The sequence below is a fragment of the Caballeronia catudaia genome (genome assembly GCF_001544755.2).
Lineage (GTDB): Bacteria > Pseudomonadota > Gammaproteobacteria > Burkholderiales > Burkholderiaceae > Caballeronia > Caballeronia catudaia.
Window position 1 is genome coordinate 226,285 of sequence record NZ_FCOF02000004.1, and the last position, 57,239, is coordinate 283,523.

Here is a 57,239-nt window from a genome sequence, read left to right on the forward strand (position 1 = left end):
ACGCGCGCCTGCGGGATCATCGACGTAAAGCTCGCTCGCGTGAATGGTCGCGGCGGCGATCTCGGCGGCATCGGCGGTGAATGCGCCCACGCCGATCACGAGCCGTCCCGCACGCGCCGGCAGGGTGTAGACCGGCGTCTTGCTCGTCGTCGCGGCGATGACGACATCGACGGACTCGGGAATCGACGCATCGTCCAGCGCGGCCAGATTATTCGATACGGACGCATGCGCTGCGCAGAATTCGCGTGCGCGTTCGGCACGCGAGCCCTGCACGCGGATGCGCGCATCGGGATAAAGAGCGGCGAGCGCCTCGACGTGATACGCGGCCTGCTTGCCCGTGCCGATCACGAGGACGTCGCGCGGCGCACCTGCATGCAGCGCGCGGATCGCGAGCATCGACACCGACGCCGTGCGCCGTCCCGTGACGGTCGGCCCGTCGAGCATGAACTGGGGCACGCCGGTGACGGCGTCGTAGGCCGTGACCTGGCCGTGAATCGTCGGCAAGCCGAGCGCGCCGTTGCGCGCGCAAACGTTCACGAGCTTGTGCATCGCGAGATCGGGGGCGCTCGCGGGCATCGACAGCATCACGCCGCCTTCGATCGGCACGACCATGCGCTCGGGGCTCACGATGCGGCCCGCCGCGTAGTCGAGCATGGTCGCGGCGAGCGTGTCCACGAGCCGGTCATACGGCACGAGTCGTGCTGTCCGGGCTTCGTCGAAACTGTGGATCGTCGCGGTCATTGGGTTCGCTCGCTATCAAGGTTGATGAAGTTGAAAGTGCCATCGGCATGCCATCGAAGGCCGGAACATTTTAACGGCGCGCGGCGCTGTGTCATAAAGCGCGCGCGCTTTCTAAAATGAATGACCGGATCATCAATGCGGCCGTTGTCATATGACTGCCATCGGATGCCGTCATAATCGGCCGTTCCGCGCCGCAACCCGAAACGACTGCGGCCGCCCAAGAACGACACGGAGCCTTTCATGAACACGACGGAAAAGCAGCGCCGTTTCCATGCCGACATCATCGACAGTTACGACGAAGAGTTCGAGATGGAAGTCGACGATCGCTTTCTGGACGGCGAATCGACCTTCTCCGATGAAGAGCGGGCCCTGCGCAAGACCTATTTCCGCGAACTGTTCCGTTTGCAGGGCGAACTCGTGAAGCTGCAGGACTGGGTCGTGCACACGGGGCATCGGCTGGTCGTGCTCTTTGAAGGACGCGACGCCGCGGGCAAAGGCGGCGCGATCAAGCGCATCACGCAACGGCTGAATCCGCGCGTGTGCCGCGTGGCCGCGCTTCCCGCGCCGAACAATCGCGAGCGCACGCAGTGGTATTTCCAGCGCTACGTTTCGCACTTGCCGGCGGCCGGCGAAATCGTTTTATTCGATCGAAGCTGGTATAACCGCGCGGGCGTCGAGCGCGTCATGAATTTCTGCAGCGACGAAGAGTATGAAGAATTCTTCCGCTCGGTGCCGGAGTTCGAGAAGATGCTGGTGAGAAGCGGCATCCAGATCGTCAAGTACTGGTTCTCGATCACCGACGACGAACAGGAAGTGCGCTTTCAGGCGCGTATCGAAGATCCGCTCAAGCAGTGGAAGCTGAGCCCGATGGATCTGGAAAGCCGCCGCCGCTGGGAAGCGTACACGGCGGCCAAGGAAGTGATGCTCCAGCGCACGCACATTCCCGAAGCGCCGTGGTGGGTGGTTCATGCCGTCGACAAGAAGCGTGCGCGGCTGAACTGCATCAGTCACCTGCTGAGCCAGGTGCCGTATCACGATGTCGAGCATCAGCCGATCGATCTGCCCGACCGCGTGTTCAATCCCGATTATCTGCGCCAGCCCGTGCCCGACGATATGTACGTTCCCGAGGTGTATTGACTATTGAGCGTCGGTATCAGCAGCAGTTGTTGCAGGGCAAGTGCTTAACCGCCGCACTGATGCGCTGACGCGCAACCGTATGGCGCAGCGCGAACTGATAAGCATGCTGCGAGCCCTTCATCACCATCACGAACATGACCTGCGCGAGATTGAAGTCAAGCGTGACCATCAGGCGCGTCAACAGTAGCAGTGGCAGCACCACCGCCGGCTGATACAGTTGCTTTGCTATCAAGTCTCTCATCATCGGCTCCTTATCCCATGATTAGAATTCTAAGGATTGAAGCCCTGCGGATAAACGCTCGATAAGTGAAGACATATGTTCCGGCAGACGAACAATCGCGTTGCCCGGCGCCCAATGAAATGGCCCTGCAACGAGCAGGGCCAGGTTAATGCATTACTTCTGCGCGAGGCTCGGCTCGGGCACGGGCGTGGGATTGGCATCGCCCCAGCCGCCACCCAATGCGCGAATCAGATTCACCGTCGATATTGCCTGCGCGCCCCGCAACTGCACCGATGAACGCTGCGTTTGCAGCACGGTGCGCTCGGCATCGATGACGTCGAGGTAATTCACCGCGCCTTCGGTGTACTGCGTGCGCGAGAGCTGCGCGGCGCGCACCGATGCTTTCACGGCATCGTCCTGCGTGGCCGTCTGGTCTTCGAGGATGCGCAGATCCGAGAGGTTGTCCTCCACCTCGCGGAACGCGACGAGCACTTGCTGACGATAGCTCGCCACATCCTCTTCGTAGATCGCGCGCGCATTGGCGAGATTGCCCTTGCGCCGGCCGCCGTCGAAGATCGGGATGTTGAGCGCCGTGCCAGCGAACGGCCCGAGCAGGAACGTGCGGCTCGACCATTTGAAGAGATCGCCGAGCGTCGCCGATTCGAACCCGCCCGAGCCCGTCAGCGTCAGCGACGGGAAGAACGCCGCCTTCGCCACGCCGATGCGCGCATTCGCCGCCGCCATCGCGCGTTCCGCCGCCGCGACATCCGGACGGCGCTCCAGCAGCGCCGAAGGCAGGCCCGGCGGCACATGGATCGTCACCGGCCTGAGCGGGTCCGCGGCCATCGTGAACTCGGCGGGCGCCTTGCCGAGCAGCACGGCGAGACCATGTTCCGATGCCGCGCGCAGACGCTGCACCGTCATCGCTTCCGAACGCGCCGTCGCGAGTTCCGACTTCGCGCGCGCCAGATCCAGCTCGCTGATATCGCCTTCGTTGAAGCGCTTTTGCACGAGCTTCAGCGCTTCCTCGCGCAACTGCACGGTGCGCGTATAGACATCGGCTTCGGCGTCCAGCTCGCGCAGGTTGAAGTAGTTCTGCGCGACATCCGCCTGCAACGCGAGCTGCACCGAGCGGAACAACGCCTCGCTCTGCTGCGTGTCGGCGTTCGCGGCCTGCACCGTGTTCGACACGCGGCCGAACAGATCGACTTCATACGACACGCTCGCCTGCGCGCGCCACAGCGTTTGCGCGGGCACGTTGCCATCCGGCGGCAGGAATTGCGATGCGGGCGAGAACTTCTCCCGCGTGGGGCCGAAGCCCGCATCGAGCGTCGGGAACAGGCCCGCGCGCGCCGTCTGGTTGATCGCGCGCGATTCCTTCACGCGCGCGGCGGCCGCCGTCAGATTCTGGTTCGCGTCCTGCGCCTGCTTCTCCAGATCGTTGAGCGTGGCGTCCCCGAAGATCGTCCACCATTCGCCGCGCAACATCTCTTCGGAAGGCTGCGCCGTCTTCCACGTGCCCGCTTCCGATGCCTGCAACGCAGACGTTTCCTTGTACGCAGAAGGCGCGTTGACGTCGGGCTTTTCGTAGGTCGGGGCAAGCGAACATCCCGCGACCAGCATCAACGCGGCCATCAGACTCGAAACAACATACAGCTTATTCATCATTGACCTCATTGCGCTTCGACCGAAGCACCGATACCGCGCATCTGCGGATGCGTGCCGTGCTTGTCCGTCACATGCTCCGTGCGCGAGAGCTTGCGCAGAATCACGTAGAAGACCGGCGTGAGCATCAGACCGAAGAGCGTCACACCCAGCATGCCGAAGAACACCGCGACGCCCATCGCATGACGCATCTCCGAGCCCGCGCCCGACGACAGCACGAGCGGCACCACACCCATGATGAACGCGATGGACGTCATCAGAATCGGGCGCAGACGCAGGCGGCTCGCCTCGATCGCGGCCTGCACGATGGTGCGTCCCTGCATCTCCAGCTCGCGTGCGAACTCGACGATCAGAATGGCGTTCTTCGCCGACAAGCCCACCAGCACCATCAAGCCGATCTGCGTGAAGATGTTGTTGTCGCCACCGGTGAGCCATACGCCGAGCAGCGCGGACAAGATGCTCATCGGCACGATCAGGATGACCGCGAGCGGCAGCGTCAGGCTTTCATACAACGCGGCGAGCACGAGGAACACCAGCAGCACGCTGATCGGGAAGACCCACAGCGCCGCATTGCCCGCGAGGATCTGCTGATACGTGAGATCGGTCCATTCGAACTTGATCCCGCGCGGCAGCACTTCCGCCGCGATGCGCTCCGCCGCCGCCTGCGCCTGGCCCGACGAGTAACCCGGCGCGGGACCACCGTTGATATCGGCTGCGGTGTAGCCGTTATAGCGCACGACCATTTCCGGGCCATACGTCGGCGTCACTTTCACGAGCGACGACAACGGCACCATGTCGCCATTCGCGTTGCGTGTCTTCAGCAAGCCGATGTCCTCGGGATTCGCGCGGAACGGGGCATCGGCCTGCACGCGCACCTGATACACGCGTCCGAAGCGATTGAAGTCGTTCACGTAGAGCGAGCCGAGATAGACCTGCATCGTGTCGAAGACATCGGTGACCGACACGCCGAGTTGCTTCGCCTTCACGCGGTCCAGATCGACGTTGAGTTGCGGCACGTTGATCTGATAGCTGGAGAACGTCGGTCCGAGTTCAGGCGTCTGCGATGCACGCTTGATGAACGCCTGCGTGGCATCGGCGAGCGCCGCATAACCGAGCGCGCCGCGATCTTCCAACTGCATCTTGAAGCCGCCCAGCGTGCCGAGGCCGAGCACCGGCGGCGGCGGGAACACGGCGATGAACGAGCCCTTGATGCCCGCGTACTTCTGGTTCAGCGCACCGGCAATCGCGCCCGCCGACAGCGCCTTGTCATGCACGCGTTCCTTGAACGGCTTCAACGTGACGAACACGATGCCTGCGCTCGACGAGTTTGTGAAGCCGTTCACCGACAAGCCCGGAAACTCCACCGCGCTTTCCACGCCCGGCTGCTTCAGCGCGATATCGCTCATCTGACGAATCACGCCTTCCGTGCGATCGAGCGATGCGCCGTTCGGCAACTGCGCGAAGCTGATCAGATACTCCTTGTCCTGCGCGGGCACGAAGCCGCCCGGCACGACCTTGCCCATCAGCACCGCGCCCGCGAGCAGCACGGCGTACACGGCCATCATCAATGCCTTGCGGTTGATGACACGCTTGACGCCCTTGCCGTAAGCCTCGGAACCGCGATGAAACACCTTGTTGAAGACGCGGAAGAAGCCGCCGAACACGCGGTCCATGCCGCGCGTGAGCCAGTCCTTCGGTTCGTCGTGGCCCTTGAGCAGCAGCGCGGCGAGCGCGGGCGACAGCGTCAGCGAGTTGAACGCGGAGATCACCGTCGAGATCGCGATGGTCATCGCGAACTGCTTGTAGAACTGGCCCGTGAGACCCGACATGAACGCGAGCGGCACGAACACGGCCACGAGCGTCAGCGCGATCGCGATGATCGGCCCGCTCACCTCGCGCATCGCCTGATAGGTCGCCTCTCTTGCAGACAGGCCCGATGCGATGTTCCGCTCGACGTTCTCGACGACCACGATCGCATCGTCGACGACAATACCGATGGCGAGCACCATCCCGAACAAGGACAACGCGTTGATCGAGAAGCCGAACGCGAGCAGCAGCGAGAACGTCCCGACGATGGAAACCGGCACGGCGAGCAGCGGAATGATCGACGCGCGCCACGTCTGCAGGAAGATGATCACGACCAGCACCACGAGCGCGATCGCTTCGGCGAGCGTATGAATCACCGCTTCGATACTCGAACGCACGAACTGCGTCGGGTCATAGACGATCTGGTATTCGAGGCCCGCGGGCATGTCGGCCTTGAGCTCCTTCATCGTCTTGCGGACTTCATCGGAGATCTGAAGCGAGTTCGCGCCCGGTTGCTGATTGATCGCGATAGCGACAGCGCTCTTGTTATCCAACAATGAACGCAAGCCATATTCCGATGCCGCAAGCTCGACGCGCGCGACATCGCTGAGATGCGTGACGGCGCCATCCGGCGAAGTCTTCAGCACGATGTCGCGGAACTCCGACTCGTTCTGCAAGCGGCCGCGCGCATTCACGTTCAGTTGCAGCGGCACGTTCGGCAGCGTCGGCGAACCGCCGATCACACCCGCCGCGACCTGCACGTTCTGCTCGCGAATCGCGTTGACGACATCGGTGGCCGTCATGCCGCGCTGCGCGACCTTTTGCGGATCGAGCCATACGCGCATCGAGTAATCGCCCGAGCCCCACAGTTGCACTTCGCCCACGCCCGCGATGCGTTCGAGCCGGTCCTTCACGTTGATCAGCGCGTAGTTGCGCAGATACGTCATGTCGTAGCGGCCATTGGGCGAATTCAGGTGGACGACCATCGTGAGCGTCGGCGATGACTTGATCGTCGTCACGCCGAGACGCGTCACGTCCTGCGGCAAGCGCGGCAACGCCTGATTCACGCGGTTCTGCACGAGCTGCGTGTTCTTGTCCGGATCGGTGCCGAGCTTGAACGTGACGGTCGTCGTGAGATTGCCGTCGCTGTTCGCCTGCGACTGCATGTAGAGCATGTCCTCGACGCCGTTGATCTGCTCTTCCAGCGGCGAGGCCACGGTCTCCGCGATCACCTTCGGATTCGCGCCGGGATACTGCGCATGCACGACGACCGAAGGCGGCACGACTTCCGGATACTCGGAGATCGGCAGCTTGAACATCGCGATGATGCCCGCCAGCAGCACGATCACCGATAACACGCCCGCGAAGATCGGACGGTCGATAAAGAATTTGGATATGTTCATGACGAGTTCTGTCTGTTGCGGACGGCTTACTGCGCGGACGCCGTTTTCACGGCGGGCGCAGCGTTGTCGTCGTTCATCGCGACGTTGTTGGCCTTGATCACATCGTTCGGACGCACGCGTTGCAAGCCGTTCACGACGATGCGCTCGCCCGGCTGCAAGCCACGGCTGATGACGCGCAGGCCTTCATGCGTCTGTCCGAGCGAGACTTCGCGGTACTGCACGCGGTTGTCCTTGTCGACGACCATCACGTACTTCTTGTCCTGATCGGTGCCGATCGCTTCGTCTTCCACGAGCACCGCCGGATGCGGCGAGCCGCCGCCCACTTTCACGCGCGCATAGAGACCGGGGACGAGCGATCCGTCCGGATTGTTGAAGCGCGCGCGCACGCGGATCGTGCCGGACGTCGTATCGAGACGGTTATCGACCGAATCGACGACGCCATCGCGCGAATAGCCCTCTTCATTCGCGAGACCGAGCGACACCGGCACGCTATTGCCCGCATCGCGGCCGAGGTAGCGCAAGTACGTTTGCTCATCGACATCGAACGACGCGTAGATCGGCGAGACCGACACGAGCGTCGTCAGCAAAGGCGCGTTCGCACCCGTCGACACGATGTTGCCCACCGTGAGTTCCGCGCGCGATACGCGGCCCGACACGGGCGCCGTGATATGCGTGTAGGCGAGATTGATCTTCGCCGCTTCGAGCGCAGCCTGCGCGGCCTTCAGGTTGGCGACGGCCTCGCGCGCGGCGTTCTGCTTTTCGTCGTAATCGCGCTTGGCGATCGCGTTGTCGGCGAGCAGGCGTTCGGCGCGCGCAGCATCCGTCGACGTATAGCCGTTGCGCGCCTGCGCCGCCGCGAGCTGCGCCTGCGCACGATCGACTTCGGCTTCATACGGGCGCGGATCGATCGTGAACAGCGCATCGCCCTTCTTCACGAGCTGGCCGTCCTTGAAATGCACGGCGACGATCGTGCCCTGCACGAGCGGGCGAATGTCGACGTGATCGACGGCTTCGAGCCTGCCCGAATAGCTTTGCCAGTCGGTGATGGTCTTCGACACCACGGTCGCGACATCGACCTCGGTTGCGGTCGGGCTGTGAGCGGCGGCCTTGGCTTCGTTGATAGCCGCATCGCCGTGGCCGTGCCAGGCGGTGTATCCGCCCGCGCCGGCGATGATCAGCGTCGCGCCCAGCGCGGCGTAGATGCGTTTGCGAGTGAAAGACATGGTATGACGCTCCGGTTGCGATGAGATTGTTGTTGTGTATTGCGTGGCTGGCGTGCCGTTTCTTGCTGTCACTTCGCGCGTATCAGGCGCTTTTTGAAGAACGCGACGACATCGGCGAGCGCGCCGGGATGCGCGGCCAACGCGTGATGCGACGCCTTGCAATGGCGCGTGACTTCCGTCGGCACGCCGGCGGCGATCAGTTCGCCCGCGTATTTCTCGGCTTCGATATGCAGCAGGTCGTGCTCGGCGCTCGCGATGAGCGCGGGCGGCAAGCCCGCGAGACGGCGCGATTCGAGCGGCGCGGCGTACGGATGCAGACGTTGCGAAGGATTCGGCAGATACGCGCGATACCACTGCGCGCATTCGCACGCTTCGAAGTCGGGGCACAGCACTTTGCGTTCGTCGGCGAGGCGCGTCAGGCTCGGATCGAGCAGCGGGGCGAGCAGCGCTTGCGCCGACACGCGGATATCGCCGCGATCGCGCGCGATGGCCGCGACGCAGGTGGCGAGATTGCCGCCCGCGTCATGCCCCGCAATGCCGATGCGTTGCGGGTCCGCACGCTGCGCGCGAGCATGCGCGACGGCCCATTGCGCCGCGCGATAACCGTCTTCGGGCGCGGCGGGAAACGGATAGGCGGGCGCGAGCGAATAGCCGACGGACACGACCCACGCGGACGTATCGCGTGCGATCGTCGCGGCGGCGATATCGGCGTCGTCGAGGTTGCCGCGAATAAAACCGCCGCCGTGGAAGTAAAGAACGATGGGCAGGATCGTGCCGTCCGAGGCGGGACGATAGCTGCGCAGTGTGATCGGTTGCGCGTGTCCCGTGATGTGCACATCTTCGATGCACAAGCGCGGACTCGACTCGATATCCAACAGTGATGCCATGGTTATTTTCGGTGCCAGGCCGCTGCTGCAAGGCCTTCACGCATAAGTTGCGATGATGCGAATAATGGAGTCCGCGCCTTTTTTGATAAATGCCTATAATCCGGCAACACAATTCGGTCGCACCGAACAATCGTGGTTATCCCTTGCGATTGTTTCTTCGGTCATTCTTTAGCGCGCGCTTAAATAGCGCGTCGCCCGGCAAGGAAGGTGAGAGAACATGGATCGGCTACAGGCAATGCAGGTTTTCACCCGCGTCGTGGACACTAATAGCTTTTCCCGCGCGGCGGACACGCTCAATCTCCCGCGCGCTTCGGTCACGACGATCATTCAGAATCTGGAAGCGCACCTGAACGTGCGGCTGCTTCAGCGCACGACGCGCAGACTGAATCTCACGCCGGACGGCGCGGCGTATTACGAGCGCTGCGTGCGCATCCTCGCGGATATCGAAGAAGCGGAAAGCACCTTCTCGAACAATGGCAAGGGACCGCACGGCAAGCTGCGCGTCGATATGCCCGGCGCGATCGGGCGGCTCATCGTGATGCCGCAGCTTTGCGATTTCCATACGCGCTATCCGGATATCGAACTGATGATGGGCTTCGGCGACAAGCCGGTCGATCTCATTCAGGAAGGCGTCGATTGCGTGATTCGCGTCGGCACGCTGCAGGATTCGAGTCTCGTCGCGCGGCGTATCGGCGTATTTCAGGGCGTGACGGTGGCTGCGCCGCAATATCTCGAACGCAACGGCACGCCGAAAACGATCGAGGATTTGCAGAATCACACGGCGGTGAATTACTTTTCGAGCCGCACGGGCCGCGTCCTGGATATGGATTTCGTCGTCGACGATGAAACCATCGAAGTGAAGATGCGCGGCATGATCGCGGTGAACGATGCGGAAGCCTATCTGAGCTGCGGTTTGAAGGGCGTCGGCATCATTCAGGTGCCCCGCTTCATGGCGCTGCCGCATCTGCGCGCGGGCGAGCTGGTGGAAGTCCTGCCGCAGTGGAATCCGCTGCCGATGCCGATATCGGCGGTGTATCCGCATAACCGGCATTTGTCGCCGAAGGTGCGCGTCTTCGTCGATTGGGCCGCGGAGTTATTCGAGCGTTGCCCGCTTCTGCAAGGCCAGAAAGAAGCGGAAGAGCGCTGCCTGCCGACGAGCACCGCATCGCCTTCGATCGTGCGGCATGGCACGCCGGAAGTCGCGGGCACCGAGGATGTGGTGGTATAGCCGGACATCGGGCGAGCGCATGGAATAACAATGAACGCTCGCATAGTCGCATCGCGAAAGCCTTTGCAGACAAGGCTCCCCGCGATTATTCGCCGAAATCGATAAATCTATTCGCCGATACGGCATTTATCCGCGTGCACCGCGCGGCTACATTCGCTCTCAACGCAGCGTGCTCGATCAACCAAATGCAATCCGCATTTGCCCGCACGCTGCATCGGAACGAAAGGAGTCGCAAGCATGAAGCAGCTCATCACGGGGTTTTCTCTCGCCGCCATCTCCGCTGTCGTCACGACTGCCGCTTTTGCGGAGAGCGGCCAGGGCATTGGCCGCGCAGGCACGTATCAGGTCCAGATGCAGACGCAAACCCAGGCCAATGCGGGCGATACGCCCAAGAGCCGTGCTCAAGTGCGCGCCGAGCTGGCCGCTGCCTTTTCGAACGGCTCGTTGCCCGCGCTGAATCGCAACACCTATCCCGAGCGCAGCATGTGGGGCGATGCGATCGCCGCACAAAGCGAGCAACGCGCACGCGATGCGGCACAAGCGGAAGCACGCAATCGTGAAATCGTCGAGTACGCCAATGGCTCGGCAGCAGGCAATGTGACAGCGCATTGATAGCGCCGTCGACAAGATATCAAGAGGTCAACATGTTAGCCAACACATCGCTCGATCAATTCTCGCTTCTCGACGAACTTCCTTTTGCTACGCCGGTATGGCATCCGTTCGTGCAGCACGCGCAGGACGCTGTGCAAGAGACGAAGCAAGAGACTGAGGAACGCTCGCATCGGGCGTGACACGAAAGGCGCGGACCCAAAGCCCGCGCCTTTTTTCATTCAACCGCACGCGCCGATTTCGCCGCACGACGTGCAGAAGTCGCAGCCATCCTTGCGGATCACCGCGTTCGCGCCACACGTCGCGCATTTACGGCCGTGCATCTGGGGAAGACCATGAGGATCGATTTCGCCTTGCGCGATGCCCTCGGATACTTCTTCGCCTTCGTCGGCCACAGCTACCGCATGCGGCGTGCGATCGGCGCCCTTGCGCGCAAGCACGCGCGACGGTACCTGGTTGCCCTCTGCATCGAGGAAGCCACGGCGGTGAAGAATCTGCTGGATCGCATACGCTAGCGCCGCGACTTCCGAATCGTGCCAGCGCGGACTGCGATGACCGTCGAGCCGCTCGACATCGCCCAGACGCACTTGTCCGCGATCCCACGACACCTTGCGCATATCCTGCAGCGTGCGCGCCGCGAAACCGCCGCGCGCGGCCAGTGACAGCGAACGCATCGTCGCCGTGATCCACTGCTGCGATTCGTCGCTCTGCCCGGTGGGAATGAAGAACTCGATGGGCCGCTCGATCGTCACGTCCTCGCCCGCGATGCGTCCCGTCACTTCGATGAACGACACCGCGAGATAAAGCGACTTCTTCCCCGCCTGCGTCAGATACTCGACCTTCTCGATGATCGCAGGCAATGCCCCCCTCGGCCGATGATCGATCGCGATACGCAGCGGATCGAGATCCAGCTCGGGGTCCGGCGAATCGCTCGGCGTTTCGGCGGGCGTGACCGAAAGCACCGCGCCCAGTGTCTCGTTGGGCCGATAAGTGGCAAGCCCCTTCAGCCCGCGCCGCCATGCTTCGAAATAGAGATCCTGGAACTTGTCGAACGGATAATCGGCGGGCACGTTCACGGTCTTCGAAATGGATGTATCGACGAACGGCTGCACCGCCGCCATCATCTCCATGTGATCGTGCGCGGACATGTCCAGCGCGCTCACGAAGTAATCGGGCAAGGTGCTTACATCGCCGCCCATCTCGCGATATAGCCGGTACGCATGATCTTCGACGGCGAAGGTCTGTCGCGAGCCGTCCGCCATGCGCTTCGTGCGTTGATACGTCCACGAGAACGCGGGCTCGATGCCATTCGATGCGTTGTCCGCGAACGCGAGGCTCACGGTGCCCGTCGGCGCGATCGACAGCAGATGGCTGTTGCGGATGCCATGCTCGCGAATCGCGCGCTTGATGTCATCGGGCAGGCGCGAAGCGAAGGTGCCTTCCTCGAGATAACGCTTCGCGTCGAAGAGCGGAAACTTGCCGCGTTCGCGCGCAAGATCGACGGACGCGCGATACGCTTCATCGCGCATCGTGCGCGCGACGCGCATGGCGAAATCGCGCCCTTCCTGCGCGTCGTAGCGCAAGCCCATCATCACGAGCGTATCGCCGAGACCCGTGAAGCCCACGCCGATGCGCCGCTTCGCCGCCGCTTCGCGCGCCTGCTCTTCGAGCGGCCAGAGCGTGACGTCGAGCACGTCGTCGAGAAAGCGCACTTGCGTGCGTGTGGTGCGCGCGAAGCCATCCCAATCGAACGAAGGCACGCCGCCGCGCCTCTGCGCAAACGGATCGCGCACGAAACGCGTGAGATTCAGCGGACCGAGATTGCAGCAGCCGTATGCGGGCAGCGGCTGCTCGCCGCATGGATTGGTCGCGCGGATCGCTTCGACGGCGCGCAGGTTGTTGTCGTCATTCATGCGCGACATGAACACGACGCCCGGCTCCGCGACATCGTAGGTCGAGCGCATGATCGTGTTCCACACTTCGCGCGCCTGCACTTCGCGATAGACCCACACGCCATCATCGCGCTGATGCATGTCTTCGGCTGCACGCTGCGCCGGTGAAGGCTCCGCCTTGTGCACGAGCTGCCAGGTCGAATCATCGGCGACGGCCTGCATGAATTCGTCGGTCACCGCGACCGATACGTTGAAATTGTTCCAGCGCCCTTTCGTATGTTTTGCCGCGATGAATTCGAGCAGATCGGGGTGCGTGCAATCGAGAATGCCCATCTGCGCGCCGCGCCGCGAGCCCGCGCTTTCGACGGTGCGGCACGAGGCATCGAACACGTCCATATAGCTGCATGGGCCCGATGCCGCCGATCCCGTGGAATGCACGCGTGCGCCGCGCGGACGGATCGCCGAGAAGTTATAGCCGACACCGCCGCCGCGTCGCATTGTCTCCGCCGCTTGCAACAGGGCGACGTAGATGCCCGGCAAGCCATTGCTGTCGACGCTCTGTATCGCATCGCCGACGGGCTGCACGAAGCAGTTGATGAGCGTCGCGTCGATGCCCGCGCCCGCCGCGCTCATGATGCGCCCTGCGCCTAGCGCGCCGCGCCTGAAGTTATCGACGAACTCCGCTTCGATCTTCGCGCGCGTCTCTTCCGGCTCGGCTTGCGCGACGCCGCGCGCGACGCGGCGATAAATATCCTCGACGCGAGTCTCGTCGCCCTTGGCATATTTTTCGAGCATCACGTCGATGGAAAACTGCTGCGGTGCGAGAGCGGTGCTGGGATTGTCTTCGGCCATGTCGGATCCTTTGAAATGCTGCGGCGTCTTGCGATAGGGTCGGAAACCCAGACGCCAAGTGCCGCAAAGGCAATGCCCGACGATAGCGCGATTCTTCCGCGCTCGCCATCGACCCGTTACACTCGTCTGATTCGGAACAGAACAATCAGCCGACCATTCGCATGAATCTGCATCGTCCGCCGCTCTTCGGCATCTCGGGCCGCTCGGGCCAGGGCAAGACCACGTTGATCGAAGCACTGTTGCCCTGGCTGCGCGCGCGCGGGCTCATCGTCAACGTCATCAAGCACAGTCATCACTCGATCGAACTAGAACCGCCGGGCAAGGACAGTGCGCGCTTTCGTCGCGCGGGTGCGGGGGAAGTGCTGATCGCATCGCCGTATCGCTATGCGATCCTGCGCGAGCTGAATGGCGATGCGGAGCCGTCGATAAGCGAACTGGCCGCGAGGCTGTCGCATGCGGATCTCGTGATCGTGGAAGGCTTCGCGCGCGAAGCGATGCCGCGGCTGGAAGTCGTGCGGCCCTCGGCGAGCCGCGATCCGCTCTACAGGACCGATGTGGAAATAGTCGCAATCGCAACCGATGACGCCGCCGCGCTCGATACGACATTGCCCACGCTCGCGCTCGACGATATCGCGGGCATCGGCGCGTTCATTTGCGCGCGCGTGGGCATCGTGCTTGCCGATTAAGTCGCGGGCAAACCGTGACGCGCCATCGCCAGCGCTTCTTTCAACACATCGTTATCACCGATGTGATTCGCGAGCAGCAGCACGAGCTTCGCGTTGAGCAACTGGCTGTCTTCATCGGATAGACCATTGTGCGTGTCGATGAGGCGCTCGTAGAACGCATCGTGGTCCGCGATATTCAGTTCGAGATTGAGCTTCATACGATTCATCATCCGTTGCAGGTTGCACGCTTGACCGCGACCGCGACCGATGCGGCATCGAACTCGCGCCAGCGCGCGCACACGTGTTGATCGGGACGCAGCAGATAGAACGTGCCCGGCCGTGCATCGAAGCGATGCGCGACCATGCCTTCCACGTCTTCCACCACGGTCACGCCCGGCACCGTGCAGGCCATGCCTCTCGGCACGACGATCAGCGCACGCACGGGCAGCGGCGCATTCGACAAGGCCGCGAGACTCTGCGCGCATGCGTCCGGGCCGTGGCCCAGTCCGCAGAAATAGAGGCCGGTGAACGCGCCGCCGTGGGTCTGAGGCAAGAGCCACGCATCGCGGTCATCGACACGCACGGGCGCATCGACGCACGGCGCGCCGGGAATCATCGCGCCATCGAAGGCATCGTCTTCCCTGTCAGGCGTATTGAGCGACGAATCGCGCAGCACCGCGGGCACCGAAAGCCGTCCGCTGTTCGCGATGCGCCGCGCGAACGCGGCATCCTTCGCGAGCTTGAGCGTCGCGTCGCGAAAGAGCCGTGACACCGCGCTCTTCGGCGTGATGAAGTCGGTGGCGCGCGTCGAGTTGAGGATGTTTTCATCGGCGGCATATTCGCGCTCGGAGGCATACGTATCGAGCAATGTGTGCGGCGCATCGCCGTTCACGACGAGCCGCAGCTTCCACGCGAGATTGTCCGCGTCCTGCACGCCGCTGTTCGCGCCGCGCGCGCCGAACGGCGACACGCCATGTGCGGAATCGCCCGCGAAGATGATGCGCCCATGCCGGAAGCTATCCATGCGCAGACACGAAAACGTGTAGACGCTCACCCATTCGAGCTCGAACTCGACATCTTCGCCGAGCAGCGCTTTGACGCGCGGAATCACACGTTCCGGCTCTTTCTCCGCGACGGGGTCCGCATCCCAGCCGAGCTGAAAATCGATGCGCCATACATCGTCGGGCTGACGATGCAGCAGCACCGACTGATTCCGGTGAAACGGCGGATCGAACCAGAACCAGCGCTCGGTCGGAAACGGCGCCTTCATCTTCACGTCGGCGATCAGGAAACGGTCCTTGAACGTGCGGCCGTGGCTGTCGAGACCGAGCGCACGGCGCATCGGGCTGCGCGCGCCATCGGCGGCCACGACGTATTGCGCTTTCAACGCGTAGACGCCATCGGGTGTTTCGACTTGCAGCTCGACGTGATCCTCATGCTGCGTCACGCCGACGACATTGCTTTTCCAGCGCAATTGCAAATTCTCAAGCGCCATCGCGCGTTCGGCGAGAAAGCCTTCGACGTAGTACTGCTGCAAGTTGATGAACGCGGGACGCGAATGCCCCGTTTCCGGCAGCAGATTGAACGTGTAGACGAGGTCGTCGTGCAGAAACACTTTGCCGACGTTCCAGCTCACGCCCTTTTCGATCATCCTGTCGCCGCAGCCGAGGCGGTCGAAGATCTCCAGTGTGCGCTTGGCGAAGCAGATGGCGCGCGAACCGGTCGACACGGTGTCGTCGTTGTCGAGCAGCACGGTGCGCACGCCCTGTTGGGCGAGATCGATGGCCGTCGCGAGACCGACCGGCCCCGCACCGATCACCGCAACGGGATAAGGCGAGGATGCGGGCGCATCGTGTTCGGGCGCGCGCTCGTATTCGAAACGCAGACTGGCGTAGTTCACGGACATTCGATCGTCTCCATCGTCGAAGGGCGAATCGCTTCGCTTTCGGTTATCTGTTCATCATTGTACAAGTCGTTTTATACTGTTGAATCTGCGTTTACCCGAATGCGGGCAGCGGCGTGATAGCCGCCGGCGGATGTCATATGAACATTGAAGGATGAAAACGCCGATACGCGAAAGTTGGCGCGAACGCCAGACCTGGATCAGACGCCGGCGAAGCCGAGCATCTTCGACACGCGTTGCGCGCAGTCGCGTAAGGCTTTGGATATATCGCCGTCCCATGCGCCGTCGAACGAGCCGCTCGGCCCGATCGCCGTGATCGCGAGCACGATATTGCGCGAGTGGTCGAATACCGGCGCGCTCATCGCGCTGATGCCGGCGACGGGTTCGTCGATCGCTCTCGCGATGCCGTGCCCGCGCACTTCGGCGAGCATCGCATCGATCTGCGCACGCGTGTAATCGCGACGTTCCGCGCCGGTCTGCAACGCGCCCGCGCGCTCGATCGCGACGAGCGCATCGACGGTCATTGGCGGCAGATACGCGGCGAATGCGCGGCCCGTCGCGGTCTGGAGCAGCGACATCACCGTGCCGGTGCGCATCGTCACGTGAATGGGCACGCTCGCCTGCTGGATATGAACGATCGTCGGTCCATAGCTGCCCGCGCTCGCGAGCGCGACCGTATGCTCGATGCGCGGCGTCATGTTCGCCGCCTCCGCGATCGCCAGGCGCACCGGATCGACGCGCTGCAAGCTGATCAGGCCCATCTGCAAGGCGAATGGCCCGAGCTCGTAACGGCCAGTGGCCGGGTCCTGCTGAATCAGGCCGAGATTGCCATACGAGACGAGATAGGGATGCGCCTTCGCCGAAGGCATGCCAGCCTTCTTCGCGAGATCGCCGAGCAGCATCGGGCCGCCGTGATCCACGAGCGCGCGCAACAGCGCCCCGCCTACTTCGATCGATTGAATTCCCCGGCGCACTCCGCTCATGCCTGACCTTGTGTCGTTGTCGATGATGCGCGCGATGATAACCGCACTCGCGCGCGGATCGTCATGCTTGAGGGCCGAGGCGTGCAATCAGTTCGCGATGTTGCGGATAGCGCGCTTCCAGCGCACCCGGCGCGGCCAGGTCGAACTCGCTGAATTCGAAGCCCGGCGCAACCGTGCAGCCGACGAGCGCCGCGCCGTTCGCATCGTGGCATTCGGCCGCGAACCAGGCGCCCGCTTCGACGACAGCCTGAAACACCGTGTCCGCATGATCGATCATGTTGCCGAGACGATGCGTGACGAGCGCCCCGTTCGCATCGAGCACGTGCACATCGACGGGATCGCCCGCATAGAAGTGCCAGACTTCGTCGGAGCGAATGCGATGCCACGCCGAATGCGCGCCGTCGCATAGCAGGAAGTGAATTGCGGTGGACGCGGACCGCGCATCGCTTTCGTTTTCGTTGTCCTTCTCGCGCCTGACCTTGCCTTTCGCGCGATACGTCTCGCGGAAATATCCGCCTTCCGGATGCGGCTCGAGCTTCAGACGCTCGATCAGTTCCCGGCTATCGATGCGATCACGTTGCATGTCGTTCCCTTTGCAAGAGCGGTTGCGGTTCGCGTATTCTGCATCGGATTACCCGCAGCGCCATTCTTCTTCACTTCATCCGTGGACGCCATGACTCTTCCTTCTTCCTTGCTCAATGCCTTCGCTCCGACCGGCACGCTGCGCGCGTCGATCAATCTCGGCAACCCGATCCTCGCGCATCGCACGGCAAGCGGCGAGCCGGGCGGCGTATCGGTGGATCTCGCGCGCGAACTTGCGTCGCGCCTCGGCGTGCCCGTCTCGTTCACTTCTTTCGAGCGCGCCGCGGAGTCCGTCGAGACCGTGACGAACGAAGATGCGGACATCGGTTTCTTCGCGATCGATCCGCTGCGCGGCGCGGGCATCGCGTTCACTGCGCCTTACGTGCTTATCGAAGGCTGCTATCTCGTGCGCGACGCGTCGCCGATCACGCGCAACGAAGACGTCGATCGCGAAGGCAACCGCATCATGGTCGGCAAGGGCAGCGCGTACGATCTCTTTCTCACGCGCGAAATCAAGCATGCCCAGATCATGCGCACCGAGTTGTCGCACACCGTGGTCGAGGACTTTCTACGCGACAACCTCGAAGTCGCCGCGAGCGTGAAGCAGATTCTCGAAGCCGATGCCGCGCGCATACCCGGCTTGCGCCTGCTCGACGGGCGCTTCATGGTGATTCAGCAGGCGATGGGCTTGCCGAAGCCCCGTGGTGATGACGCCGCGCGATATCTGCGCGAGTTCGTCGAGGACGTGAAACGCTCGGGATTCGTCGCGGATGCGCTCGCGCGCCACGGCATCGAGGGCGCATCGGTCGCGCCGGCCGCATGAGCCCGGACATCGAGCTCGCGGTCACCGACTGGATCGACGCGACGTTCGAACGCGACGTGGCAGGCGGACTCGCGGCGTTCAATCGCGCGCAACTCGGGCCGAGCCATCAGCGCGATCTCGCGGTGTCGCTCTATCGCGATGACGATTTTCTCGGCGGGCTCGGCGGCTATACCGCGTGGGACTGGCTCTGCGTGAAATGGCTATGGATACGCGAGGACGCGCGCGGCGCCGGGCTCGGCGCACGCGCGCTCGCAGCCGCCGAAAACGAGGCGATGAAACGCGGCTGCCGCGCGGCCTGGCTCGACACGGTCAATCCCGCGGCACGCGCGCTCTACGCGCGCCGCGGCTACGAGACCTTTGGCGAACTGGCCGACTTTCACGCGGGACAGACGCGCTATTTCATGCAGAAGCGGTTCTAGCGCGCTGGCGTTTTGCATTACGCATGCATAAAACCATCTGGCATTAAGCGTTTTGCATTACGCATTCAGCTTCAGGCGTCCGGCGACGCGCGCCGTGATCGCGCTGCGCGCCGCGAGCGATGCTTTCAGCCGCTCGCGCACGTCGCTAACGACATCGCCAGGCGCGCTGTCCGGATCGCCCGCGTCGAACGGCGGCGCGGGCGCGTATTCCATCTGCAACTGAACCGCTTGCGCTTCTTTTTCACCGACGAGCTCCGCCGCGAGCGCCAACGCGAAATCGATGCCCGCCGTGATGCCGCCGCCCGTGAACAGGTTCCCGTCGCGCACGACGCGCTCGTGCACCGGAATGGCGCCCAGTTCCGCCAGCAGCGTGTGATAGGCCCAGTGCGTCGTCGCGCGCTTGCCGCGCAACAGGCCCGCCGCGCCGAGCACGAGCGAGCCGGTGCATACCGACGTCAGATAGCGCGCGCCCTTCGCCTGTTCGCGGAGGAACGCGAGCGTCGTCTCGTCCTCCATCAGATCGCCGACGCCCGCGCCGCCCGGCACGCACAGCACGTCGAGCGCGGGGCAGTCATCGAAGGTCGTGTCGGGCGTCAGGATCATGCCCGCGCTCGATTTCAGCGGCTCGAGCGTCTTCCAGACGAGATGCACGCTCGTGTCCGGCATGTGCGCGAAAACGTCGTAGGGCCCGGTCATGTCGAGTTGCTGCACGCGCGGGAACAGCAGCAGGCCAATGTGTAGCGTCATCGTCTTCTCCTTGGTCGCGATGGTTCGTGGCAATAGACGAACCGATCCTACGCCGCTACGCTATGGCGAAATCGACACATGCCCCACGTTTTACGCCAAATCTCAGGGAGACCGCCGTGCAATCCGATACGCCGCGCATCATCGACGTGCTCGCCTTCCCCGACGTCCAATTGCTCGATGTCGCCGGCCCGGTGCAGGTTTTTGCGTCCGCGAACGATCTGGCGATGGCCGGGGGCCTGCCGCGCCCGTATCGCCCGCGCGTGGTATCGAAAAGTGGCACGGTGAGCGCATCGGCGGGACTGGGGCTTGTCGGACAGGCGTTGCCCGATGCGGCCGACGCCTGCGACACGCTGATCATCGCGGGCGGCTGGGGCGTGCATCAGGCGGTGCTGGATCGCGCACTCGTCGAATGGGTGCGCGCGCGCTCGGCTCATGCGCGGCGCACCGCGTCGGTCTGCACCGGCGCGTTTCTGCTGGCCGCGGCCGGACTTCTGGACGAGCGGCGCGCCGTCACGCACTGGACGCGCTGTGCGGAACTGGCCACGCGTTTTCCGGCGGTGCGCGTCGAGTCCGACCCGATATTCATCCGCGATGGCGACATCTGGACCTCGGCCGGCGTCACGGCGGGCATCGACCTGTCGCTCGCGCTCGTCGAAGAAGATCTGGGCCGCGCGCTCGCGCTCGATGTCGCGCGCCATCTCGTCGTGTTCCTGAAGCGCCCCGGCGGGCAGGCGCAGTTCAGCGCGGCGCTCTCGCTGCAAAAATCGGGCGAGCGCTTCTGCGAACTGCACGCGTGGATCGCCGAGAATCTCGCGGCGGATCTGTCGGTCGGCGAGCTGGCTGCGCGCGTCGGCATGAGCGAACGCAGCTTCGTGCGCCACTACCGCGCGCAAACCGGCACGACGCCCGCGCGCTCGATCGAGCGCATGCGTCTCGAAGCGGCGCGGCGCTTGCTCGGCGATACGACGTTGCCGGTGAAGCGCGTTGCCGCGCGCTGTGGCTTCGGCACGGAAGAAACGATGCGGCGCGGTTTCTTGCGTTCGCTCGGCGTGTCGCCGCAGGCCTATCGCGAACGATTTACCGCGCACGGCGCGGCCGCTGCTCAGCCGGAATGAAATGTCCGAACGCCTTGCCCGACGGGCTTTTTTTGTCCTGCGTACTCAAGCCTGTAAGCTGCGTGCCGTTAGCCCATTTAGAACGTTTGCTTGAGACGCGCGCCCCGGGCGGCGTGCGAGCGCAGTCGCTGAACGAGAACCGCCCGCCGTGGCGGCAATATGGCCTGGAGCGCCGATGAGTGTGTTTCCCGCGTACGACGCGCCGGTTGCCCGCGCAACCGCGGTCGAGTCCGCAACCGCGATGGCAAGCGGCGAGACGAGCCGCGCCTGCGCCGCGCCATCGATCGACGCCTTGCTGCGCGAAGCCGCCGCGACGGGCTGCCCCCAGCAATGGGCGTGGTATCGCGCGGGCGAGCAGTTGCATCTGGAGCGACGCGGCGATGCGCCGCTGCCCGGCCGAAACGAATGGCCGCTGGGCATCGCCGAGGAGCGGCTCGAACAAACGTGCGCCGCGCATGGCTGGCATTGCTGGCCGACCGGGCGCGGCGAGAGCGTGCTTGGCTGGCTCCTCGCGCCCGCCACGCACCGTAACGATGACCGTCTCGCCGACCTCGCACGCACGCTCGGCGAGCGCGTGCAGTCCGACGCCCTTGCACGCGCGCAGCTCACGCAGCGCGTGCTGTACGAAATCGCTTATCTGGCGAGCTCCGTGCCCGAGCGCGCCGATTTCCTGCGCGGTGTGCACGAACGACTCGGCACGCTCATCGACGCCGAGAACTTCTATCTCGCGCTCTACGACCGCAAGACCGGCAAGATCACGTATCCGTATTACGTCGACGTGATCGATACCGATGTCGTCGCCGCCGAGAACTACGACATCCTGAATCCGGCGCGACTCTCGATGACCGGCCAGGTGCTCACGAGCGGGCAACCGCTTTTCATCACCGCGGACGATATTTGCGAGGCCGAGCGCGCGGCCCGCTACTACTGCATCGGCGATCGTCCCGAGTACTGGATGGGCGCGCCACTCAAGAACGCCAGCGACGAAGTATTCGGCATGCTCGCGATGCAGGTCTACGACGTCTCGCGCATTTACACGGCCGAAGACCGCGCGCTCTTTCTCGTCGTCGCGCGGCACGTGGCGATGGCGCTCGACCGTATCCTGCACCGCGCCGATCTCGAAGAGCAGGTGGCGCGGCGCACGTCGGAACTGTCGAAGCTGAATGCGGCGCTGCGTCATGGCATTGCGGAGCGCGAACGTTCCGAGCATTTGCAAGCTGCGCTCTATCAGATCGCAGAATTGTCGAGCCGGCCCGGCGACACGCTGGAGTTTTTGCGCAGCCTGCATGGCATCGTCGGCGAACTGCTTTATGCGCGCAATTTCTATATCGCGCTCTTCGAAACGGAAACGGGCGAAGTATCGTTCCCGTATTACGTCGATGAGATCGTGCAGGAACGTCCCGCGCCGCGGCGCAATCAGCGAGGCCTCACCGAATACGTGATTCGCGAGCGGCGCGCGCGGCTCATCGACCATTCGGAAGCGTTGCGGCTCATCGAAGAAGGCGCGTTCGAAACCGAGCACAGCGACGTGCGCCTGCGTTCGTGGCTCGGCATTCCGCTCTTCGACGGCGATGTCGTGCGTGGCGTGCTTGCCGTGCAAAGCTATTCGCCGCTCGTGCGTTATTCATTGCGCGATCAGGAATTGCTGACCTTCGTGTCGCGCCATATCGATACCGCGCTCTCGCGCCGTCGCGACGCCGAAGCCCTGCATGCCGCGAATCTCGAGCTCGAAGCGCGCGTGCAGGCCCGCACGCGCGAACTCGACGACGTCAACGCACGCCTGCTCTACGAGAACTCGCACGATTCATTGACAGGACTTCCCAATCGCAGCCATCTGATGCAAAAGCTGCGCTCCGCGTGGCGGGACTATCAGACACGCGGCGATGAACTGTCGGTGATGTTCATCGACCTCGATCGGTTCAAGGTCGTGAACGACAGCCTCGGCCATCACTTCGGCGACATGCTGCTCGTGCAGGCCGCCGCGCGCCTGCGCGATTGCCTGCGTTCGTCGGATCTGCTCGCGCGACTGGGCGGTGACGAGTTCGCCGTTCTGTCGCCGAATGCATCGGTGCGCGATGCGGTGTCGATCGCCAAGCGCATTCTGGCTGCGTTCGACCTGCCGTTTCATATCGAAGAGCATGTGGTGTTTTCGTCGTGCAGCATCGGCATCGTGAGTGCGGACAGCCAGTTCCACACCGAGCCCGCCGACCTCTTGCGCGACGCCGATACCGCGATGTATCGCGTGAAGAACGCGGGCCGCGACAGCTTCGTCGTGTTCAATCAGGAACTGCGACGCCAGGTGTCGGACCAGGTGGAACGCGAAGGCGCGCTGCGCAATGCGATCAAGCGCGACGACGAGCTGCTGCCCTACTTCCAGCCCATCGTCGATGTGAAGAGCGGCGAAGTGGTCGCGCTCGAAGCGCTGATCCGCTGGCGTCAGCCCGATGGACGCATCGTCGGGCCGGCCGAATTTCTGCCTTCCGTGGAAGGCCTGAGGCTCATCGGCAGGCTCGATCTGTATATGCTCGAACGCGTCGCCGCCATTCTCTCGAATGCACGTTTTGCGCACTGGCCGCCGGTGCATGTGAACTGCTCCAGCTACAGCATGACGCGCCCCGAGTTCGCCGACGATGTGCTCGCGCTACTGCGGCGCTATCGCGTATCGCCATCGCGCGTATGTCTCGAACTTACCGAGGGCGCGCTTGTCGCCGAACCCGATCTCGCGCGGCGCACGATGCAGCGGCTTGCGGACAACGGCATGTCCGTCGTGCTCGATGACTTCGGCGCGGGCTTTTCGTCTTTGAGCTATGTGCACCAGTATCAATTCACGGGACTCAAGATCGACAAGTCCTTCATTCTCGAATTGACGGAAAGCCCGCGCAGCCGCGCGATCGTGCGGGCGATCGTGCGCATGGCCGAGTCGCTCGATCTGACGCTCGTGGCCGAAGGCGTCGAAGATGCGGCGACGCTCGCCGTGCTGCGCGACATGGGCGCGGCGCAGGCGCAAGGCTATTTCTTCGACCAGCCGCTGCCGCTCGAGGCGCTGACGCGCGCCTCGCTCGCACCGCGCGCGACGACGGCAAGCGCGCTGCTATAACAAACTCAACCGCCGCATCAAGGCATGCCGCCCATCGTGAACCGTACTGACGATTCAGCATCGAGCGATCCTGGCGACGGGTACGCGTGTTGCTGATTAGTATGCGTTATCGTCGAGTCGAAAAGGAGGCAGAAATGTCCCAGCATCCCGCGCATTCGCAGAATCACCGGCATCCGGATGAGCCGCGTCCAGAAGAAATCGCACGCGCGCTCAAAGGCGCCGAGTATCCGATGGGCAAGGAAAAACTCGTGGCACTGGCAAAGAGCAATGGCGCGGACGGCGAAGTCATAGCCGTGCTCAACAAGATCAGCGAACGCAATTTCGACAGCGCCGACGCGGTATTGCGGGAAGCGACGCGAGCGGAATAAGGGGAAAATGTAATGACTGAAAAACCTGCAGCGCCCGATACGCACGATAAGCCGCGCGCGCCGGGAGGAAACAATCTGAGCAACATCGGTATCGAAGACGTAGAAAGGGTTATCCCTCGGCCGGGAGAGGCACGGGCAACCGATCCCGCTAATGCGCGCGACAAAATCGGTACTACGCCGGACGATTCGGGAAATCGCCCCCGGCCGCTATAAATAAATTAAATGAACGCCAGTGCAATTTCCAATCGCGCACGCGAACATGTGCGCTAGGATGGAGAGTGCGTCGATCTGGGTGCGCGTCGTTGCACGGCGCCTGTCAGGAAACCGCGCAATGGCCCGGCATCCGTCTGGCCAATCAATGCACAAGGAGGCTCTATGAAGTGGGAAACGCCGAGTTTCACCGATATGCGCTTCGGCTTTGAGATAACGATGTATATTGCGACGCGCTAATCGAAAATGACAAAACGGCCATGTTAATGGCCGTTTTGTTTTGCGCGTGCAGTCCGTCTATTTTCAACCGCCCCGCACGGGTTCGGTATGCTTGTTCACCGGATCGGGCTGATCGGCATTCTGCGCATCGAGGCCGCCCTTGCCTGCAATTTCTGGCCCGTTCCCCGACCCATACGGCACTTCCGCCGTCTGATGCGGATGCTGATCCAGACGACGATTCTCCGGCTCGACTTCCCCTGCATTCGGTTGACGCACGCCCTGCTTCGGATCCCCGCCCGTCGCGGACCCCGGCCCCGGTGTATTGCCGATGGAACCGCCGCCGCTCGCGCCACTGCCTGCATCGCCTAAGGGCTTGTCGGTGCTCTTCGTTTCCTGTTCGCTATTGCTCATGGTGGCTTCTCCTTTTCGTGCGCCAATCGATGAACGTTGAGCAACGCGCATTCCAGTGCCATCGAAAATAAAAGGGCCCGCGTTATTGCGCGGGCCGTGCCACCACTACTACTGCGAGAAAGATCAGACCGCTTGCGTTGCGAGCGCCGAGCCGATGACTTCATTCGCGACCGCATCGACAGCCTGTTTCACGATACCGACGATCTCGTCCGCTTCGGCGCGCGTCGTCACGAGCGGCGGCGCGAAGCCGAGGATATCGCCATGCGGCATGGCACGCGCGATCACGCCGCGCTCGAGCGCCGCCGCCGACACCTTCGGCCCGACCTTCAACGCCGGATCGAAGGGCTTGCGCGCGTCCTTGTCGGCCATGAACTCGAGCGCCGCGAGCATGCCTGCGCCGCGCACTTCGCCGACGAGCGGATGTGCATCGAAGGCCGTGTGCAATTGCTGCTGCAAATACGCGCCGACATCGGCGGCATTCTGCGTGAGATTCTCGCGTTCGAGGATATCCAGATTCGCGATAGCCGCGGCCGCGCAAATCGGATGCCCCGAGTACGTCCAGCCATGACCCATCGGGCCGAACTCCTTCGAGCCCTTCTCGATGACGTCCCACACCTTCTCGCCGACGATCACGCCCGACAGCGGCGCATAGGCGCTCGTGAGACCCTTCGCGACCGTGATGAGATCCGGCTTGATGCCGAAGTGCTGCGCGCCCATCTTCGAGCCGAGACGTCCGAAACCACACACGACTTCATCGGAGATCAACAGGATGTCGTGCTTGCGAAGCACTTCCTGAATCGCTTCCCAGTAACCTTGCGGCGGCGCGATGATACCGCCCGTGCCCATCACAGGTTCTGCGATGAATGCGGCGACCGTATCGGCGCCTTCCTTCGCGATCAGCTTCTCCAGCTCTTGCACGCAATACGCGGTGAATTGCGTTTCGCTCATGCCCGCCGGCGCCTTGCGATACCAGTGCGGACACACCGTATGCTTCACGCGGTCGACCGGCAGGTCGAAGTTCTGGTGAAAGCTCGGCAGACCCGTGAGGCTGCCCGTCACGATGCCCGAGCCGTGATAGCCGCGCTCGCGCGAGATGATCTTCTTTTTGTTAGGACGCCCGAGCACATTGTTGTAGTACCAGACGATCTTGATCTGCGTTTCGTTCGCGTCCGACCCCGACATGCCGTAGTACACCTTCTTCATGCCTTCGGGCGACCAGTCGATGATGCGCGACGACAGTTCGATGATCGTATCGGTCGAGTGGCCGACATACGTGTGGTAATACGCGAGCTTCTTCGCCTGCTCATAGATTGCGTCGGCCACTTCGGTGCGGCCATAGCCGATATTCACGCAATAGAGGCCCGCGAATGCATCGATATAACTCTTGCCTTGATGATCTTCGATGCGAATGCCCTTCGCGCCCGTCACGATCTTGCCGGGCAGCGCACCGCTCGCATGATCCTGCGCGTGCGTGGACGGGTGCATGAAGTGCGCGCGGTCTTCGGCGAACAATTGGTCGAGCGATTGTTTTTGCTGGGTCATGTGCTTCTCCTTGATTCGGTGATGCGTGTCTTTGAGGATAGTGCTTTCAGGCGGCGCTCGTGAGCGGCAGGCCGAGATTGCCGAGGCAGAAGTATTTCGTTTCGACGAAGGGCTCGAAGCCTTCCGCACCGCCTTCGCGGCCGAGGCCCGACGCCTTCATGCCGCCGAAGGGAATCGGCGCACCGGTGAATTTCACGCCGTTGACCGACACCATCGCGAAATCGAGCCGGCGCACGAGCTGGAAGATCGTGTCGATGCGCGACGCGCAGATGTACGCCGCGAGGCCATATTCCGTGTCGTTGGCGAGTGTGACGGCTTCGTCGAGCGTATCGAACGGAGAAATCGCGGAGATCGGCGCGAAGTTCTCTTCGTCGTAGATGCGCATGCCTGGTTTGGCATCGGCAACGACGGTCGGTTCATAAAACCAGCCGCCGAGGACGTGCGGCTTGCCGCCGACGGTGATGCGCGCGCCTTGCGCTTTCGCATCATCGACGCGAGCGACGGTCGAATCGAATGCGGCCTGATGCATCAGCGGACCGACATCGACATTTGCTTCGAACGCCGTCCCTACTTTCAGCGCCTTGACTGCTTCCGTATAGCGTTCGACGAACTGCTCATAGAGCGGACGCGCGACGAGAATGCGGTTTGCAGCGCAGCAATCCTGCCCTGACGTCTGAAACTTCGCGCCCACTGCGACCCGCATGGCCTGTTCCAGGTCTGCGTCGTCGGTGACGATGAAGGGCGCATTGCCGCCCAGTTCGAGCGCGAGCTTCTTGATGCCCGATTGCGCCGCCGTTTGCGCGACGAGATTGCCGACGCGTGTCGACCCCGTGAAACTGACGGCGCGCACGCGGGTATCGCTGACGAGCGTTTCCATCGCCATTTGCGGCTCGCCGATCACGACGTTGAATACGCCTGGCGGGAAGCCTGCTTCTTCGGCGAGTTGCGCGAGTGCAATCGCTGAGAAAGGCGTTTCGTGCGCTGGCTTCACGACGACCGTGCAGCCTGCGGCGATGGCGGCTGCGGCCTTGCGCGTGATCATCGCGACGGGGAAATTCCAGGGTGTGATGAGCGCGGCGACGCCGACGGGTTCCATCACTGTGCCGAGATGCGCGCCGTCGATGTGCGTCGGGATCGTGCGGCCCGTGAGGCGCTTTGCTTCGTTTGCGAACCATTCGATGAAGCTCGCTGCGTAGGCGATTTCGCCTTTCGATTCGGCGAGCGGTTTGCCTTGTTCGAGCGACAGGATACCTGCGAGGTCGGCCTGATGACGCATGATCAGTTCATGCCAGCGGAGCAGCAATGCGCTGCGCTTTTGTTGCGGCATCCAGCGCCAGGATTGGAATGCGCGATCGGCGGCATCGATGGAGCTTTTGATCTGCTCCTTGTCGAGCATCGGGACATGGCCGATGACATTCTGATCGGCAGGGTTCGTTACCGCGATCGATGCGGCGCTGTTGCTGTGGACCCAGCGGCCGTCGATATAGCAGAGCGATTTGAACAGGATGGGGTGGCCTAGCAGCATGGGTTTGGCTCCTTTTTTGCCCTTGCGGGCCGTCGCTTTTCGTTTGATTCGATGTGGTCTACTTTACGGTCTTCGTGGTCGAGAGTTTTTTGTTATCGGTCGCTATGGTTGATGTTTTTTCTGTTTGAATCGCGGTTGCGTTGGGTTTTTCGGCTTCTATGGAATCCTGATTTCGTGTCGGTTTATTTGCTCTGCCCCTGTGCGGGGCGGCACCTACTTTCTTTGCTGCTGCAAAGAAAGTAGGCAAAGAAAGCAGCTATCCCCAGCCTAAGCACTTCACGCCGGCCGCGGCACAGGCGATCGACCTAATGGCCCCCAGAGTAGCGAGTGTTCTCGTGGGTCTTATCGGGCGTGGACCGCGCACGGTCCGTCACATCGCGCCGCACTACTGACTGGTTCAGCACGAAATAGCATCGGCACAGCGCTACGCGCTGCCGTCGGGTATGCAAGGGAAAGCACGCGGATGCACACGCACACGCAGACCCGATGACCGGTCGGCCGCGAAGCGGGCCGGAGCTAAATCGTGCTGAACCAGTGGGTCGTGCGGTGCGACGTGACGGACCGTGCGCGATCCAAGCCGCGTGAGTTTTGTGAGGGCACTCGCTATTGCCGGACCGCGAGAGTAGTTCTGTGCCGCGGCCGGCATGAAGCGCTTAGGCTGGGGCTAGCTGTTTCTTTGGTTACTTTCTTTGCGTCGACCAGAGTTGGCGCTTTAGCGCTTACTCTGGTCCCGAGCAAAGAAAGTGACTGCCGCCCCGCACAGGGGCAGTGCTAATAAACCGACACGAATACGGGATCAGACAGCAAACCAAAAAAACTCATACGACATCGTCAAAATCCGGCAAGCCCTCGCCAACATCCTTGACCACCTTCGTCACGATATAAGTGAAATACCTCTCGATCCCCAACTCCTCGACGAGCAAAGAATCGATAAACCGCTGATAGTGATCGATATCCCGCGCCACGACATGCAGCACGTAATCCACCCCACCCCCGGTGGCATAACACTGCACGATCTCAGACGCAGCTAAAACCCGCTCCTCAAACCGCCGCATATCCTGCGCAGTATGACGCGAAAGCGTCACCTCCACGACGATACGGCTGCCCTTGAAAGCAGCCGCCCAATCAATATCCGCGCGATAGCCACGTATCAGTCCGCTTTCTTCGAGTTTCTTCACGCGCTCCCACGCCGGCGAGATGGAAAGATTCACCTCTTCGGCAAGACGCGATTTCGTAATGCGCCCATCCCGCGCAAGAATGCGCAGGATAGCGAGATCGTAGCGGTCGAGCTTGATCAACTTACACGCTCACGGCAATGTTGCGTTCGACGATATCCGCAACCACGGCAACGGTATCGCCCGTCTGAACCAGCCCCGGGAAATGCCGAGCCGCAAGCAGTCCATCCCGTTTCGCGCGATATTCAACCGCAGGCTCGCCCGTGCGCGTCATGTCATACACGCGCGCGAGCACGTCGCCCGCTCTCACCATGTCGCCGAGGTCGCGGCACATCTCCAGCAAGCCGGTATGCTCGCTCGTCGTGTAGCACGAACCATCGGGCATATCGAGCAGCGTCGTCGTGCGCGCTTCGCCCTGCACCACCGACTTCTCGATGATGCCCGCATACGCGAGAAAGCCATACACGCCACGCTCCGCGATCGCAACGCTCTTCGCCGTCGACGATCCTCCTCCACCCAGCTCCGTCGATACGAACACCTTGCCCGCGTCCTCCGCAGCGCTATCGTAAAGACCGACGCTGTCGAGTTCGAGCATGCGCATCGAATAAGGCGCGCCGAACGCACGCATCGCGGCTTCGCAACGCGATTGCTGCGTCGCGTCGTTCAGCACGTGGATCGCCGCGAACGGCAGGAAGTCGAGCGTACGGCCGCCCGCGTGAATATCGAGCACGTAATCGGCGAGCGGCAACAGATGACGCTGGAAGTAATCCGCGATCTTCTCCGTCACCGTGCCGTCCGGCCGGCCGGGAAAGCTGCGATTCAGGTTGCCGGCATCGATCGGCGAGGTGCGCGAACCCACGCGAAACGCGGGATAGTTCATGAACGGCACGATGATCACGCGGCCGTGCACGTCGCCCTCCTTCAGCGTCGATGCGAGCTTCGCCAGCGCGATCGGGCCTTCATACTCGTCGCCGTGATTGCCGCCCGTGAGCAACGCGGTCGGTCCGTCGCCGTGCTTGATCACGGTGACCGGAATCATCACGGCGCCCCACGCGGAATCGTTGCGCGAGTACGGCAATTTCAGAAAGCCGTGCTGAACGCCTTCGGCGTCGAAATCGACGGTCGGGCTGATCGGTGACGCGCGCATCGTGTTACTCCTTCACGAACAATTTTCGAGGCGTATTGCAGAAGGTCTCCACGCCGGTGTCCGTAATCAGGATGCTCTCCGTGATTTCGAGGCCCCAGTCGTCGAGCCACAGCCCCGGCATGAAGTGGAACGTCATGCCGGGTTCGAGGACGGTCTTGTCCCCTGGACGCAAACTCATCGTGCGCTCGCCCCAGTCCGGCGGATAACTCGCGCCGATCGGATAACCGCAGCGGCTATTCTTTTCGATGCCGAACTTGGCCAGCACCGCGAAGAACGCCTTGGCGATGTCCTCGGTCTTGTTGCCCGGCTTCGCCATGGCAAGACCCGCTTCGATGCCTTCGACGACCGCTTTCTCGCCCTCGATGAAATGCTGCGGCGGGCGGCCCAGATACACCGTGCGCGAGAGCGGGCAGTGATAACGCCTGAAGCATCCCGCGATTTCGAAGAACGTGCCCGCATTAGCGGTGAACGCCGAATCGTCCCACGTGAGATGCGGCGCGGCGGCGTCGGAACCTGTCGGCAACAACGGAACGATCGCCGGATAGTCGCCGCCATAACCTTCGACGCCCGTAATACCGGCTTCATAAATCTGCGCGACAAGATCGCTCTTTTTCATGCCCGGCTCGACCTTGTCGAGAATGCGCGCATGCATCTTCTCGACGATACGCGCCGCCACGCGCATATATTCGATCTCGCGCGGCGACTTCACCGCGCGCTGCCAGTTGACGAGCGCGGTCGCATCGACGAACTTCGCGTTCGGCAGATGCTGCGTCAGCGACGCATACGCCTTCGCGCTGAAGTAGTAGTTGTCCATCTCCACACCGATGCGCTGGTTATCCCACCCGCGCGCGGCAATAACTTCAGTGGAGAGGTAATCCATCGGATGACGCTCCGTCGACTGCACATAGTGATCCGGATAGCCGACGATATTCTCGTGCCCCATGAACACCGTGCGCTTCGCGCCGTTCGCATCCTGACCGCGGCCGTACCAGACCGGCTCGCCATCCATCGCGAGCAGCACGCACTGATGCACGTAGAACGACCAGCCGTCGTAACCCGTGAGCCACGCCATGTTGGTCGGGTCGGTCACGATCAGCAGATCGATGCCCGCCTTCGCCATCGCGCGCCGCGTCTTCGCGATACGCGCGTCGTATTCGCTGCGCTCGAACGGCAGGCGTACCACGGGCGCCTCCCCTTTCTTCTGTTGCATGATTTCGGACATCGTCCCCTCTATCAAGCGGTCACATCGTTGTGGAAAATGGTTCCTGCCTTGTCCGCGCGGGCACGCTGAAGCGCAAGCGTTGCAATCGCGGTGTCCTGCGCGCCAGTGCCGGTGAGATCGCACACGGTCACTTCTTCATCGTTCGTTCGGCCAGGGACTTGTTGCGCGATCACCTGTCCCAGCTCGGCATAAGATGTATCAGCATGGGTCACGCCCGCTTCGATCGCGTGATGCAGTTCACCCAGAACACGCACTTGCTGTAAGCGGTCGCATACATAGCGCGCTTTCGTGAACACGTCCGGCGCGATTTCGTTCTTGTGCTCGGCGTCCGATCCCATCGCCGTGATATGCAGGCCGGGATGCAGGTCGCATGCGTGAATCAAGGGCTCGCGGCTCGGCGTCGTCGTGATGGCGATGTCCGCATGTTTCAGCGCGTCACTCACGGTGTCCGCGACATCGCAATCGATGCCTTCGCAATCGCGTGCGAATTGCATTGCGCGATCACGCTCACGCGCCCACACGGTCACATGATTGATGTCGCGCACGAGACGCAATGCCTTCAGTTGCAAGCGCGCCTGCTCGCCCGCGCCGATGATCGCCACGCGCTTCGCATCCTTGCGCGCGAGCCAGCGCGAAGCGACCGCGCCCGCAGCCGCCGTGCGCACCGCAGTGAGATAACCGTTATCGAGCAGCACGGCTTCCGTCAGACCCGTGCGCGCCGACAAGACCAGCATCAGGCCATTCAGACTCGGAAGGCCAAGCGACGGATTGTTGAAGAAGCCCGGGCTGACCTTGATCGCGAAGCTCTTAAAGCGTGGCAAATAAGCGGTTTTCACGTCGACTTCGCCTGCATGCTCGGGAATGTCGAGACGCAGAATGGGCGGCATCGCGACGGCTTCGGTCGCGAGCGACTTGAACGCGGCTTCGACTTGTTCGATCGCGTCGAGATCGAGCGGCACGAGCTTGCGCAATTGCGCCTGGCCGAGCAGCACGGTGGAGAGTTCGATGTTGGACATGGGTTCAGGCCGCTCCGATCAGGCGGCGATGCGTTTCGATATCGATGTTGCTGCCGCTCACGACAATCACGATCGGACCGCCTTGCGATTCGATCGCGCCGTCGAGCAGCGCTGCCATGCCGACCGCCGCCGCCCCTTCGACGACGAGCCGCTCTTCGCGATACGCATGCACGATGCCGCGCGCGATGGATACTTCATCGAGCAGCACGACGTCGTCGATGAGATCGCGCGTCATGGTGAAGGTATGCCGGTTATCGAGGCCGATGCCGCCGCCGAGCGAATCGGCGAGCGTTTCGAGTTCATCGACGAACACGGGCTTGCCCGCCGCGAGACTCGCGTGCATCGCGGCGCCGCGTTCCATCGACACGCCGATCATCTTCACGTCGCGTCGAATATGCTTCGCCGCGAACGCGATGCCGCTGAACAGCCCGCCGCCCGACAAAGGCACGACGATGCTCGCCGCATCGGGCAATGCTTCGAGAATTTCGAGGCCGATGGTGGCCTGTCCCGCGATCACGCGCTCATCGTCGAACGGTGGCACGAACGCATAGCCTTCTTCGCGCACGAGACGTTGCGCTTCGATCTGCGCATCGTCCTGACTCTTGCCGGCGATGACGACTCGCGCGCCGAGCGCGGCCACGGCATCGACCTTGTTCTGCGGCACGAGCGAAGACATGCACACGGCCGCTTCGATGCCGAGCGCACGCGCCGCATGTGCGACCGCGCGGCCATGATTGCCCGTCGATGCGGTGACGACACGCGTGCAGCCTTCCTCCGCAATCTGCGCGAGCGCATTGGTCGCGCCGCGCAGTTTGAAGCTGCCGGTGGGCTGCAGCGTTTCGAGCTTCAGATGAACCGGCACGCCCGCGACGCGCGACAGCGCCATCGACTGAACGAGCGGCGTGACGAGTGCGCGTCCTTCGATGCGCTGGCGGGCGCGGTAGACATCGGCGAGTGTGAGTGCGGACATGTGAGACCGGATTGCGTTCGAGGTAACGATGCAATCCAGTCTAATGTCCTAAAAAATCGTTTTCGATTGTCCTAGTTCAATCACGTCGATCTAATTGAAATCGTGCACGTGCGGGTATTGGCCGAAGACTTCGCGCATGGTCTGGACAGCCGCGCGGAACGTGCTGTCGCCCACTTCGGCGCCCACGCAAAGCCGCACTGCATTGGGCCGCTCGGCGCCGCGCACGAGGAACGGATCGGGCGACGTCACCGCGATATTGCGATTGCGCAATTCACGCGTGATGCGTTCGGCTTCCCATTCGTCCGGCACGCGCAGCCACACCGACAGCGCGTTCGGATGGCTGCCGAGCACATATTCGCCGAGCAATTCGCGCACGACGCTCTGCCGCGCCGCAAGACGTTCGCGCTGAATCTGCACGAGGCGTTGCGCGGTGCCGTCCGTGATCCAGCGCGCCGTGACTTCCGCGATCGGCGATGTCGCCATCCAGCAACTCACGCGCAACACGCTTTCCGCACGCAATGCGAGACGGCGCGGCACCGTCATGAAGCCGGTGCGCAAGCCGCTCAAGACAGACTTGGTCATGCTCGTGCAGTAGAACGCGAGCTCGGGAATGAGGCTCGCAATCGGCGTCTGCGTCTTAGCGGGCAGCGCGCCATAGACATCGTCTTCGATCACATAGACGCCATAGCGCTCTGCAATGCGCGCTATCGCGCGGCGGCGCGAATCCGGCATCAACGCGACGGTCGGATTGTTCAGCGTCGGCGTGCAGACGAGCGCGCTCACGCGTTCGCTGTCGCAGACTTCCTCGAAGTGCTCGGGGCGAATGCCGTACTCGTCGATCTCCAGACCTTTGAGCGTAAACCCCAACACGTTGGCCGAGCCGATCACGCCGTGGTCCGTGAGGCTCTCGCACAGCACCGTATCGCCGGGACCGACGATCGACGCCAACGCCGTGAAGATGCCGTGCGCGACGCCATTGGTGACGAGCAGCGTCTCCACCTTCGCGGGCATGTTGAGCGACGCGAGCCATTCGACGCCCGCCTGCCGATGACTGTCGAAGCCCGCAATCGGCCGGAACGCGCGTATCCACGGCTGATCGTCTATCGTCGACAAGGTCGCGCAGACCTTGCGCCACATCGCGTCGTGCTCGGGCGTATGCACGATGCGCGCGATCGAAAAATCGACGACGGAGCGCTCGGCCGTATCGAGCATGTAAGTGGACATCGTCTCGGTCACGCGCGCGGCGACGAAGCTGCCGCGCCCCACTTCGCAGCGAATCAGCCCTTGCCTTTCGAGTTCCTTGTAGGCGTTCGTGACGGTCTGCACGCTGATCGCGAGATCCGCTGCGACTTCGCGTTGCGGCGGCAAGCGCTCGCCGGATGCCAGCGCGCCGCTTTCGATATCGGCGGCCATTGCCTTGACCAGCCGCTTGTATTTGGACTGCACGCCCTGCACCGTTCGCACGGCGTCGCGCCATCTTTCATTCACGTCCTGCTCCTCGCTTGCCGGGTTCCTTGCGCAATAGTGGCGCAAAAATGCGCGTGAAAATAATTGTCCTAGAGCAATCGGAACAAATATATGGCTTTGTATTCTGCGTCGGTGGCTATGCAACGAGCGTCGTCGAAGCCCTTCGAAGTAAGGGTTTTCCACGGTCTCTCATCTGTATCGCCGCCCCATTCGACCACGCTTGAAGAACCATCAATACGGGAACGATATGAACACGAAGCGACTGTCTGGAATGCTGGCGGCGGCGTGCGTCGCGGCAGCGAGCCTCGCCGCCTATGCCACGAGCGCGAGCGCGGAAACCACGTTGCAGCGCATTCAGCGCACCGGTGAAGTGCGCATCGGCTATGCGAACGAAACGCCCTTCGCCTATACGACGCCCGATGGCACCGTGACCGGCGAATCGCCGGAGATCGCGAAGAAGGTGTTCGCGAAGCTCGGCGTGAAGAAGGTCGATGCAGTGCTGACCGAATGGGGCGCATTGATTCCGGGCCTGAAAGCCGGCCGCTTCGATGTGATCGCGGCGGGCATGTACATCACGCCCGAGCGCTGCAAGCAGGTCGCCTTCGCCGATCCGCAATACCAGATCCCCGATACGCTGCTGACGATGAAAGGCAATCCGAAGAATCTGCACAGCTATGCCGATGTCGCCAGGCAACCGGACACGAAACTTGCTGTGATGGCAGGAACGGCCGAGCTCGGCTATGCGCGTCAGGCAGGCATCAAGGATGACCAGATCCTGCAGGTTCCGGACACCACCGCGCAATTGCAGGCGGTGCGCGCGCGCCGCGCCGATGCCGCCGTCGGCACCGCGCTCACGATGAAGGGTCTCGCATCGAAGGGCGGCCCGCAGGTCGAGGCGATCAGCCAGTTCAACGACGATCCGAAACACACTGGCTACGGCGCGCTCGCATTCCGCCCCGAAGACACCGATCTGCGCGACGCCGTGAACAAGGAGCTGCATCAATGGCTCGGCACCGAAGATCATCTGAAGACGGTCGCGCCGTTCGGCTTCGACAAGTCCAACGTCACGACCAAGAAGGCGCCGGAACTGTGCGCCGGCTGAGCATTCGCGCATCGCAACGCGCAGCGTTCATCAATTAGCGAGGAACCGTCATGAGTGACCTCAATGAGCTTTTGCCCTTGATGATGAAGGGCACGCTCGTCACGATCCAGATCGCCGTCATCAGCATCCTGCTCGCGATCGTGATGGCGGGTGTCGCGACGGCGTTGCGCGCCGCGCCCTACCGTCTCGTGCGCTGGGCCGGCAACGTGTATGTCGAAGTGTTTCGCGGCACGTCGCTGCTCGTGCAGTTGTTCTGGCTGTTCTTCGTGCTGCCGCTGCCGCCTTTCGATCTGAAGCTGACGCCCTTCACGGTCGCCATCGTCGGACTGGGGCTGCATTACGGCGCGTATGGCTCGGAGATCCTGCGCGGCGCGCTGCGCTCGGTGCCGGGCGGCCAGTATGAAGCGGCGCTCGCGCTGAACATGCCGGCGGCCGCGCGGCTGCGTCGCATCGTGCTGCCGCAGGCGATGATCAACGCGCTGCCGCCCGCGACCAACCTGATGATCGAACTGCTCAAGGGTACGTCGCTCGTCTCGCTGATCACGCTTTCGGACCTCACGTTCCGCGCGCGCCAGCTCGACGAAGCGACGTTCAAGACCGCCGAAGTCTTCGGGCTCACGTTGCTCATCTACTTCGTGCTGGCGCAGGTGATCGTCGCCGTGATGCGCGTGTTCGAGCGGCGCGTGAGCAGTCATGTCGCGATTCGCAAGATCAGCCGCACGCCCGAGGGAGCCGCATCATGACCACGCTCGGCCAGCTCTTCGATGTGAAATACGCGCTGCATATCCTGCCCGAACTCGCGCGCGCGGCTATGTACACGATCGGCATCACGCTCGTCGGTTTCGCGATCGCGCTCGTGCTCGGCCTCGTGCTCGCGATCATGCGGCGCAGCGACTTTGCACCGCTCGCGAAAACGACCGCGTTCTTCATCGAGTTCATCCGCAGCACGCCGCTGCTGATTCAGGTGTACGTGCTCTTCTATGTCGCGCCGCTGTATGGCTTCACGATGTCCGCGTTGATGGCGGGCACGCTCGGCATCGCGGTGCATTACGCGTGCTATGTGTCGGAGGTCTATCGCGCGGGGCTCAACGGCGTCGCGCGCGGACAGTGGGAGGCATCGTGCGCGCTGTCGATCCCGCCGTGGCGCACTTATACCGGCGTGATTCTGCCGCAGGCGATCCGCCCGGTGATTCCCGCGCTCGGCAACTATCTCGTCGCGATGTTCAAGGACACGCCGGTGCTCTCCGCGATCACCGTCGTCGAACTGATGCAGCAGGCGAAGAACATCGGCTCCGAGACATTCCGCTATCTCGAACCGATCACGATGACCGGAATCTTCTTTCTCATCATCAGCGTGACATTCGCCTCGGGCGTGCGTCACATCGAACGGCGCGTGAGGCTGCCATGACCGCCACCCACATTCAGGAGCAGCACATGAAGCGAGACCTCGACCCAGCGCTTGGCGCGGCGGCTGAGACACAGGCGAACGCGGCGATCGTGCGCTTTCGCAATGTCACGAAGCGCTATGGCGCGCTGACCGTGCTCGACGGCCTCGATCTCGATGTCGCGCCCAACGAGAAAGTAGCGATCATCGGGCCGAGCGGCTCGGGCAAGTCCACGCTGCTGCGCGTTCTGATGACGCTCGATCCCTTGACCGATGGCGTCATCGAAGTGGACGGCGAGCCGCTCACGCACGAGATGCGCGGCGGCAAGCTCGTGCCCGCATCGCCGCGCCATGTGCGGCAAGTGCGCAGCAAGATCGGCATGGTGTTTCAGAGCTTCAATCTGTTTCCGCACATGACCGCGCTCGCGAATACGATCGAAGCGCCGATGAGCGTGCTCGGGTTATCGAAGAAGGAAGCGACCGAGCGCGCGCGCGAGTTGCTCTCGATGGTCGGCCTCGCCGAAAAGTGCAATCACTATCCGTCGCAGTTGTCGGGCGGACAGCAGCAACGCGTCGCGATTGCGCGTGCGCTCGCCATGCGCCCGAAGATCATGCTGTTCGACGAAGTGACGTCAGCGCTCGATCCCGAGCTCTGCGGCGAAGTGCTCAACGTGATCCGACGCCTCGGCGCGGAGCACAACCTGACGATGCTGATGGTCACGCACCAGATGGGTTTCGCGAAGGATTTCGCGGATCGGGTGTGCTTCTTTTCGCAGGGCAAGATCATCGAGCAGGCGCCGCCGCAGCAGTTCTTCACCGCGCCGCAGCATGAGCGCACGCGTCAATTTCTGCGCGCGGTGACGGAAGCGCTTTGATCTCTCGATAGCTTTGTCGCGGTCCGATAATTGCTTCGCGCTCTCCGTATGGCTTTGTGCTTCAGCCAACGGAGAGTGCAATGTCCCCCACCTTGCATAGAGTCGCGCGTTTCGCGGATCTCGCCGCCGAACGCGGCACACGCGTGTGCATCAAAAGCGACGAAAAAGACGCGAAGGAAACGCCGATTCTTCTCGTGCGCGATGGCGACGCCGTTCGCGCCTTTACTGCCGAATGTCCCCACGCAGGCGGCCCGCTCGATGAAGGTGCTATCTGCAATGGACGCATCGTGTGTCCGTGGCACAAGGGCACGTTCGAGGTTCGCGACGGCAGTCTCATCGAACCGCCGCCGTTGAAGGCATTGACACGCTATGACGCGACCGTGAAGGACGGGGATGTCTACGTGTCCTTGCCGCCCGCCGATAGCGGCGCGGTGAAAGAGACCCGTCATTCGAACGAGCGGACCATGCTGATCGTCGGCGCGGGCGCGGCGGGCGCGGCGGCATGTTCGGCGTTGCGCGAGGCGGGCTTCGACGGCCGCATCGTGCTCGCGGGCGACGATGCGCGCGAGCCTTACGATCGGACGTCGCTCAGCAAATTCACGCTCGCGGGCGACATGCCGCCCGATGACGTTCCGCCGCTGCTCGATGAGGATTTCTTCGCGAAGCACGGCATCGAGCGCATCGAATCGCAAGCCGTTCGTCTCGATGCCGCGGACAGGCACGCCGAATTCGCGAACGGCCGGAAGATCGACTACGAAGCCGCGCTCGTCTGCACGGGCGGCATGCCCAAGCCGCTCGAGATCCCCGGCTCGAATCTCGAACATGTTCATCTGCTGCGCACGCGTGACGATGCGCGCGCGATTCTTCAATCGCTCGAAGGGCGCAGGCGCGCGGTGATCGTCGGCGCGAGTTTCATCGCGCTCGAAGCGGCTTCTTGTCTGAGGAAGCGCGATATCGACGTGACGGTCGTCGCGCCCGGCAAGGTGCCGTTCGCGAAGCAGTTCGGCGAGCGCATCGGCGAGATGTTCAGGAAGCTGCACGAGAAGAACGGCGTGACCTTTCATATGAACGCGCGCGTGAGCGCATTCAGGGGCGGCAATGCGGTGCGCGAAGTGATCCTCGATACCGGCGAAAAGCTCGCGGCCGATGTCGTGCTCGCCGGAACGGGCGTCGGACCGGCGACATCGTTTCTGTCGGGCATCACGCTCGACGACGATGGCGGCGTGCGCGTCGATGAAACCATGCTCGCCGCGCCCGCGCTCTATGCAGCCGGCGATATCGCGCGTTTTCCGCTGCCGCGCTCGGACCAGAGCGTGCGCATCGAGCACTGGCGCGTCGCGCAGCAGCATGCGCGCGTCGCCGCATACAACATGGCGGGCAGCCCGCGCAAATACGTGGGCGTGCCCTACTTCTGGACCTATCACTACGAGAAGACATTCGATTATCTCGGGCATGTGAAGGAGCCCGACAGCATCGAGATAGACGGCGATCCGGACGCGCAGCATTTCATCGCGTATCTGATGAAGGATGGCCGCGTGGGCGCGGTCGTCGCATGCGAGCACGACGCCGCCGTGTGCCGTCTCGCCGAAGCGATGCGCGAACCGCTCACGCTCGACGACGCGCGGCGCATCGCGAACGCATGAGCGACGGACATGGCCGCATCGAAGAAGCCGCAGCCCGGCGTCCAACCGGAGCAGGCGCCCGAATCGCTCGATGAATGCCGGCGCTGCGCGCTCTGGGAACACGCGACGCAAGCCGTGCCGGGCGCGGGTCCGCGTCATGCGCCGATGATGATCGTCGGTGAGCAACCAGGCGATCAGGAAGACGTGCAGGGCAAGCCCTTCGTCGGACCGGCTGGCGCGATGCTCGATCGCGCGCTCGAAGAGGCCGGCGTCGCGCGCAAGGAGGTGTACGTGACCAACGCCGTGAAGCACTTCAAATGGGAACCGCGCGGCAAGCGGCGCATGCACAAGACGCCCGCGCAACGCGAGGTCGATGCATGCCATTACTGGCTCGATCGCGAAACGGGCGATGTCGCGCCGAAGGTGATCGTCGCGCTCGGATCGACCGCGCTCAAATCGGTGCTGCGCGATTCGAAGGCGACGTTGCAGGCGTCGATGGGACACGCGATCGAGCACGAAGGGCATGCGATCGTCGCGACGTATCACCCTTCGTTCGCGTTGCGCGCGCCCGATCCCGAAACACGCGAGCGCGCCTACAAGGCGATCGTCGATGCGCTGCGCGAGGCGCATCGACTCATCACGCATCACAGGACACGATGATGGCAACCGCTACGAAAACGGCATCGAAGAAGACCAGCAAGACACGCGGCGGCAAGCGTCCGAGCACGCGGCAGAGGCACGCGCTCGCGGGCGCGCGCAAGAAGCCCGAGCGTTCTGCGCACCGCTGGTCGCATCACGTGATGGAAACGAGCGACGCGATGGATATCCAGCGCGATATCTTCAAGACCGGCAACGCGCAGGAAATCGCCGATTCGCTCAAGCGCTCCTCGACGCGCAGCACGCGTCGCAAGGGCTCGCCGTTTCAATCGGCGATGGCGATGCTCAACTTCTATATCAATCGCGCCGGGCGTAATTTGCCGAAGTCGCGCAAGAGCACGCTGGAACGCGCGAAAAAGCGCCTGCGCGAAGCATTCGGACGCAAGCCATGAATGCGATCGCGCGCGGCCTCACGAATGCGAGACCGCGCGCGTTACTTCCTGCCACTTCTCCAAGATGATCAAGGTTGACGCTGGCCACCCTGATGCTGCGGTAACGGCTGATTCTGCTGCCGCTGGCCGGTCTGACCTTGTTGCGGTTGCCCCGGTGACTTTTCGTTTTGACCGTGCTGCCTGTGAGAATCGCTCGATTCATTCGGCTTGGACGGCTGGTTGCCCGTTTGCTTTTGGTTTCCGCTCATAAAAGCCCTCCTGGCTATGTCATCGCACGCAGGAAGCCGCGCGACGACGTTTGCAGTGGTAAAAGCCGCGGCTTGCGCCGCAACTTCATGTGAGCATCGCGCGTACCAGAACCGAAGTCCGGCGCGGCAAGGGGTTGCGCGTCGCTGCTCCTCCGCGCGCGTGCAAAAACTTCCAGAAACCTGCAAACCTTGCACGCCGGGAAGGAACGCTGTTTGCTGCGCTGTTTGCTGTATTCGAAGCCCATACACCCTACTCACGCGCAAGGAGACGGCGATGGCGCAAGAACCTCCTCTCAATCCCGGCGATGAAGCCGAACCCGGCGCACCCGGCAGCGGCGAAGATCTCTGTCCGGACTGCAATGGCTCGGGCAAGCGCGACGCGGCGGACTGCAAGACATGCGGCGGCACGGGCAAGGTGACGCAAGGCATCGGCGGCGGTTGAATCGGCGTTTGAATCACTCGTCAGGAGCTTTCGCTTGAAGACCAGAACAAAAAAATTTGCGCAGGCTGCCGCGTTCGCGATGATGCTCGGGAGCGGCGCGGCCATCGCCGACGACTACGCTCAGGACTTCGGCCCGAACCCGACGCTGCCCGCGCCGCATAAATCTCTGATGCCGACGGTGAACATCGCGCCCGCGAAACCGTGGCCGCAAGGACAGCAGCCCACCGCCGCCGCGGGCTTCACCGTGAACGCCTTCGGCACGGGGCTCGATCATCCGCGCTGGCTCGCGACGCTGCCCAATGGCGATGTGCTCGTCGCTGAAAGCAACGCGCCCGAGAAGCACGACGAGAACGCCGGCATCAAGGGTTTCGTGATGAAGAAGGTGCAAAAGCGCGCGGGCGCCGCCGTGCCGAGCGCGGACCGCATCGTCCTGTTGCGCGATGCCGATGGCGATGGCGTCGCGGAAACGCGCAGCGTGTTCATCGACAAGCTGCATTCGCCCTTCGGCATGGCGCTGGTCGGTGACGAGCTCTACGTCGCGAATACCGATTCGATCATGCGCTTCAAGTACGAAACCGGCGCGACGCAAATCACGACGCCCGGCGAAAAGTTCATCGATTTGCCCGCCGGCGACATCAATCATCACTGGACCAAGAACATCATCGCGAGCCGCGACGGGAAGAAGCTCTACGTGACCGTCGGCTCGAACAGCAATGCGGCGGAGAACGGCATCGACGCGGAGAACGGGCGCGCGGCGATCATGGAAGTGGATATCGAAACCAGACAAGCGCGCCTGTTCGCCACCGGCTTGCGCAATCCGAACGGCATGGCATGGCAGCCGCAAAGCGGCGCGCTGTGGACTGTCGTGAACGAACGCGACGAACTCGGCAACGAGCTCGTGCCGGACTATCTGACTTCCGTGAAAGACGGCGCGTTCTATGGCTGGCCGTACAGCTATTACGGACAGCATGTCGACAATCGCGTGAAGCCGCAGCGCGCGGATCTCGTACAGGCGGCGATCGTGCCCGACTATGCGGTCGGCGCGCATACGGCGTCGCTCGGACTCGCCTTCTACGACGGCAGCGCGTTTGCCGAACGCTATCGCAACGGCGCGTTCATCGGTCAGCACGGCTCGTGGAACCGCAAGCCGAGAAGCGGTTACAAGGTCATCTTCGTGCCCTTCGAGAACGGCAAGCCAGCCGGTCCGCCCGAGGATATCCTGACGGGCTTCGTCTCGTCGGATGGCCATGCGCTCGGACGTCCTGTGGGCGTCGCGGTCGATGGCAAGGGCGCGTTGCTCGTCGCCGACGATGTGGGCAACACCGTGTGGCGGGTCGCGCCCGCCGCGAAGTGAATGGCCGCGAGAAAGCCCAGGCGAACCGAACACGGTGCGCCGAGTCTCTTCGCGCTCGCGGAACGGCAGATCGTCGCGCTCTACGATGCCGGCGTCATGTCGCCCGCGGTGCTGCATCACGTCGTCGCGGGGTATGCGGATAGCGGCATCGACTGGAACGAGGAAGGCACGCTGCAAACCGTCGATGGCCATACGGTGCAGCAAGCCGTCGTGCTCGTCATGATGCCCGCGCGCGGATTGAAGAGCGCGCAGAAGGATTTCATGTCGGTCGTGGCGCATCTCGCGGCAAGCGAACCGCGGGCGAACGCAGCAAAGGAAGAAGCAGAAGCAGAACCCGAAGAAGACGAAGACTTGTTGAGCCAGCTAAGCGGTGACGACCCGCCATCGAAAAGCCGTGCAGCAGCAAAGAAGAGCACGCCCGCCGAGCCGAAGCGCGCGGCGTTCAACCCGCTCGTCGGCGCGCGTGCCGTGCAAGCGCGCAACAAGCGCTGATCACACTCAATGCGGCACGCCGGGCGCCATGAGATCGAGCAGATCGTTCATGTTGAAGGGCTTTGCGAGGATCGGCACGCCGAGGTGCTTCGCGCGCTCTATTTCGTCCGCGTAGCCCGTCATCAGCACGAGCTTTTGCGAGGGCAGGCGCTTCGCGATCTGCTCGGCCAGATCGATGCCGTTCATGCGGCCGGGCATCTGCACGTCGGAGAGGACGAGATCGAAGCCGTAGCCCTCGCCCAATAGCGCGAACGCGGCATCCGCGCTCGCTTCGTGATGCACCGCGCAGCCGAATACCTGGAGCACCGCGGTCACGCCCGCCGCGACATCCGGGTTGTCTTCGACGAGCAATACCGACGTGCCGCGCAACGGCGCGTCTTCTTCATCGACGGATGCGGGCGCGGCCGATGGCGGTGCGATATCGGGCGGCGCACTGACTTCCGTCTGCACCGACACCGGCTCATGATGCCGCGGCAAATAGAGCCGCACCGTCGTGCCCGAACCCGCCACGCTCGTGATGCGCGCCGTGCCGCCCGCCTGCTCGCACGCGGCCAGCACTTGCGCGAGCCCGAGGCCCGTGCCCGCGCCGCGCTGCTTGGTCGTGAAAAGCGGCTCGAACGCGCGCCGACGCACTTGCTCGGTCATGCCTTCGCCATTGTCCGTGAGCGACACGAGCACGTATTCGCCGTCGGGGATATCGATCTCCGCGCCGCGCACGCGCGCATTCTGGCAGCGGATCACGACGCGCCCGCCGTGCGGCATCGCATCGCTCGCATTCACGGCGAGGTTCACCAGCGCGAGCTCCAGCTCGATCGGATCGGCCATCACCTTCCATAAATCGGGCGACAGCTCCAGCGTCACCGTGATCGACGGATGCACCGATTTCTTCACGAGATCGATCACCTTTCTCAGCCAGTCGGCGGGATCGACGATTTCCTGCTTGAGCGGCTGCTTGCGCGCGACGCTCATCAGCCGCCGCGCGAGCGATCCGGCGCCGGCGGTCGCGCGCTCCACCGCGAGCACTTCGTTCTCGACGTCGTTGAAGTGCTTATGGCGCGCGAGGTCCATGTTCGCGCCGACGACCATCAGCAAGTTGTTGAAGTCGTGCGCCACATTCGCGACGAGATTGCCGAGCGCGCCCATGCGCCGCAATTGCCGGCTCGATGCCTCGATGGACAGGCGCGTCGCGACTTCGGCCTGCCAGCGCTCCCACGCCGCCTGTTCCGCATCGAGCCGGCGAATCGAGAACCCGATCAACAGCCATATGCCGATGCACGGCAACGCCGCGATCGCCGCGACGAACGCGAGATTCTTGCGCCAGCTCGCCTCGACGACCGAGGTCGCATAGCCCGTGGCGACATAGAGCGGAAAGTCGCCGACGCGCCTGAACGCGAGCAGGCGCTCGACATGATCGACGCTCGATAACATGCGCACGTTGCCGTACAGCTCGTTGTTGCGAAACGCGTTGGTGAACGGCGTATTCGTTGCGGGCTGCACGGCCGTGTCCGCGCTCGCCGGCAGGCGCGCGAGGATGTTGCCGTCGCGTCGATAGAGTCCGATCACGACCGCGCGATCGCCTGCCGCGAGTTCGCGATAGAAGTCGGTGAAATAGTCGCGCTTCAGCGCAATCGACACGACGCCGAGAAATTTTCCGTCGTGGCCGATGCGGCCCATCGTCGTCGTGAACACGTCCGAGCGCGCGACCTTGCCGCGCAAGGGCAGCGAGAAGTACGTGACCGGCGCGACCGCGCGCGCGGAAGTGAAATCGTCGCGCTCGGCGATCGATATGACGGGCGCCGGATACCAGCGGCTATTCGCGAGCAGATCGCCTTTTTCGCCGAACACCGAAATCGCGGCGATCTGCGCGAGCGTGCCGCTCATGTCGTCGAGCGTGCGATGCAGCCCTTCTCCGCGGCTTTTGACGGTCGCGTCGTCGCTATCGCCGAGCAGATCGACGATGCGTGTCTCAAGTTGCTGATTCAGATCGATGACCTTGAGCGCGTGCTCGTTCGCCACGCGCGTCAGACGCTCGGTCAGTTCGCGCGCGTCCGCGAAGCGGCGCTCATGATCGTAGTAGCCGTAGATGCCGAGGCACGCGAGCGGAATCACGATCGACACGGCCAGCACGAGCAGCAGCAGCTTTCGCATCGACGCGAAATTGCGGGCGGGCAGCGGCAGATCGAATGTCGCGTTCTCTGTGGAGTCCAAGCGTTGCGTCTCCGAGGAAATCGACCGGTACACGATGACCGGCGCGCCCGGCGTGCAGGACGAACGAGGACAGCGCCGATCGCGCCCGGCTCTCTTACGATGTATTAGCGAAGGGCGTGCCTGCGCCAGTCGTCATAGGGCGTGATCGGCAGCACGCGCTTGTGATGCGTCGCATCGTAGAAGCGATAAACGGTCGTGTAGACCTCGTCGGAAACGTGCTTGCCTTCGAGGAAATCGTCGATGTCCTCGTAGCTGATGCCGTAGCTGTCTTCGTCGGGCTTCATCGGCGTGAGCGTTTCGAGATCGGCGGTCGGCACCTTTTTAAAAATCTCGACGCTTGCGCCGAGCGCCTCGGCGAGCGCGCGCACGCGGCGCTTGTTGAGGCCGCAGAGCGGCAGCACGTCCGCGCCGCCATCGCCGAACTTGGTGTAGAAGCCCATCAGCGATTCGGCCGCATGATCCGTGCCGATCACCACGCCCGCGTGCGCCGCGGCCACCGCGTATTGCGCGATCATCCGCTGGCGCGCCTTGATGTTGCCAAGCACGAAGTCTTCGTGACGCTCGTCGCGAAAGAGCAGCTCGCCCGCCTTCAGCGACTCGCCCATCGCGTCGGCGGCGGGCTTCACATTGACGGTGATCGTTTCATCGGGCTTGATGAATTCGAGCGCGCGCTGCGCATCGGCTTCGTCGCGCTGCTCGCCATACGGCAGACGCATCGCGATGAAACGTGCATCGACGTTACGCGCGCGCAGACGTTCGACCGCGAGTTGCGCGAGACGCCCCGCCGTCGACGAATCCACGCCGCCGCTGATGCCGAGCACATAGGTCTTGAGCTTCTGCGCTTCGAGATAGTCGGCAAGGAACGCGATGCGGCGCTCGCGTTCCGCTTCGAGATCGAAAACAGCGGGAACCTTGAGTTCTTCGATGATGCCAGGCTGGCGGGAGGCGTGATCGTTCGACATTATGTGTGCTCGCTTCGATGATGAACTTCGCTACGTTACAGCAAAGTCCGAGCCGCCTCATCGCGCGAGCGTCGGGATCAGCCTGCCATCTCGCGATCCGGCGTCGACGAGATGCGATGAATCGCGAGATCGGCGCCATTGAACTCTTCCTCGCGATCGAGCCGCAGACCGACCGTGAGCTTGATCGCGCCATATACCGCGGCGCTGCCCGCGAGCGCGAGCGCCACCGCGCCCACGGTGCCGATGACCTGCGACCATATCGACACGCCGCCGATGCCGCCGAAAGCCTTCTGCCCGAAGATGCCCGCCGCGATGCCGCCCCACGCGCCGCACATGCCGTGCAGCGGCCACACGCCGAGCACGTCGTCGATGCGCCAGCGGTTCTGCACGCACGTGAACATCTGCACGAAAAGCACGCCCGCGACCGCGCCGGCGATCAGCGCGCCGAGCGGATGCATCAGGTCCGAGCCCGCGCATACCGCGACGAGTCCCGCGAGCGGCCCGTTATACGTGAAGCCCGGATCGTTGCGGCCCGCGAACCAGGCGGCGAGCGTGCCGCCGACCATCGCCATCAGCGAATTGACGGCGACGAGGCCACTGATCTTGTCGACGGTCTGCGCGCTCATCACGTTGAAGCCGAACCAGCCGACCGCGAGCACCCATGCGCCCAGCGCGAGAAACGGAATGCTAGACGGCGGATGCGCGGCGATGCGTCCGTCCTTGTGATAGCGCCCGTGACGCGGCCCGAGCAGCAGCACGGCGGGCAGCGCGACCCAGCCGCCGAACGCATGCACGACGACCGAGCCCGCGAAATCATGGAACGGCGCGCCGAAAACGTGCGTGAGCCAGCCCTGGATGCCGAAGCGATCATTCCACGCGACGCCTTCGAGCAACGGATAGATGAAGCCGACGATCACGCAGGTCGCGAACAATTGCGGATTGAACTTCGAGCGCTCCGCGATGCCGCCCGACACGATCGCCGGAATCGCGGCGGCGAACGTCAGCAGAAAGAAGAAGCGCACGAGCGCATAGCCATTGTGCTCGGCGAGGATATCGGCGCTGTGCATGAACTGCACGCCATACGCGATGTTGTAGCCGATGAAGAAATACGCGAGCGTCGAGACCGCGAAATCCACGAGGATCTTCATGAGCGCGTTCACCTGATTCTCGCGGCGCACCGTGCCGAGTTCGAGGAAGGCGAAGCCCGCGTGCATTGCGAGCACCATCGCGGCGCCAAGCAGCAGAAAGAGAGTGTCGGTTCCGGACTGGAGTGCCTGCATGATCGAGCGGTCGTTGGGAAAAGGCCGCCTTATTTGCAAGTTCCGGGCCAAGTTGGCGCATTCGGCATCGGAACAGCGCGGGCTTTGTGCATGGCGGTTGAGGTTGGTGCAATGCCGATTATCGGCGTCCGATGCAATGCGCTCGATGTTGGTGCGTTGCCCCGTCAGGTCGCATCGCATGCACCGCTCGCGAGCGAAAGATTTCACTATGAAAGCCAAGGGTTGCTTATCTCGGCCACATCGACTACGGGAACGTGTGTTCGCACTCGAGCACTCACCTAAGGCCACCGACCACGAGGTGGCTCCAACCTGTGAATCGCGTCGGTTGCGGTCTGAGATCAGACCTGAGACCTGGGCAAGCATGGCCAATCCCGAGAATCAACGATCGCCGTCGCTGAAATGACGGGCGCACTTCCCATTCTGGACCTCGCGATCGGGCCGGCGCGAGAATCCAAACTGGGCGCTCCGGCAACCGGGACATGAAGGACTCCGCCGCATGGCTGTTTCCCATCACAGCAACCTGCTCGCTGCCGGCCTTCGCGACTTGCGCGGCGGTCTTGTGATGTCTTATGGAACCGAGCCGGGACGTGATTGACGGCCAAAGGCAGATCAATCGTCACCCTTAGCGATCTCCGAGAACGATTTTTTTAGATTTGAAATGAGAAATTCGCTTTCCGATGCCGTTTTTAATTTTGGTGTTTCCGGCTCTTGCGACATTGTCCTCTTGATTTCTTCCCCGATAGGAACTAATTTTATTCCGCCCACCATCTCATCACATCTTTTAGTTTGATTAGAGAAAAATACGTCGGGACCGATCCCACACAGCAACAACGTATTGCGAGCCAAGCTCGCGTCATTCACCATCCTCGGCACATTATCGTACTCATAGTGAGTGAACAACGCATTATTGTAGCTAACATAAATTGCAAATCTGTCTACGTTTTTATTATTGACTGAATATGAAGCCCCGTTCAGAAAAATTGTGTTTAATGAAGACCTTGAGCCATATCTGAACATATATACGTTAATATGCACCTTACTAAGCACCTCCTTGCCCCCTGTAACGACAAACGACGGCTCTGAATAGACAAAATTTTTCCACAATAAAAACAGAGTCGCAACAACGAGTAGCAACACCCCTATCAGGGCTCTACCTTTAGTTTCGATGGTCATTGAAATATCCCTGATGGGTAGATCGAATTTTTACTCCATTTATGTAACAGTGCATGGGTTTTGCGGGGTCGAAGTGTTCTTCGATATACTTTTGATCAGTTCGATGATTCGTGATATATCCGCCGATATCTGTTGCCTTCCAACCGCCTCCCATTCCCGCTGCTATCTGATAAGTTTCCCCCGCCCACCAGCCAGTGCGCATATCTCTCGCTGCCGAAGTAATCCGATAGTCAGGTAGAAATGATGGAACGGATTTGGTTGACTGCCCCCATACTTCGACGTTTTCGAAATTCTTTTTCGTTGAAAGCGTTTTGGCGAAATTTTTATAGTTCGTGGAATTAATATGATCCACAGGAGGAGCTTCGAGGGCCGAGTCGCAACCATATATAATGAATCTGGGACAATCCGAACTCCAATTGAAATCGATCGACTCCCAGCCTTCCAGTTTCATCTGGCCAAATTCGCCAGGAGTGTCGAAAGAAAATCTGGCAGGATTGACACTTCCGAGAGGCCCGTCTCCTCCGGAGTGAGAATGGCAGCTTATTTCTTTGACACGGACTTTAGACTTTCCACCAAATTTTTCGATATATCGAGGGATAATATCGATTATCTCTGAGACATCCTCGATATCCGGACAGTGAATCTCATGCGCCCGCTCCTTATACCAACTACTATTTTTTATGTTGTGCATTCTGGTTTTCGCTGCCTCGCTATACAGGTATCCACCAAACTTACCCTTCACCCAAAAAAGCAGAAAGAGAAGTTTCACTGACGGCACTTTTACTTCTTTTCGAGCAATATTCGAAACGGAAGAGGTAGTTGAGCTACCACAAACCATCCACCGTGCGTCCGGTTCACTATTTATGACTTTACTCATCAATTACCTGTTTGTCTTTTATTGAATTTTTTGTTAACAGCCAGCTACTACTAAAACATAATATAGATTCAATTAGTCGGCCGCGACCTCAGTTATCAGTCTTTCGCTATGTGCGGTCGTCACCAGATGAGTGTGCCCAGAACCGTCGGTCACTCCCTCCTCATAACTTCCGTCTTGCCGCTTGATTCGGTATTTGCGGCCAACCAAGATGTCACCGGTATGCTCGTCCTTAAGAACAAAGGATTCGTCAAATAGTCCGCCGCCCGGCATCACTGGAAAAACAGTGTTTCGCGAGTCCTTTCCTTTCTTTTGAACGGTTATGGTCTTCAGGAAAAGGTCAAGTGGTCCACCGAGCGTGATATCGCCGTCTTTCAGTTGGATGAAGGCTCCGCCGCATTCGATAACAAGTTCCTTCGCCGCTGCAACGGTCACCTTTCCGTTCACGCTTGTTATCGTCAGGTCCTTGTCCGCCACCAGCGACATCGCATCGCTCTGCGCCTGAATCTCCACTGGTCCCTTGGCCGCAAACAGTTTTAATCCGAGCTTCTGCGCGAATATCGATACCATCTCGCCCGCAGCGACCGTAAAACGCTCCATCACGCTGATGTCGGCGTTCTTGCCCGCTACCGCGGAAATGGTTTCCTTGGCAGCCATCTGCACGCCGCGTCCTGAAGCGAGTCCGATCGACGCCGGCGCACTGACGAGCAATCCTGCGTCTTTCAGTCCGTCGAGTTGCTGATTGACCGCTTGCTGCGCATCCGTGTCTGCAGGCTCGGCCTTGGCCTTCCGAGCGGCTTCGGCCAACGCCTTCGCAAGCTCAAGCGCCTGCTCGAGTTGCGCGATCGTCTGCTGCATGTCGAGTTGCTTGCCCGATGCCTCCGGTTGATCGTACGCAGTAACATAAACGCCCTTTCCACCGCGAAGCGCTCCATGCCCCGACGTCCGGAGTTCATACCCTTCACCCCGCTTCTCTAGCTTGTTATCAACGAGATAACCCAGGTTGAGCTGCGACTTACCCGAGTGCTCAGTACTGAGCTTGATGCCCTCCTGCCCCGCCCAATCTTCAAAGCGAAGCTTGTTATTGCTTTGCGTCCGAATCGTTCCGCGCGAAATCCACCGCCGGTCGCTCGTGACCAGGTCAACCGCCTGACTGTGATGGTGAAAGCCCATAATCTCTGGCTTATCCGGATCGCCGTCACGGAAAGAAATGATGGCTTCCGCGTTATCCAGCGCCGGGAAGTGCAAGCCCGTCTGGAACGCACCCGCGAACGGTTTGCTCAGACGAAGCGCCACACTCTCGCCACCCCTTGGCCAATCATCGAAGTCGAAATCGAAGCGGACGGTGTAATAGCCCGCCGCATTCAAGAACGCATATTTATATCTGTCTGGCGACGTGACCCGTGCACTGAGTGTGCCGGCGACCTTCGGCCAAGAATTCGTTTCGAGTCGAAGACGGAAGCGCCGGTCAGCCGGAATGGCCTTGAATGAATTGCTATAGGCCTGATCGCGCGCGCCCGTGTGCGTGACCTCGACCACAAGCAACCCGTCGGGCGCATCGTGAAGTTCTTCATCCGCATGGAACACGCGCCCCGTCTGCAACTCGGACTCGGTGCTCCTGCCATCGATCACCACCTGCCAGGCGATCGCTTCTTCGTGACGCAGTTGCGCTTCGAGCCTGGCTCCCGCGAAATCTCCATGCCCCGTTCCGAAAACATACGGCGTGCCATACGTGGTCGGATCATCCGGCGCAACATTGACCTCATCGCGAAAGCGCTCGTAGGACTTTTCAGGGTTGTACTCCGCGACCACGAACGACTTGGGCACAGTCGTGGCGTGAATCGATAGTTCGGACACCGATTCGCGGGCAACCTCGAGGCCCGATGCTTGACGATAGGGCACGACAAGCTTTGGATCATAGACGTAGTGATCTACGTCATCCCCAAGGACGATCTGGTCACCATATTCCGTTTCCTGGATATACAGATAGATGCCAGCCTTTTGGGCCAGCATCTGAATATAGTCCAGGTCAGTCTGACCGTATTGAAAGCGGAAAAGATGTTGAGGATGCGAGCCACGGAGCCGGACGCTAATCAACATTTGCGTTTTTTCAATATTCAAGCTGTTTCATCCTTTCCAGCGTCTAATCACGCCGATAAACAATGCTCCGGGCACATGTACGAAATAAGCGGTCGTGTGTGAACCTCCGTCCAGAATTCGACGGTACCGCCCAGACCTGCGACCTCGCCAAGCGTTACGTATGCCTATCGCAAGGCTCCGCCGCGGTACACGCGCGCGTCCGGCGGCGAGTATCCTGATGTGTGATACGTGTGGAACGGAGCCGTCGATGTCGCCTCGCATCGCATATCTTGGCGAGCACGTGCGGATGGAAACGGTCGCGCGCGATTCGCGCGTCGTCACGGTCGTGCTCGACCGGCCCGCGCGCCGCAACGCGGTCGATCGCGGCATCGCCGATGCTTTGCGCGAAGCGTTCGAGCGCTTCGATGCGGACGATGCCTTGTCGATCGCCGTGCTGTGGGGCGCGGGCGGCACGTTCTGCGCGGGCGCGGATCTCGGCGCCTTGAACGACGACGCACGACGCAACGAAATCCACGCCGATGGCAGCGGCCCCGGCCCGATGGGTCCGACGCGCTTCGCATTGAACAAGCCTGTGATCGCCGCCATCGCCGGTCATGCGGTCGCGGGCGGTCTGGAACTCGCGGCGTGGTGCGATCTGCGCATCGTCGAGGAGAACGCGGTGCTCGGCGTGTTCTGCAGACGCGTCGGCGTGCCGCTCATTGATGGCGGCACGATACGGCTGCCGCGGCTCGTCGGCATGTCGCGTGCGCTGGATCTGATCCTCACCGGGCGCGCCGTCAATGCACACGAAGCGCTCGCCATCGGCCTCGCCAATCGCATCGCGCCGCAAGGCGAAGCGCGCAACGTGGCCGAGGCGCTCGCGTGCGAACTGGCCGCATTGCCGCAAAGCGCGCTGCGCGCGGACTTGCGCTCGGTCCACGAGAACGCGTTCGACGGCGATCTGGCGCGCGCATTGCAACGCGAAGGCGCGAACGGCTATTCCGCGGTATTCGACGAAGGTCTCGATGGCGCGACCCAGTTCGTCTCGCGCGCGCCGGGCAAAGGACGGGCGACATGAACTCAGTGTTCGGGAACCGTAGAGAAGCGGGTCGCGAGCTCGCCGCGCATCTGAACGAGTACGCGAATCGCGACGACGTCACCGTGCTCGCGCTGCCGCGCGGCGGCGTGCCGGTCGCGTATGAAGTGGCGCGCGCGCTCGGCGCGCGGCTGGATGTGCTCGTCGTGCGCAAGCTCGGCGTGCCGGTGCAGCCGGAACTCGCGATGGGCGCGATCGCATCGGGCGATGCGTTCTTTCTCGACGAGCGCATCGTCGACTATGCGGGCGTCGACAAGCACGAACTCGAACGCGTGATCGCACGCGAGCGCGCCGAACTCGCACGGCGCGAGACGCTTTATCGCGGCAACATGCCGCCGCTCGATGTGAACGGCCGCGTCGCGATCGTCGTCGATGACGGCATGGCCACCGGCGCGACCATGAAAGCCGCGGCGATGTCCTTGCGTCACGCGCATCCCGCGAAGATCGTCGCGGCGCTGCCGGTCGCGCCGCTGGATTCCGAAGCGCGCATCGAAGATATCGTCGATGAATTCGTCTGCGTGATGCGGCCGCATCGATACTTCGGCGTCGGGCAGTTCTATATCGACTTCGATCAGACCAGCGACGACGAAGTGCGCGAGCTGCTCGATGCGGCGCGCAACGATACTTAACGCAGCCAGGGCGCGTCGTGCGCTTCCTGCGTCTTGCCGTATTTTTCCCGCGCGGCCTTCAGCACCGTTTTCTCGATGACGCCTTCGTCCACGAGCGACTTCAGCGCGGCAATGACGATCGACACGCGATCCACTTCGAAGAACTCGCGCAAGGCCTGACGCGTATCGCTACGGCCGAAGCCATCGGTGCCGAGCGTGACGTAGCGGCGCGGCACGTAGGCGCGTATCAATTCCGGCACCGCGCGCACGTAGTCCGTCGCGGCGATCACCGGGCCGCGCGATGTTGCCAGCGCACGCGCGACGAAGGGCTGCGAAACATCGTCGTCGTTCAGGCGCGCGAGACGTTCGCATGACGCGCCATCGCGATGAAGCTCCGTATAGCTCGTCACGCTCCACACGGCGGCGTCGATGTTCCAGTCGCGCTTCAACATCTCGCGAGCGGCGATGGCTTCGTTGAGGATCGCGCCGGAGCCGAGCAGTTGCACTTGCGCTTCGGTTGCATCGTCGCCGATGCGATAGATGCCGCGCAGAATGCCTTCGCGCGTGGCTTCATCCAAAGAACCGCCGGGCGCCGATGGCTGCGCGTAATTCTCGTTGGTCACGGTGACGTAATAGAACACGTCGTTCTGACGTTCCATCATCTCCTGCATGCCTTCATCGACGATCGCCGCGACTTCGTAAGCGAACGCGGGATCGTAGGCGCGGCAGTTCGGAATCGTCGATGCGGACAGATGGCTCGTGCCGTCCTGATGCTGCAGGCCTTCGCCGCCGAGCGTCGTGCGCCCCGCCGTCGCGCCGATGAGAAAGCCGCGCGAACGCTGGTCCGCCGCCGCGAAAATCAGGTCGCCGATGCGCTGGAAACCGAACATCGAGTAGTAGATATAGAACGGGAGCATCGGCAAATCGTGCACGCTGTACGAAGTCGCCGCCGCGATCCACGACGACACCGCGCCCGCCTCCGAAATGCCCTCTTCCAGAATCTGGCCGCGCGTGTCCTCGCGGTAATAGAGCATCGAGCCCATGTCCTCCGGCTCATACAACTGGCCGAGCGGCGAATAGATGCCCACCTGCCGGAAGAGATTCGCCATGCCGAACGTGCGCGCCTCGTCCGCGACCACGGGCACGACGCGCGGCCCGAGCGTCTTGTCCTTCAACAGGCTGCCGAGCATGCGCACGAACGCCATCGTCGTCGACATTTCCTTGCCGGATGCGTCGAGCGCGAACTGGCCCCACGTATCGAGCGCAGGCGGCGTAATGCCTTGCGACGCCTTTGCGCGACGGCGCGGCAGATATCCGCCCAATGCCGCGCGGCGTTCGTGCAGATAGCGCATTTCGGGCGCGTTATCGGCGGGCTTGTAGAACTTCACTTGCTCGACATCTTCATCCGACAGCGGCAGACGGAAGCGATCGCGAAACGCCTTGAGATCGTCGAGATCGAGCTTCTTCTGCTGATGCGTCGTCATGCGGCCCTGCCCCACCGTGCCCATGCCAAAGCCTTTCATCGTCTTCGCGAGGATCACCGTCGGCTGGCCCTTGTGCGCGAGCGCCTTCGCATAGGCCGCATGCAGCTTGCGCACGTCGTGACCGCCGCGCCGCAGACGGTCGATATCTTCATCCGACATATGCGCGACGAGCGCGGCCAGTTCCGGATTCTGTCCGAAGAAACGCTCGCGGTTATAGCGGCCGTCATTCGCCGAGAAGGTTTGAAACTGGCCATCGACGGTGTGCGCGAATGCACGCAGCAATGCATTCGTGCGGTCGCGTGCGAACAGCGCATCCCAGTCCGAGCCCCAAAGCACCTTGATCACGTTCCAGCCCGCGCCGGTGAATTGCGCTTCGAGCTCATCGACGATGCGTCCGTTGCTGCGCACGGGGCCATCGAGCCGCTGCAGATTGCAGTTGATGACGAACACAAGGTTATCGAGTTGTTCGCGCGCGGCGAGCGACAGCGCGCCGATCGCTTCGGGCTCGTCCATCTCGCCATCGCCGAAAAAGCCCCACACCTTGCGGCCTTCCGTGCGCAGCAGATTGCGGTTCTGCACATAGCGCATGAAGCGCGCTTGGTAAATCGAGTTGATCGGACCGATGCCCATCGAACCGGTCGGGAATTGCCAGAAATCCGGCATCAGCCACGGATGGGGATATGAGCACAAGCCCGGCCCCGCGATCTCGCGCCGATAGTGCCGCAAATGCTCTTCGCCGAGAAAGCCTTCGAGGAACGCACGCGCATACACGCCCGGCGATGAATGCGGCTGAAAGTAGACGATATCGCCGCCACCGTTCGCATCGGCGGCTTTGAAGAAATGATTGAAGCCGACTTCGAACAGATCCGCCGCCGACGCATAACTTGCGATATGTCCGCCGAGTTCGCCATAAGCGCGATTCGCGCGCACGACCATAGCCAGCGCGTTCCAGCGCAGCACGCCGGCGAGCTTTTCCTCGATGTCGAGATTGCCCGGATAAGGCGTTTGCTGCGATACGGGAATCGTGTTCGCATAAGGCGTCGCGCGCGCCCGCGCGGACTCCACGCCCACCGACAGCGCATGCTCCGCGAGCCGGTCGAAAAGATATTGCGCCCGCTCCTTGCCGACATGCGCGACGACCGCATCGAGCGCCTCCAGCCATTCGGCGGTTTCATCGGGATCGATGTCCTCACGTCCCTTTGCGATGGAAAGAAGCTGACGGGTTCCGCTCGATAAGTCGGTCATGGCGCGACTCCATTAAGGCTTGAGAATGTGTTCAAGCATATCCATAGCTGCGCAGAATGTGCGTCTCATTTGGCTGCCGTCCCGCTTTGCGGTAGTGTGTTTATTCTTCGAAAACGCTCGAAACCGGAATCTTTCGACTATGACCGGCCATGCCAAGCAGCGCCTCGACCGCACCGACATCGGTATATTGAATCAGCTTCAGCAAAACGCGCGCATCACCAATTCGGAATTGGCGCGCGCGGTGAATCTTTCGCCGACGCCTTGCTTCAATCGCGTGCGCGCTCTCGAAAAGGCGGGTCTTTTCAAGCAGCACGTCACCTTGCTCAATCCCGAAGCGCTCGGGTTGTCGATCAATGTCTTCATTCAAGTGAGCCTGGAGAAGCAGATCAAGGA

General features: G+C 62.4%; 53 protein-coding genes (2 of these 53 only partly in view). 23 read left to right on the forward strand and 30 right to left on the reverse strand.

The window, feature by feature from the left end; genetic code table 11:
• Together lhpI and AWB75_RS36930 are read right to left on the reverse strand one after the other, a co-directional pair.
• Positions 1-741, reverse strand: partial view of a bifunctional Delta(1)-pyrroline-2-carboxylate/Delta(1)-piperideine-2-carboxylate reductase gene (gene lhpI, locus AWB75_RS06525; RefSeq protein WP_061123250.1) — the 5' portion only. The gene continues 198 nt to the left of window position 1, outside the view; only the first 741 of its 939 coding nucleotides appear in the window; it begins with the start codon at positions 739-741; its stop codon lies beyond the left edge, outside the window.
• A complete protein-coding gene (locus AWB75_RS36930; protein ID WP_143746405.1) occupies positions 738-983 on the reverse strand; it encodes a hypothetical protein in 246 nt (81 codons plus the stop codon). The genes lhpI and AWB75_RS36930 overlap by 4 nt, the downstream gene beginning before the upstream one ends.
• Here AWB75_RS36930 and ppk2 point away from each other — a divergent pair.
• Positions 982-1,878 carry a polyphosphate kinase 2 gene (gene ppk2 / locus AWB75_RS06530; RefSeq protein WP_061123251.1) on the forward strand — a complete coding sequence of 299 codons (897 nt, stop codon included), beginning with the start codon at positions 982-984 and terminating at the stop codon, positions 1,876-1,878. The two genes, AWB75_RS36930 and ppk2, sit on opposite strands and share 2 nt — an antisense overlap.
• Positions 1,879-1,894: 16 nt before the next feature.
• On the opposite strand, the gene AWB75_RS06535 is transcribed toward ppk2, so the two are convergent.
• From AWB75_RS06535 to AWB75_RS06555, 5 genes are all read right to left on the reverse strand, one after another.
• Positions 1,895-2,122 (reverse strand): hypothetical protein, encoded by a 228-nt coding sequence (locus AWB75_RS06535; protein WP_087086499.1) that lies wholly within the window; start codon positions 2,120-2,122, stop codon positions 1,895-1,897.
• Positions 2,123-2,272: 150 nt separating this feature from the next.
• Positions 2,273-3,766 carry an efflux transporter outer membrane subunit gene (locus AWB75_RS06540; RefSeq protein ID WP_407642128.1) on the reverse strand — a complete coding sequence of 498 codons (1,494 nt, stop codon included), beginning with the start codon at positions 3,764-3,766 and terminating at the stop codon, positions 2,273-2,275.
• Between the two features lie 5 nt (positions 3,767-3,771).
• Positions 3,772-6,972, reverse strand: coding sequence for an efflux RND transporter permease subunit (locus AWB75_RS06545; RefSeq protein ID WP_061123253.1), 3,201 nt, complete (start codon positions 6,970-6,972; stop codon positions 3,772-3,774).
• A 26-nt stretch (positions 6,973-6,998) separates the two neighbouring features.
• Complete coding sequence (locus AWB75_RS06550) at positions 6,999-8,195, reverse strand: efflux RND transporter periplasmic adaptor subunit (protein ID WP_061123254.1); 1,197 nt, start codon at positions 8,193-8,195, stop codon at positions 6,999-7,001.
• A gap of 68 nt (positions 8,196-8,263) precedes the next feature.
• A complete protein-coding gene (locus AWB75_RS06555) occupies positions 8,264-9,082 on the reverse strand; it encodes an alpha/beta hydrolase (RefSeq protein ID WP_061123255.1) in 819 nt (272 codons plus the stop codon).
• A 217-nt stretch (positions 9,083-9,299) separates the two neighbouring features.
• Between AWB75_RS06555 and AWB75_RS06560 the strand changes: the two genes are divergently transcribed.
• Together AWB75_RS06560 and AWB75_RS06565 are read left to right on the forward strand one after the other, a co-directional pair.
• Complete coding sequence (locus AWB75_RS06560; RefSeq protein WP_061123256.1) at positions 9,300-10,310, forward strand: LysR family transcriptional regulator; 1,011 nt, start codon at positions 9,300-9,302, stop codon at positions 10,308-10,310.
• Positions 10,311-10,547: 237 nt separating this feature from the next.
• The gene (locus tag AWB75_RS06565) at positions 10,548-10,922 is read left to right on the forward strand and encodes a DUF4148 domain-containing protein (protein ID WP_061123257.1); all 375 of its coding nucleotides are present in this window, start codon (positions 10,548-10,550) and stop codon (positions 10,920-10,922) included.
• Positions 10,923-11,140: 218 nt separating this feature from the next.
• Here AWB75_RS06565 and AWB75_RS06570 read toward each other — a convergent pair whose 3' ends face one another.
• A complete protein-coding gene (locus AWB75_RS06570; RefSeq protein WP_061123258.1) occupies positions 11,141-13,663 on the reverse strand; it encodes an adenosylcobalamin-dependent ribonucleoside-diphosphate reductase in 2,523 nt (840 codons plus the stop codon).
• A gap of 161 nt (positions 13,664-13,824) precedes the next feature.
• Between AWB75_RS06570 and mobB the strand changes: the two genes are divergently transcribed.
• Positions 13,825-14,349: a molybdopterin-guanine dinucleotide biosynthesis protein B gene (gene mobB, locus AWB75_RS06575; RefSeq protein WP_061123259.1), complete on the forward strand. Its 525-nt coding sequence runs from the start codon at positions 13,825-13,827 to the stop codon at positions 14,347-14,349.
• Here the strand turns inward: mobB and AWB75_RS06580 are convergent.
• From AWB75_RS06580 to AWB75_RS06595, 4 genes are all read right to left on the reverse strand, one after another.
• A complete protein-coding gene (locus AWB75_RS06580; protein ID WP_087086508.1) occupies positions 14,346-14,555 on the reverse strand; it encodes a DUF2783 domain-containing protein in 210 nt (69 codons plus the stop codon). The two genes, mobB and AWB75_RS06580, sit on opposite strands and share 4 nt — an antisense overlap.
• Complete coding sequence (locus AWB75_RS06585) at positions 14,555-16,234, reverse strand: FAD-dependent oxidoreductase (RefSeq protein ID WP_061123260.1); 1,680 nt, start codon at positions 16,232-16,234, stop codon at positions 14,555-14,557. Before AWB75_RS06585 ends, AWB75_RS06580 begins: the two co-directional genes overlap by 1 nt.
• Positions 16,235-16,431: 197 nt before the next feature.
• Entirely contained in the window at positions 16,432-17,214 is a 783-nt protein-coding gene (locus AWB75_RS06590) for an IclR family transcriptional regulator (protein WP_061123335.1), read from the reverse strand.
• Between the two features lie 61 nt (positions 17,215-17,275).
• The gene (locus AWB75_RS06595) at positions 17,276-17,797 is read right to left on the reverse strand and encodes a cupin domain-containing protein (RefSeq protein ID WP_061123261.1); all 522 of its coding nucleotides are present in this window, start codon (positions 17,795-17,797) and stop codon (positions 17,276-17,278) included.
• A gap of 90 nt (positions 17,798-17,887) precedes the next feature.
• Here AWB75_RS06595 and AWB75_RS06600 point away from each other — a divergent pair, with 90 nt between their 5' ends.
• Positions 17,888-18,619 (forward strand): ABC transporter substrate-binding protein, encoded by a 732-nt coding sequence (locus AWB75_RS06600; protein WP_061123262.1) that lies wholly within the window; start codon positions 17,888-17,890, stop codon positions 18,617-18,619.
• Positions 18,616-19,038: a GNAT family N-acetyltransferase gene (locus AWB75_RS06605; RefSeq protein WP_061123263.1), complete on the forward strand. Its 423-nt coding sequence runs from the start codon at positions 18,616-18,618 to the stop codon at positions 19,036-19,038. The genes AWB75_RS06600 and AWB75_RS06605 overlap by 4 nt, the downstream gene beginning before the upstream one ends.
• Positions 19,039-19,095: 57 nt before the next feature.
• Here the strand turns inward: AWB75_RS06605 and AWB75_RS06610 are convergent, their stop codons facing one another.
• Complete coding sequence (locus AWB75_RS06610; protein ID WP_061123264.1) at positions 19,096-19,785, reverse strand: DJ-1/PfpI family protein; 690 nt, start codon at positions 19,783-19,785, stop codon at positions 19,096-19,098.
• 62 nt (positions 19,786-19,847) lie between these two features.
• Here AWB75_RS06610 and AWB75_RS06615 point away from each other — a divergent pair, with 62 nt between their 5' ends.
• The 4 genes from AWB75_RS06615 (at position 19,848) to pqqA (ending at position 24,815) form a co-directional block, all read left to right on the forward strand.
• Positions 19,848-20,900 carry a GlxA family transcriptional regulator gene (locus AWB75_RS06615; protein WP_200822933.1) on the forward strand — a complete coding sequence of 351 codons (1,053 nt, stop codon included), beginning with the start codon at positions 19,848-19,850 and terminating at the stop codon, positions 20,898-20,900.
• Between the two features lie 175 nt (positions 20,901-21,075).
• Complete coding sequence (locus tag AWB75_RS06620; RefSeq protein ID WP_061123265.1) at positions 21,076-23,997, forward strand: bifunctional diguanylate cyclase/phosphodiesterase; 2,922 nt, start codon at positions 21,076-21,078, stop codon at positions 23,995-23,997.
• A 134-nt stretch (positions 23,998-24,131) separates the two neighbouring features.
• Positions 24,132-24,365: a DUF2795 domain-containing protein gene (locus AWB75_RS06625; protein WP_061123266.1), complete on the forward strand. Its 234-nt coding sequence runs from the start codon at positions 24,132-24,134 to the stop codon at positions 24,363-24,365.
• A 375-nt stretch (positions 24,366-24,740) separates the two neighbouring features.
• A complete protein-coding gene (gene pqqA, locus AWB75_RS06630; RefSeq protein ID WP_008353049.1) occupies positions 24,741-24,815 on the forward strand; it encodes a pyrroloquinoline quinone precursor peptide PqqA in 75 nt (24 codons plus the stop codon).
• A 63-nt stretch (positions 24,816-24,878) separates the two neighbouring features.
• Here the strand turns inward: pqqA and AWB75_RS06635 are convergent, their stop codons facing one another.
• From AWB75_RS06635 to ehuR, 9 genes are all read right to left on the reverse strand, one after another.
• Positions 24,879-25,205, reverse strand: a complete 327-nt coding sequence (locus tag AWB75_RS06635) for a hypothetical protein (RefSeq protein WP_061123267.1) — start codon at positions 25,203-25,205, stop codon at positions 24,879-24,881.
• 123 nt (positions 25,206-25,328) lie between these two features.
• On the reverse strand, positions 25,329-26,747 hold the full coding sequence (locus tag AWB75_RS06640) for an aspartate aminotransferase family protein (protein WP_061123268.1): 1,419 nt from the start codon (positions 26,745-26,747) through the stop codon (positions 25,329-25,331).
• A gap of 46 nt (positions 26,748-26,793) precedes the next feature.
• On the reverse strand, positions 26,794-28,272 hold the full coding sequence (locus tag AWB75_RS06645) for an NAD-dependent succinate-semialdehyde dehydrogenase (protein ID WP_061123269.1): 1,479 nt from the start codon (positions 28,270-28,272) through the stop codon (positions 26,794-26,796).
• Between the two features lie 818 nt (positions 28,273-29,090).
• Complete coding sequence (locus AWB75_RS06650; RefSeq protein WP_061123270.1) at positions 29,091-29,570, reverse strand: Lrp/AsnC family transcriptional regulator; 480 nt, start codon at positions 29,568-29,570, stop codon at positions 29,091-29,093.
• Position 29,571: 1 nt separating this feature from the next.
• Entirely contained in the window at positions 29,572-30,594 is a 1,023-nt protein-coding gene (gene doeB, locus AWB75_RS06655; RefSeq protein WP_061123271.1) for a N(2)-acetyl-L-2,4-diaminobutanoate deacetylase DoeB, read from the reverse strand.
• Positions 30,595-30,598: 4 nt separating this feature from the next.
• A complete protein-coding gene (gene doeA / locus AWB75_RS06660) occupies positions 30,599-31,816 on the reverse strand; it encodes an ectoine hydrolase DoeA (RefSeq protein WP_061123272.1) in 1,218 nt (405 codons plus the stop codon).
• 11 nt (positions 31,817-31,827) lie between these two features.
• A complete protein-coding gene (locus AWB75_RS06665) occupies positions 31,828-32,832 on the reverse strand; it encodes a cyclodeaminase (RefSeq protein ID WP_061123273.1) in 1,005 nt (334 codons plus the stop codon).
• A gap of 4 nt (positions 32,833-32,836) precedes the next feature.
• Positions 32,837-33,802 (reverse strand): hydroxyectoine utilization dehydratase EutB, encoded by a 966-nt coding sequence (gene eutB, locus AWB75_RS06670; RefSeq protein ID WP_061123274.1) that lies wholly within the window; start codon positions 33,800-33,802, stop codon positions 32,837-32,839.
• A gap of 90 nt (positions 33,803-33,892) precedes the next feature.
• Complete coding sequence (ehuR, locus tag AWB75_RS06675) at positions 33,893-35,290, reverse strand: MocR-like ectoine utilization transcription factor EhuR (RefSeq protein WP_061123275.1); 1,398 nt, start codon at positions 35,288-35,290, stop codon at positions 33,893-33,895.
• Between the two features lie 226 nt (positions 35,291-35,516).
• Between ehuR and ehuB the strand changes: the two genes are divergently transcribed.
• From ehuB to AWB75_RS06710, 7 genes are all read left to right on the forward strand, one after another.
• Positions 35,517-36,371 carry an ectoine/hydroxyectoine ABC transporter substrate-binding protein EhuB gene (gene ehuB / locus AWB75_RS06680; RefSeq protein WP_061123276.1) on the forward strand — a complete coding sequence of 285 codons (855 nt, stop codon included), beginning with the start codon at positions 35,517-35,519 and terminating at the stop codon, positions 36,369-36,371.
• 50 nt (positions 36,372-36,421) lie between these two features.
• Positions 36,422-37,114, forward strand: coding sequence for an ectoine/hydroxyectoine ABC transporter permease subunit EhuC (gene ehuC, locus AWB75_RS06685; RefSeq protein WP_200822934.1), 693 nt, complete (start codon positions 36,422-36,424; stop codon positions 37,112-37,114).
• Entirely contained in the window at positions 37,111-37,779 is a 669-nt protein-coding gene (gene ehuD / locus AWB75_RS06690; protein WP_061123277.1) for an ectoine/hydroxyectoine ABC transporter permease subunit EhuD, read from the forward strand. The genes ehuC and ehuD overlap by 4 nt, the downstream gene beginning before the upstream one ends.
• 26 nt (positions 37,780-37,805) lie before the next feature.
• Positions 37,806-38,630 (forward strand): ectoine/hydroxyectoine ABC transporter ATP-binding protein EhuA, encoded by an 825-nt coding sequence (ehuA, locus tag AWB75_RS06695; RefSeq protein WP_087039305.1) that lies wholly within the window; start codon positions 37,806-37,808, stop codon positions 38,628-38,630.
• An 80-nt stretch (positions 38,631-38,710) separates the two neighbouring features.
• Positions 38,711-40,273, forward strand: coding sequence for an FAD-dependent oxidoreductase (locus AWB75_RS06700; RefSeq protein WP_061123279.1), 1,563 nt, complete (start codon positions 38,711-38,713; stop codon positions 40,271-40,273).
• Positions 40,274-40,282: 9 nt separating this feature from the next.
• Positions 40,283-40,912 carry a UdgX family uracil-DNA binding protein gene (locus AWB75_RS06705; protein ID WP_061123280.1) on the forward strand — a complete coding sequence of 210 codons (630 nt, stop codon included), beginning with the start codon at positions 40,283-40,285 and terminating at the stop codon, positions 40,910-40,912.
• Entirely contained in the window at positions 40,912-41,301 is a 390-nt protein-coding gene (locus AWB75_RS06710; RefSeq protein ID WP_061123281.1) for a DUF3175 domain-containing protein, read from the forward strand. Before AWB75_RS06705 ends, AWB75_RS06710 begins: the two co-directional genes overlap by 1 nt.
• Positions 41,302-41,563: 262 nt before the next feature.
• Here the strand turns inward: AWB75_RS06710 and AWB75_RS36940 are convergent, their stop codons facing one another.
• Positions 41,564-41,794, reverse strand: coding sequence for a hypothetical protein (locus AWB75_RS36940; RefSeq protein WP_143746407.1), 231 nt, complete (start codon positions 41,792-41,794; stop codon positions 41,564-41,566).
• 29 nt (positions 41,795-41,823) lie between these two features.
• On the opposite strand from AWB75_RS36940, the gene AWB75_RS38040 reads away from it, so the two are divergent.
• The 3 genes from AWB75_RS38040 to AWB75_RS06720 all read left to right on the forward strand — a co-directional run bounded on the left by AWB75_RS38040 (position 41,824) and on the right by AWB75_RS06720 (position 43,837).
• A complete protein-coding gene (locus AWB75_RS38040) occupies positions 41,824-41,991 on the forward strand; it encodes a hypothetical protein (protein ID WP_200822935.1) in 168 nt (55 codons plus the stop codon).
• 79 nt (positions 41,992-42,070) lie between these two features.
• The gene (locus AWB75_RS06715) at positions 42,071-43,345 is read left to right on the forward strand and encodes a PQQ-dependent sugar dehydrogenase (RefSeq protein WP_061123282.1); all 1,275 of its coding nucleotides are present in this window, start codon (positions 42,071-42,073) and stop codon (positions 43,343-43,345) included.
• On the forward strand, positions 43,346-43,837 hold the full coding sequence (locus AWB75_RS06720; protein ID WP_061123283.1) for a hypothetical protein: 492 nt from the start codon (positions 43,346-43,348) through the stop codon (positions 43,835-43,837).
• A 6-nt stretch (positions 43,838-43,843) separates the two neighbouring features.
• On the opposite strand, the gene AWB75_RS06725 is transcribed toward AWB75_RS06720, so the two are convergent.
• The 6 genes from AWB75_RS06725 to AWB75_RS06745 all read right to left on the reverse strand — a co-directional run bounded on the left by AWB75_RS06725 (position 43,844) and on the right by AWB75_RS06745 (position 52,434).
• Positions 43,844-46,045 carry a hybrid sensor histidine kinase/response regulator gene (locus AWB75_RS06725; protein ID WP_061123284.1) on the reverse strand — a complete coding sequence of 734 codons (2,202 nt, stop codon included), beginning with the start codon at positions 46,043-46,045 and terminating at the stop codon, positions 43,844-43,846.
• Positions 46,046-46,149: 104 nt separating this feature from the next.
• Positions 46,150-47,007, reverse strand: coding sequence for an ammonia-dependent NAD(+) synthetase (nadE, locus tag AWB75_RS06730; RefSeq protein WP_061123285.1), 858 nt, complete (start codon positions 47,005-47,007; stop codon positions 46,150-46,152).
• Positions 47,008-47,084: 77 nt separating this feature from the next.
• The gene (locus tag AWB75_RS06735) at positions 47,085-48,287 is read right to left on the reverse strand and encodes an ammonium transporter (protein ID WP_061123338.1); all 1,203 of its coding nucleotides are present in this window, start codon (positions 48,285-48,287) and stop codon (positions 47,085-47,087) included.
• 609 nt (positions 48,288-48,896) lie between these two features.
• Positions 48,897-49,460 (reverse strand): hypothetical protein, encoded by a 564-nt coding sequence (locus AWB75_RS06740; protein WP_061123286.1) that lies wholly within the window; start codon positions 49,458-49,460, stop codon positions 48,897-48,899.
• A complete protein-coding gene (locus tag AWB75_RS36945) occupies positions 49,444-50,337 on the reverse strand; it encodes a hypothetical protein (protein ID WP_143746408.1) in 894 nt (297 codons plus the stop codon). Before AWB75_RS36945 ends, AWB75_RS06740 begins: the two co-directional genes overlap by 17 nt.
• 72 nt (positions 50,338-50,409) lie before the next feature.
• Positions 50,410-52,434, reverse strand: coding sequence for a DUF2345 domain-containing protein (locus AWB75_RS06745; protein WP_087086501.1), 2,025 nt, complete (start codon positions 52,432-52,434; stop codon positions 50,410-50,412).
• Positions 52,435-52,681: 247 nt separating this feature from the next.
• On the opposite strand from AWB75_RS06745, the gene AWB75_RS06750 reads away from it, so the two are divergent.
• Both AWB75_RS06750 and AWB75_RS06755 read left to right on the forward strand, forming a co-directional pair.
• Complete coding sequence (locus AWB75_RS06750) at positions 52,682-53,491, forward strand: crotonase/enoyl-CoA hydratase family protein (protein ID WP_061123287.1); 810 nt, start codon at positions 52,682-52,684, stop codon at positions 53,489-53,491.
• Positions 53,488-54,138 carry a phosphoribosyltransferase gene (locus tag AWB75_RS06755; RefSeq protein ID WP_061123288.1) on the forward strand — a complete coding sequence of 217 codons (651 nt, stop codon included), beginning with the start codon at positions 53,488-53,490 and terminating at the stop codon, positions 54,136-54,138. Before AWB75_RS06750 ends, AWB75_RS06755 begins: the two co-directional genes overlap by 4 nt.
• Here AWB75_RS06755 and mdeB read toward each other — a convergent pair.
• The gene (mdeB, locus tag AWB75_RS06760) at positions 54,135-56,846 is read right to left on the reverse strand and encodes an alpha-ketoglutarate dehydrogenase (protein ID WP_061123289.1); all 2,712 of its coding nucleotides are present in this window, start codon (positions 56,844-56,846) and stop codon (positions 54,135-54,137) included. The genes AWB75_RS06755 and mdeB overlap by 4 nt on opposite strands.
• Before the next feature lie 139 nt (positions 56,847-56,985).
• Between mdeB and AWB75_RS06765 the strand changes: the two genes are divergently transcribed.
• Positions 56,986-57,239: the beginning of an Lrp/AsnC family transcriptional regulator gene (locus AWB75_RS06765; protein WP_061123290.1), read on the forward strand. It continues 277 nt past the right edge of the window; 254 of the gene's 531 nt are visible here — the first part of the coding sequence; it begins with the start codon at positions 56,986-56,988; its stop codon lies beyond the right edge, outside the window.

Bases quoted from the DNA above. Each gene is read 5' to 3' on its own strand.
- ppk2 (WP_061123251.1), top strand. From the start codon at position 982: ATGAACACGACGGAAAAGCAGCGCCGTTTCCATGCCGACATCATCGAC.
- AWB75_RS36930 (WP_143746405.1), bottom strand. From the start codon at position 983: ATGAAAGGCTCCGTGTCGTTCTTGGGCGGCCGCAGTCGTTTCGGGTTG.
- AWB75_RS06535 (WP_087086499.1), bottom strand. From the start codon at position 2,122: ATGATGAGAGACTTGATAGCAAAGCAACTGTATCAGCCGGCGGTGGTG.
- AWB75_RS06540 (WP_407642128.1), bottom strand. From the start codon at position 3,766: ATGATGAATAAGCTGTATGTTGTTTCGAGTCTGATGGCCGCGTTGATG.
- AWB75_RS06545 (WP_061123253.1), bottom strand. From the start codon at position 6,972: ATGAACATATCCAAATTCTTTATCGACCGTCCGATCTTCGCGGGCGTG.
- AWB75_RS06550 (WP_061123254.1), bottom strand. From the start codon at position 8,195: ATGTCTTTCACTCGCAAACGCATCTACGCCGCGCTGGGCGCGACGCTG.
- AWB75_RS06555 (WP_061123255.1), bottom strand. From the start codon at position 9,082: ATGGCATCACTGTTGGATATCGAGTCGAGTCCGCGCTTGTGCATCGAA.
- AWB75_RS06560 (WP_061123256.1), top strand. From the start codon at position 9,300: ATGGATCGGCTACAGGCAATGCAGGTTTTCACCCGCGTCGTGGACACT.
- AWB75_RS06565 (WP_061123257.1), top strand. From the start codon at position 10,548: ATGAAGCAGCTCATCACGGGGTTTTCTCTCGCCGCCATCTCCGCTGTC.
- AWB75_RS06570 (WP_061123258.1), bottom strand. From the start codon at position 13,663: ATGGCCGAAGACAATCCCAGCACCGCTCTCGCACCGCAGCAGTTTTCC.
- mobB (WP_061123259.1), top strand. From the start codon at position 13,825: ATGAATCTGCATCGTCCGCCGCTCTTCGGCATCTCGGGCCGCTCGGGC.
- AWB75_RS06580 (WP_087086508.1), bottom strand. From the start codon at position 14,555: ATGAATCGTATGAAGCTCAATCTCGAACTGAATATCGCGGACCACGAT.
- AWB75_RS06585 (WP_061123260.1), bottom strand. From the start codon at position 16,234: ATGTCCGTGAACTACGCCAGTCTGCGTTTCGAATACGAGCGCGCGCCC.
- AWB75_RS06590 (WP_061123335.1), bottom strand. From the start codon at position 17,214: ATGAGCGGAGTGCGCCGGGGAATTCAATCGATCGAAGTAGGCGGGGCG.
- AWB75_RS06595 (WP_061123261.1), bottom strand. From the start codon at position 17,797: ATGCAACGTGATCGCATCGATAGCCGGGAACTGATCGAGCGTCTGAAG.
- AWB75_RS06600 (WP_061123262.1), top strand. From the start codon at position 17,888: ATGACTCTTCCTTCTTCCTTGCTCAATGCCTTCGCTCCGACCGGCACG.
- AWB75_RS06605 (WP_061123263.1), top strand. From the start codon at position 18,616: ATGAGCCCGGACATCGAGCTCGCGGTCACCGACTGGATCGACGCGACG.
- AWB75_RS06610 (WP_061123264.1), bottom strand. From the start codon at position 19,785: ATGACGCTACACATTGGCCTGCTGCTGTTCCCGCGCGTGCAGCAACTC.
- AWB75_RS06615 (WP_200822933.1), top strand. From the start codon at position 19,848: ATGGCGAAATCGACACATGCCCCACGTTTTACGCCAAATCTCAGGGAG.
- AWB75_RS06620 (WP_061123265.1), top strand. From the start codon at position 21,076: ATGAGTGTGTTTCCCGCGTACGACGCGCCGGTTGCCCGCGCAACCGCG.
- AWB75_RS06625 (WP_061123266.1), top strand. From the start codon at position 24,132: ATGTCCCAGCATCCCGCGCATTCGCAGAATCACCGGCATCCGGATGAG.
- AWB75_RS06635 (WP_061123267.1), bottom strand. From the start codon at position 25,205: ATGAGCAATAGCGAACAGGAAACGAAGAGCACCGACAAGCCCTTAGGC.
- AWB75_RS06640 (WP_061123268.1), bottom strand. From the start codon at position 26,747: ATGACCCAGCAAAAACAATCGCTCGACCAATTGTTCGCCGAAGACCGC.
- AWB75_RS06645 (WP_061123269.1), bottom strand. From the start codon at position 28,272: ATGCTGCTAGGCCACCCCATCCTGTTCAAATCGCTCTGCTATATCGAC.
- doeB (WP_061123271.1), bottom strand. From the start codon at position 30,594: ATGCGCGCGTCACCGATCAGCCCGACCGTCGATTTCGACGCCGAAGGC.
- doeA (WP_061123272.1), bottom strand. From the start codon at position 31,816: ATGTCCGAAATCATGCAACAGAAGAAAGGGGAGGCGCCCGTGGTACGC.
- AWB75_RS06665 (WP_061123273.1), bottom strand. From the start codon at position 32,832: ATGTCCAACATCGAACTCTCCACCGTGCTGCTCGGCCAGGCGCAATTG.
- eutB (WP_061123274.1), bottom strand. From the start codon at position 33,802: ATGTCCGCACTCACACTCGCCGATGTCTACCGCGCCCGCCAGCGCATC.
- ehuB (WP_061123276.1), top strand. From the start codon at position 35,517: ATGAACACGAAGCGACTGTCTGGAATGCTGGCGGCGGCGTGCGTCGCG.
- ehuC (WP_200822934.1), top strand. From the start codon at position 36,422: ATGAGTGACCTCAATGAGCTTTTGCCCTTGATGATGAAGGGCACGCTC.
- ehuD (WP_061123277.1), top strand. From the start codon at position 37,111: ATGACCACGCTCGGCCAGCTCTTCGATGTGAAATACGCGCTGCATATC.
- ehuA (WP_087039305.1), top strand. From the start codon at position 37,806: ATGAAGCGAGACCTCGACCCAGCGCTTGGCGCGGCGGCTGAGACACAG.
- AWB75_RS06700 (WP_061123279.1), top strand. From the start codon at position 38,711: ATGTCCCCCACCTTGCATAGAGTCGCGCGTTTCGCGGATCTCGCCGCC.
- AWB75_RS06705 (WP_061123280.1), top strand. From the start codon at position 40,283: ATGGCCGCATCGAAGAAGCCGCAGCCCGGCGTCCAACCGGAGCAGGCG.
- AWB75_RS06710 (WP_061123281.1), top strand. From the start codon at position 40,912: ATGGCAACCGCTACGAAAACGGCATCGAAGAAGACCAGCAAGACACGC.
- AWB75_RS36940 (WP_143746407.1), bottom strand. From the start codon at position 41,794: ATGGGCTTCGAATACAGCAAACAGCGCAGCAAACAGCGTTCCTTCCCG.
- AWB75_RS38040 (WP_200822935.1), top strand. From the start codon at position 41,824: ATGGCGCAAGAACCTCCTCTCAATCCCGGCGATGAAGCCGAACCCGGC.
- AWB75_RS06715 (WP_061123282.1), top strand. From the start codon at position 42,071: ATGATGCTCGGGAGCGGCGCGGCCATCGCCGACGACTACGCTCAGGAC.
- AWB75_RS06720 (WP_061123283.1), top strand. From the start codon at position 43,346: ATGGCCGCGAGAAAGCCCAGGCGAACCGAACACGGTGCGCCGAGTCTC.
- nadE (WP_061123285.1), bottom strand. From the start codon at position 47,007: ATGTCGAACGATCACGCCTCCCGCCAGCCTGGCATCATCGAAGAACTC.
- AWB75_RS06735 (WP_061123338.1), bottom strand. From the start codon at position 48,287: ATGCAGGCACTCCAGTCCGGAACCGACACTCTCTTTCTGCTGCTTGGC.
- AWB75_RS06740 (WP_061123286.1), bottom strand. From the start codon at position 49,460: ATGACCATCGAAACTAAAGGTAGAGCCCTGATAGGGGTGTTGCTACTC.
- AWB75_RS36945 (WP_143746408.1), bottom strand. From the start codon at position 50,337: ATGAGTAAAGTCATAAATAGTGAACCGGACGCACGGTGGATGGTTTGT.
- AWB75_RS06745 (WP_087086501.1), bottom strand. From the start codon at position 52,434: ATGTTGATTAGCGTCCGGCTCCGTGGCTCGCATCCTCAACATCTTTTC.
- AWB75_RS06750 (WP_061123287.1), top strand. From the start codon at position 52,682: ATGTCGCCTCGCATCGCATATCTTGGCGAGCACGTGCGGATGGAAACG.
- AWB75_RS06755 (WP_061123288.1), top strand. From the start codon at position 53,488: ATGAACTCAGTGTTCGGGAACCGTAGAGAAGCGGGTCGCGAGCTCGCC.
- mdeB (WP_061123289.1), bottom strand. From the start codon at position 56,846: ATGACCGACTTATCGAGCGGAACCCGTCAGCTTCTTTCCATCGCAAAG.